At 39.4% G+C, this 40,685-nt stretch carries 37 protein-coding genes; 28 read left to right on the forward strand and 9 right to left on the reverse strand.

The annotated features are described in order from the left end of the window. Positions 1-37: 37 nt before the first annotated feature. Positions 38-361: an IS66 family insertion sequence element accessory protein TnpA gene (gene tnpA / locus H2672_RS17130; protein WP_186673386.1), complete on the reverse strand. Its 324-nt coding sequence runs from the start codon at positions 359-361 to the stop codon at positions 38-40. 313 nt (positions 362-674) lie between these two features. Here tnpA and H2672_RS17135 point away from each other — a divergent pair, with 313 nt between their 5' ends. The 4 genes from H2672_RS17135 to H2672_RS17150 all read left to right on the forward strand — a co-directional run bounded on the left by H2672_RS17135 (position 675) and on the right by H2672_RS17150 (position 5,815). Beyond that, complete coding sequence (locus H2672_RS17135) at positions 675-1,763, forward strand: GerAB/ArcD/ProY family transporter (RefSeq protein WP_186673388.1); 1,089 nt, start codon at positions 675-677, stop codon at positions 1,761-1,763. 33 nt (positions 1,764-1,796) lie between these two features. Next, the gene (locus H2672_RS17140; RefSeq protein WP_186673390.1) at positions 1,797-3,254 is read left to right on the forward strand and encodes a spore germination protein; all 1,458 of its coding nucleotides are present in this window, start codon (positions 1,797-1,799) and stop codon (positions 3,252-3,254) included. After that, entirely contained in the window at positions 3,247-4,398 is a 1,152-nt protein-coding gene (locus tag H2672_RS17145; protein ID WP_186673392.1) for a Ger(x)C family spore germination protein, read from the forward strand. Before H2672_RS17140 ends, H2672_RS17145 begins: the two co-directional genes overlap by 8 nt. Positions 4,399-4,663: 265 nt before the next feature. Then, positions 4,664-5,815 carry a Ger(x)C family spore germination protein gene (locus tag H2672_RS17150; RefSeq protein WP_186673394.1) on the forward strand — a complete coding sequence of 384 codons (1,152 nt, stop codon included), beginning with the start codon at positions 4,664-4,666 and terminating at the stop codon, positions 5,813-5,815. A 241-nt stretch (positions 5,816-6,056) separates the two neighbouring features. Here the strand turns inward: H2672_RS17150 and H2672_RS17155 are convergent, their stop codons facing one another. Then, the gene (locus H2672_RS17155; RefSeq protein ID WP_186673396.1) at positions 6,057-7,034 is read right to left on the reverse strand and encodes a tRNA dihydrouridine synthase; all 978 of its coding nucleotides are present in this window, start codon (positions 7,032-7,034) and stop codon (positions 6,057-6,059) included. Positions 7,035-7,340: 306 nt separating this feature from the next. On the opposite strand from H2672_RS17155, the gene H2672_RS17160 reads away from it, so the two are divergent. The 14 genes from H2672_RS17160 to H2672_RS17225 all read left to right on the forward strand — a co-directional run bounded on the left by H2672_RS17160 (position 7,341) and on the right by H2672_RS17225 (position 18,763). After that, positions 7,341-7,682 (forward strand): ArsR/SmtB family transcription factor, encoded by a 342-nt coding sequence (locus H2672_RS17160; RefSeq protein WP_186673397.1) that lies wholly within the window; start codon positions 7,341-7,343, stop codon positions 7,680-7,682. Between the two features lie 20 nt (positions 7,683-7,702). Continuing rightward, on the forward strand, positions 7,703-8,200 hold the full coding sequence (locus H2672_RS17165; RefSeq protein ID WP_186673398.1) for an SRPBCC family protein: 498 nt from the start codon (positions 7,703-7,705) through the stop codon (positions 8,198-8,200). A 76-nt stretch (positions 8,201-8,276) separates the two neighbouring features. Then, positions 8,277-8,675, forward strand: a complete 399-nt coding sequence (locus H2672_RS17170) for a VOC family protein (RefSeq protein ID WP_186673399.1) — start codon at positions 8,277-8,279, stop codon at positions 8,673-8,675. A gap of 124 nt (positions 8,676-8,799) precedes the next feature. Continuing rightward, positions 8,800-9,105: a TIGR04104 family putative zinc finger protein gene (locus tag H2672_RS17175; protein WP_255485875.1), complete on the forward strand. Its 306-nt coding sequence runs from the start codon at positions 8,800-8,802 to the stop codon at positions 9,103-9,105. Positions 9,106-9,296: 191 nt separating this feature from the next. After that, positions 9,297-10,004, forward strand: coding sequence for a hypothetical protein (locus H2672_RS17180; RefSeq protein WP_186673400.1), 708 nt, complete (start codon positions 9,297-9,299; stop codon positions 10,002-10,004). A 785-nt stretch (positions 10,005-10,789) separates the two neighbouring features. Beyond that, positions 10,790-11,431, forward strand: coding sequence for an HD domain-containing protein (locus H2672_RS17185; protein WP_186673401.1), 642 nt, complete (start codon positions 10,790-10,792; stop codon positions 11,429-11,431). Positions 11,432-11,626: 195 nt separating this feature from the next. Next, positions 11,627-12,136, forward strand: coding sequence for a YfiT family bacillithiol transferase (locus tag H2672_RS17190; protein ID WP_186673443.1), 510 nt, complete (start codon positions 11,627-11,629; stop codon positions 12,134-12,136). 226 nt (positions 12,137-12,362) lie between these two features. Then, positions 12,363-13,070: a hypothetical protein gene (locus H2672_RS17195; protein ID WP_186673402.1), complete on the forward strand. Its 708-nt coding sequence runs from the start codon at positions 12,363-12,365 to the stop codon at positions 13,068-13,070. Positions 13,071-13,770: 700 nt separating this feature from the next. Beyond that, complete coding sequence (locus tag H2672_RS17200) at positions 13,771-14,280, forward strand: RNA polymerase sigma factor (protein WP_186673403.1); 510 nt, start codon at positions 13,771-13,773, stop codon at positions 14,278-14,280. After that, on the forward strand, positions 14,270-14,890 hold the full coding sequence (locus tag H2672_RS17205) for a zf-HC2 domain-containing protein (protein WP_186673405.1): 621 nt from the start codon (positions 14,270-14,272) through the stop codon (positions 14,888-14,890). The genes H2672_RS17200 and H2672_RS17205 overlap by 11 nt, the downstream gene beginning before the upstream one ends. A gap of 418 nt (positions 14,891-15,308) precedes the next feature. Beyond that, a complete protein-coding gene (locus H2672_RS17210) occupies positions 15,309-16,085 on the forward strand; it encodes a conserved phage C-terminal domain-containing protein (protein WP_186673407.1) in 777 nt (258 codons plus the stop codon). A gap of 3 nt (positions 16,086-16,088) precedes the next feature. Then, on the forward strand, positions 16,089-17,345 hold the full coding sequence (locus H2672_RS17215) for a replicative DNA helicase (RefSeq protein WP_186673409.1): 1,257 nt from the start codon (positions 16,089-16,091) through the stop codon (positions 17,343-17,345). Between the two features lie 321 nt (positions 17,346-17,666). Then, positions 17,667-18,134, forward strand: coding sequence for an immunoglobulin domain-containing protein (locus tag H2672_RS17220; RefSeq protein ID WP_186673411.1), 468 nt, complete (start codon positions 17,667-17,669; stop codon positions 18,132-18,134). 125 nt (positions 18,135-18,259) lie between these two features. Next, positions 18,260-18,763: an LURP-one-related/scramblase family protein gene (locus H2672_RS17225; RefSeq protein WP_186673413.1), complete on the forward strand. Its 504-nt coding sequence runs from the start codon at positions 18,260-18,262 to the stop codon at positions 18,761-18,763. A gap of 326 nt (positions 18,764-19,089) precedes the next feature. On the opposite strand, the gene H2672_RS17230 is transcribed toward H2672_RS17225, so the two are convergent. Further along, positions 19,090-21,603: a heavy metal translocating P-type ATPase gene (locus H2672_RS17230; protein ID WP_186673445.1), complete on the reverse strand. Its 2,514-nt coding sequence runs from the start codon at positions 21,601-21,603 to the stop codon at positions 19,090-19,092. 120 nt (positions 21,604-21,723) lie between these two features. Then, positions 21,724-22,044 (reverse strand): ArsR/SmtB family transcription factor, encoded by a 321-nt coding sequence (locus H2672_RS17235; RefSeq protein WP_186673415.1) that lies wholly within the window; start codon positions 22,042-22,044, stop codon positions 21,724-21,726. A gap of 120 nt (positions 22,045-22,164) precedes the next feature. On the opposite strand from H2672_RS17235, the gene H2672_RS17240 reads away from it, so the two are divergent. From H2672_RS17240 to H2672_RS17255, 4 genes are all read left to right on the forward strand, one after another. Beyond that, a complete protein-coding gene (locus H2672_RS17240; RefSeq protein WP_186673417.1) occupies positions 22,165-22,839 on the forward strand; it encodes a DsbA family protein in 675 nt (224 codons plus the stop codon). Next, the gene (locus tag H2672_RS17245; protein WP_186673418.1) at positions 22,839-23,282 is read left to right on the forward strand and encodes a disulfide oxidoreductase; all 444 of its coding nucleotides are present in this window, start codon (positions 22,839-22,841) and stop codon (positions 23,280-23,282) included. The genes H2672_RS17240 and H2672_RS17245 overlap by 1 nt, the downstream gene beginning before the upstream one ends. A 444-nt stretch (positions 23,283-23,726) precedes the next feature. Continuing rightward, complete coding sequence (sstT, locus tag H2672_RS17250; RefSeq protein ID WP_186673419.1) at positions 23,727-24,956, forward strand: serine/threonine transporter SstT; 1,230 nt, start codon at positions 23,727-23,729, stop codon at positions 24,954-24,956. 186 nt (positions 24,957-25,142) lie between these two features. Then, positions 25,143-26,063 (forward strand): HNH endonuclease, encoded by a 921-nt coding sequence (locus H2672_RS17255; RefSeq protein WP_186673420.1) that lies wholly within the window; start codon positions 25,143-25,145, stop codon positions 26,061-26,063. 817 nt (positions 26,064-26,880) lie between these two features. On the opposite strand, the gene H2672_RS17260 is transcribed toward H2672_RS17255, so the two are convergent. The 3 genes from H2672_RS17260 to H2672_RS20010 form a co-directional block, all read right to left on the reverse strand. Next, entirely contained in the window at positions 26,881-27,579 is a 699-nt protein-coding gene (locus H2672_RS17260; protein WP_222439446.1) for a ZIP family metal transporter, read from the reverse strand. Positions 27,580-27,750: 171 nt separating this feature from the next. Beyond that, positions 27,751-29,268: a glycine betaine uptake BCCT transporter gene (locus tag H2672_RS17265; RefSeq protein ID WP_186673422.1), complete on the reverse strand. Its 1,518-nt coding sequence runs from the start codon at positions 29,266-29,268 to the stop codon at positions 27,751-27,753. A gap of 195 nt (positions 29,269-29,463) precedes the next feature. Beyond that, positions 29,464-30,387 (reverse strand): hypothetical protein, encoded by a 924-nt coding sequence (locus tag H2672_RS20010; protein WP_370569692.1) that lies wholly within the window; start codon positions 30,385-30,387, stop codon positions 29,464-29,466. Positions 30,388-30,963: 576 nt separating this feature from the next. Between H2672_RS20010 and hutU the strand changes: the two genes are divergently transcribed. The 3 genes from hutU to hutH are packed head-to-tail and all read left to right on the forward strand — an operon-like array spanning position 30,964 to position 35,400. Further along, positions 30,964-32,640: a urocanate hydratase gene (gene hutU / locus H2672_RS17275; protein WP_186673424.1), complete on the forward strand. Its 1,677-nt coding sequence runs from the start codon at positions 30,964-30,966 to the stop codon at positions 32,638-32,640. Then, positions 32,637-33,896: an imidazolonepropionase gene (gene hutI / locus H2672_RS17280; protein WP_186673426.1), complete on the forward strand. Its 1,260-nt coding sequence runs from the start codon at positions 32,637-32,639 to the stop codon at positions 33,894-33,896. Before hutU ends, hutI begins: the two co-directional genes overlap by 4 nt. Before the next feature lie 25 nt (positions 33,897-33,921). Further along, positions 33,922-35,400 (forward strand): histidine ammonia-lyase, encoded by a 1,479-nt coding sequence (gene hutH / locus H2672_RS17285; RefSeq protein ID WP_186673428.1) that lies wholly within the window; start codon positions 33,922-33,924, stop codon positions 35,398-35,400. Positions 35,401-35,574: 174 nt separating this feature from the next. Here the strand turns inward: hutH and H2672_RS17290 are convergent, their stop codons facing one another. Next, positions 35,575-36,813 (reverse strand): NAD(P)/FAD-dependent oxidoreductase, encoded by a 1,239-nt coding sequence (locus tag H2672_RS17290; RefSeq protein WP_186673430.1) that lies wholly within the window; start codon positions 36,811-36,813, stop codon positions 35,575-35,577. 118 nt (positions 36,814-36,931) lie between these two features. Between H2672_RS17290 and H2672_RS17295 the strand changes: the two genes are divergently transcribed. From H2672_RS17295 to H2672_RS17305, 3 genes are all read left to right on the forward strand, one after another. Continuing rightward, positions 36,932-37,822, forward strand: a complete 891-nt coding sequence (locus H2672_RS17295) for a 5'-3' exonuclease (protein WP_186673432.1) — start codon at positions 36,932-36,934, stop codon at positions 37,820-37,822. A gap of 471 nt (positions 37,823-38,293) precedes the next feature. Continuing rightward, complete coding sequence (locus H2672_RS17300; protein ID WP_186673434.1) at positions 38,294-38,734, forward strand: hypothetical protein; 441 nt, start codon at positions 38,294-38,296, stop codon at positions 38,732-38,734. Between the two features lie 520 nt (positions 38,735-39,254). Beyond that, the gene (locus H2672_RS17305; protein WP_186673436.1) at positions 39,255-39,452 is read left to right on the forward strand and encodes a DUF6199 family natural product biosynthesis protein; all 198 of its coding nucleotides are present in this window, start codon (positions 39,255-39,257) and stop codon (positions 39,450-39,452) included. A gap of 191 nt (positions 39,453-39,643) precedes the next feature. On the opposite strand, the gene H2672_RS17310 is transcribed toward H2672_RS17305, so the two are convergent. Further along, the gene (locus H2672_RS17310; RefSeq protein WP_186673438.1) at positions 39,644-40,495 is read right to left on the reverse strand and encodes a hypothetical protein; all 852 of its coding nucleotides are present in this window, start codon (positions 40,493-40,495) and stop codon (positions 39,644-39,646) included. Positions 40,496-40,685 lie beyond the last annotated feature (190 nt).

The following is a 40,685-nucleotide window of genomic DNA, read 5'->3' on the forward strand; positions in this document are numbered from 1 at the left end:
ACGTCCACAGGCCAAATACACACGATCAACGGGTGTTTTACTTAACATGCGTTTGAAGTACCTGAAGTACTTCCCCTAAAAGTGTAGGGTTAAATCCCTCTTCAATTTGGATGGAAACAACACCAATTACCAATGTCAATTGAGTAGGCATACTTGCTTTTGAAGCAATTGTATCAAACGAAAGCCACTGTAGGGCTGTAGGTGCAGTATCTGTTTTTTGCCAATCTTTTTTGAGCCAAGAATACATACTTTGAACACTGATATTATTTGTAGCACACCAGGCTGTGACGCTAGATTCACCACTCGCTTTAAATGCTTCAATCCGTGCGTGCCACATGGCTCGACGTTCGTCTCTTGTCATGAAAAAACCTCCTAACCATTGATGTTAATGTGATTATCACATAACACGAATGAGGTTAGAAGGTGGGGAGTATTTGACGCTTACAATTATAGTGGATTTCTTGATTAGTATCACAAACAGCGTACCTGAAATTCTAGTGGATTGACGATTGATGGAGTGGAAAAAGGTAGTGGTTTTGAACTACGCTTTTTACATCTTTCTTTGAGGCAGCTGGGATACCTACATTCAATTCTTCATGACTAGTACACCTTGCGAATAATTCCGCATATTTTTGTCAAGGCTTAGCAATATTAAATAGTTAGAGGGTTTTCATGTGAATAAAGCCGGGTCTATAAGTGTTCTACATGTTATTTTCTTGTCGATGACAGTGATTGGTTTGAAAAATCACGTAACCATTATTCCATCGCTGTTAACTGGGGCGGGCAGAGATGGTTGGATATCAATTCTTATAGCTACAGTAACTATTTTCCCTTGGGTCTTTCTGTTAATTTACATTCATAAGAAATCAAATCAAGAGCATCTTACAGATTGGTTGAAATTAAAAATTGGGAAAGTCGCTTCTACAATTGTCCGTTATGTGATAGCCATCTTTTTACTCATCCTTGCTGCCTTTACAATGGCCGAGACATTGCAATGGGTTTCGTCAACATTCTTACCGACTACCCCTATAGTGCTACTGTTAATTGTTTACACCATTCTTTGCATCTTACTTGTCTCAACAAACTTACAAACAATTGCAATGGTTAACGTACTCATTCTTTTTATGATAACATTCCTTGGTTTCTTTATTGCGTTTACAAATTTACAAGTAAAAGATTATAGATTACTGCGTCCCTTTTTTGAACATGGTCTTCAACCAGTTCTAACATCGGCAGTGTTTCCGGCATCCGGGTTTGTCGAGATACTGTTATTCCTTTTCATTCAACATAAAGTTAAAAAAAGATTTAAATGGTACCATTTTGCAATTATGCTATTCATATTAATGGGGTTAACAATAGGTCCCACTATGGGAGCAATTACGGAGTTTGGACCAATTGAAGCTGCAAAACAAAGATATCCAGCCTATGAAGAATGGGGACTTGGGTCGATCGGTGAATTTATTGAACATTTTGATTTTCTGTCGATTTATCAATGGCTCTCGGGTGCATTTTTAAGAGTTGGCCTTCTGTTATTCATAGCTGCAGATTTATTGAATATGAACGGAGATAGAATACGTATTTGGAGAATACTTGGTCCTGCCCTTTTCTTTATGACATTGCCTCTATTTCTTCTGAATGACCATCTATTTCTAAAAATTAAAGGAGATTATTTATTGGTAGGTACCTTTCTATTCATGTTCTTACTATCACTACTTTTAGGTATAGTTGCCTTCGTTTCGGGAAAAACATCTAAGAAGGTCTAAGCGTAAAATCTATACAGAAAATGGTGAAAAGATATGCAGTCCGCTGAAAAGGAAATGGATATAAACTCCTTAAAACAACTATTTCAAAAGTCCGCAGACGTTCAATTTCAACTGTATACATTTAATCAACATAAAATTGTATTCATTACGTGTGATGCAATGATTGACCAACAGCTATTAAATGAAGTCATTGTTCATCGTGTTCAACTTTTTATCGATAATTTGAAAGATGAACCTATAGACGAAGCGGTAGTAGCGCAATTACACATTCCAAGCTTGAAAAAAGTGGAGGAACTAAAGGACGTTATTACACTCGTGTACACCGGCAATTTGCTGCTCTATTTTGAGGATGAAGGGCTACTGTTTTCAAGTAATATTGCTAAAAAGCCCAATCGAAATCCCGAGGAGACAAATATAGGAGTGCCCATAAGAGGGCCAAGGGATAATTTCATTGAGGATATTTCCGTTAATATCGCTTTAATTCGAAAGCGATTACCTACTAATTCTTTATGCGTGGAAAAATTCGAGATAGGTGAACGATCAAAAACAGCGGTAGCTCTTCTTTACTTTGATGATATTGCTAGCAAAAAGACTTTGAATACTATAAAAAAGCAACTCGAAAAGGTGGATGTAGATATAGTTTCCAGCGGTGACTTACTAATGGAGAGAGTAAACAAAAGTGCAAAGCTTTTCCCAAGAACTGATTATACGGGGAGACCGGATAACGCTATTCAAGCGCTTGTAAGAGGACGGTTTCTAATTCTCGTTGATGGTGTAGCGTATGCGATTATTACACCAGTGAATTTGCTTTTACTGTTAAAAACAAGCGAAGATAATGAGACCCCCGTCATTTATAGTTCGTTTGAACGGTTATTGCGTCTTTTTGGTATGGTCATTGGTTTGCTATTGCCGGCATTCTGGCTAGCCTTAACAACGTTTCATCAAGACCAGTTGCCATTACAATTATTAGCTACAATTGTACAAGCGAATACAGGGCTTCCGTTTCCTTCTTCACTTGAAATGATACTCATGCTAATTATGTTTGAGTTATTTCGCGAAGCTGGATTACGTCTTCCATCTGCACTGGGAGGAACGATTGGTGTTGTTGGAGGGTTAATTATCGGTGATGCCGCCATTCGGGCGGGTATCACAAGTCCGGCTATGATTGTAATTATTGCAACTTCAACGATTGCGACTTTTACATTGGTCAACCAATCACTTGTGACGGCAGTTAGTATATTACGTATTTGTTTCATTATCGCCACCTCATTTATGGGCTTGTTCGGATTCTTTATGTCCATCTACTTTACAGTTCTATATTTATCAAATATCAGAGTTTTTGGCGTTCCCTACCTGAATATTGCATCGGATTTAAGGTGGGAGACAATCAAAAAAAACCTTCTGCGCCTGCCAGCTGACCAATATAAAGAGCGTCCCGATATGTTGAACCCTACGGATAAGACGCGAAGTAAAGAGGAAAAAGATGAATAATAAAATACTTATTTTGCTGATTCTGCTAACAACAACTTTAACGGGTTGTTGGGATGTGAGTGAACCTGAAAGGATGCTGTATATCAATGCAATCGGTATAGACTTTAAGGATGGTCAATACGAGGTATACGCCCAAATTATTAGTTTTGCAAATATCGCAAAATCCGATCAGCCCACTTCTAATCAACCGCAGGCTGAAGTTGGTTTTGCTAAGGGAAAAACTGAGGATGAAGCAATTTTTAATTTGTATCGTTCAATCGACCAAAAGGTGTTTTGGGGACATTTTTCTTATATGGTTATATCGGATGAAGCGATGAAAAACGTTAAATTTAGTCCAGTCATCGATGGTTTTATCCGTTACGGAGAAACACCGTATAAAGTTTGGGTGTACACTACAAAAGGCCCTGTGCAAGAGGTTCTGTTAGTAAAACCAGTCCTCAATAAAGCCATTACGTTGTCCAAGCTAGGTGATCCCGAGAACTCCTTTAAACAGGAGTCTTTTATTGAGCCACTAAACTTTCGAGAGTTAATTATCAGAATGGATGAACCAAGTCACGAAGCGATGATACCTTTAATTACCGTCGAAGAAAATTGGGAATCAATGAATGAGTCCATTAAAGCCCCGGTTATATCGGGTGTAGGGGTAGTTACTCCGAGCGGCTTTAAGGGATTCATTTCAGGGGACAAAGCACGGGGTATTCAGTGGATGACAAATAAAACGAAAAGGGGACAAGTCACATTTGAATCGGATGGGGGACATGATGTCACGATGGTTATTGAAAAGGTGGAGGTGAAAGTGGATCCGATTGTCAATAAAGAAGGAGTAAAGTTCGACATTGATGTAAGGTTGAATGCGGCCGTTAGTACCGTTGAAGGCAAGGTGACGTATGATAGCCTTGCCAAGGGTATAAAAAAAGAAGTAGAAAAAGAAATTATGGTCACCTATGAAGAAGCGTTAAAAAAGGATATTGATATCTATCATTTATCAGAACAACTATATCGGAAGAATGTGAAAGCGTGGAAGAAATATCATATAGATGGGAAAGTAGAATTGACCAACGATTCAATTCGAAAACTTACTGTGCATATTGAGAAGTTGGATTCGGATAGAAAATCAATAAAAGAGACAATTAAAAATAAGTGAATTACCGCCCAAAGAGTGTAAAGCGATAATAAGTGAAGAATGAACCTTTAGTAAACCAGTAGTTTTGGTTACCTAACGTCAATCTACTTCACGGTTCTTTATTTATCAAGTATCCGAAATGTTGGTGTTTCCTACATGAATATCGCAACGGATTTAAACTGGAAGACAATCAAAAAACTCTTCTACGCCCACGGGCGAAACAATATAAAGAGCGTCCCAATATGTTAAATCCTATGGGTAAGACGCAGAGCAAAGAGGGAGAAAAATGAATCATAAAAAACTTATTTTGCTGATGCTGCTAACGACAATACTCACGGGGTGTTGGGATGCGAATGAGCCTGAAAGGATGCTTTATATCAATGGAATCGGTGCGGACTATAAAGATGGACAATACGAGGTATATGCCCAAATTATTAGTTTTGCGAATATCGCAAAATCCGATCAGCCCCCTACTGATCAACCGCAGTCCGAAATAGGCTATGCTAAAGGGAAGACGTTGGATGAAGCAATCCATGAATTGTATCATTCAGTTGATCAAAGTATACTCTGGGGGAATTTGAATTACGTGGTTGTGTCGGAAGAATTGCTGAAAAATGTGAAACTTAGTCCAGTTGTCGATATGTTTACCCGTTTTAGGCAAACACGGTATCGAATTTGGACGTATGTTACAAAAGACCCTGTGAAAGACGTTCTATTAGTAAGACCGGTCCTCAATAAAGCTATTACGTCGTCTAAGCTAAGTGATCCCAAGAACTCCTTTCAACAGGAATCTTTTGTTGAGCCACTAAACTTTCGTGAGTTAATTATCGGGTTGGATGAACCAAGCCACGAAGTGATGATACCTTTAATTACCGTCGAAGAAAATTGGGAATCGATGACAGAGTCCATTAAAGCCCCTGTTTTATCAGGTGTAGGGGTGGTTACGCCAAAAGGATTTAAGGGATTCATTTCAGGGGACAAAGCACGGGGGATTCAGTGGATGACGAATAAAACGAAAAAGGGGGAGGTCACATTTGAATCGAATGGGGGACATTATGTCACGATGACTATTGAAAAAGTGAACGTGATAGTGGAGCCGATTGTCGAAAAAGGCGAAGTGAAGTTCGACATTGATGTAAGATTGAATGCGACCGTCAGTACCATTGATGGTAAGGTGACGTATGATAGCCTTGCCAAGGGTATAAAAAAAGAAGTAGAAAAAGAAATTATGATCACTTATGAAGAAGCGATAAAAAAGGATATTGATATTTATCATTTATCAGAACAACTGTATCGAAAAAATGTGAAAGCGTGGAAGAAATATCATATAGATGGGCAAGTAGAATTGACCAAGGATTCTATTCGAAAACTTACTGTGCATATTGAAAAATTGGATTCGGATAGAAAATCAATAAAACAGACAATTAAAAGAAGGTGAATGATGTACAATTGAAACACAACTAGTGAGGGGTACCTGTGTCGCAAAAAAGGCGAACAATTCACACATCGAGATAGACATAATAAAAGCAGACATTCGCTAATATGTCTGCTTTTCATTCTGTAATTATTCAATTGTAATGAATTACTTGATTAGTGCCACGCACGGAGTACCTGTAGTTATTGCTTAAAAGACTTGCTGTTAAAACAAGTCTATTTAAGTATGTGCAGGTGGGGATGCCTCAATCTAATTCGTTATCTAAAACCTGATTTACTAAACGACGGACTTCATCCGTTGAATTTGTATTCATTAATTGGTTTCTTAGTTCGCCTGCGCCACTAAATCCTCGAATATAGATTTTGAAAAAGCGGTGAAGTTGCTTAAATGAACGCGGTTCGATTTCACTTGAATATTTATCGTGAAGATCTAATTGTAAATGTAATAAATTAAGAAACTCTTTCACACTATGTTCTCTAGGTTCTTTTTCAAAAGCGAATGGATTCGTGAAAACGCCGCGGCCAATCATTACGCCATCAATGCCGTATTGTTCTACTAATTTTAAACCTGTTGCTCGGTCGGGAATATCTCCGTTAATTGTTAATAACGTATTTGGAGCAATTTCATCTCGAAGTTTTTTGATTTCAGGGATTAGTTCCCAGTGTGCATCAACTTTACTCATCTCTTTTTTTGTGCGAAGGTGAATGGAAAGATTCGCAATGTCTTGTTTTAATACATGTCCTAACCAATCGCGCCACTCGTCAACATTTGAGTAACCCAATCTTGTTTTAACACTAACTGGTAAGCCACCTGCTTTTGCTGCTTGAATAATTTCTGCTGCAACTTCAGGATGTCGGATTAAGCCAGATCCTTTTCCATTGGCAGCGACGTTTTGTACTGGGCATCCCATGTTTAAATCGATACCTTTAAAACCAAGTTTTTTCATATCAATACTCATCTGTTCAAAAAATGCTGGTTTATTGCCCCAAATATGAGCGACAATCGGTTGCTCATCTTCTGTAAATGTTAACCGACCACGTACACTGTTTCTTCCTTCAGGGTGACAATAACTTTCTGTATTTGTAAACTCCGTAAAAAATACGTCGGGTTTTGCTGCTTCACTAATGACGTGGCGAAACACAACGTCAGTGACATCTTCCATTGGCGCTAATATAAAAAACGGCTTCGGTAAATCAAGCCAAAAGTTATCTTCGTTATTCATTTTTATCCTCCTATTGCAACATATAAAAACGATAGTTATCTATTGCATAATGCTTTGCTCATCATACATATTATCATTTTTTGTAGATGGATGCACTGATACACTTCACAAATATGAAACCAAAAGACCAGTCATTTTTCGAACTGTATAGTATATGGAAGATATTTCGAATGGCGTTATACTGTGCCGGACATGCTAATTGAAAAAACTGGGACGTAGAGAAGTTAATTACTGTAATCAGTTTTATAGTTAAATCATTTAACTAAATGGTTTAATATAAAAGAGGGAACTGTTATATTAAACTACATGGTTAACCATAATGAAAATCAATTAAATGAAATATTTCAAGCTTTAGCTGATCCAACAAGAAGAGAAATCGTTCATATGATGGCTCAAAAAGAGAGGACAGTGTCAGAGTTAGCAGAGCCTTTTGATATGTCTTTAGCAGCTATATCAAAACATATAAAGGTTCTGGAACGAGCAAATTTAGTGAAAAGGCGTGTAACGGGAAGAACGCATTTATGCAGCTTAAATGCAGAGTCATTGTCTCAGGCTACTGAATGGCTCCGTTTTTATGAAAAGTTTTGGAGTAATCGTTTTGATCTTCTAGAAAGTGAGTTATTGAAGGCTAAGAAGAACGAGCACTAAATCATCGGAAGGGGAATTTTTTGAACAACATCACAACAAGAACATTAATAATGAAACGAGAATTTAATGTAAAACGTGAAAGAGTTTTCGACGCATGGCTGAACCCAGAAATGATGAGGAAATGGTTTTTTACATTGGAAGGCACGAATAAGGTGACGCAAAATAATCCTCAAGTAGGCGGTACATGGGAAATTGTTGACCATCGGGATGGACAAGATTACCGTGCGATTGGGGAGTACCTTGAAATTGATCCTCCGAAAAAAATCGTGTTCACTTTTAAGATGCCGCAATTCAGCGAATTAGAAGATACGATTACAGTTGAGCTAAAAGAACTCCAGCAAAGCTGTGAGATGACGTTCACACAAGTGATCCATGTTTCTCAAGAAGAGAATTGGACAGAGTCTGATATCGAAAAAGCGCTTGGCGAAATGCATGACAGCACTGAACATGGCTGGAATTATATGTTTATGGGACTTAAGGAATTAGTTGAGACAGGGAAAGTTAGCTATACAGGTTAAAAATCGTTTAATTAATTAGTAGAAACAGCGAAACAACACTAAAATTTATGTGAAGAAGGGAAAGATAAATATAAATATGAAAAACGTAACACCATTTTTAATGTTTCAAGGCGGTATTGCCGAAGAAGCTATGGAATACTACACATCAATCATCGAGGATTCAGAAATAAAAAGCATTTCTCGATACGGGGCTGAAGGACCGGGAAAAGAAGGTACAGTTATACAAGCTGTATTCTCGTTAAAGGGGCAGGAGTTCATGTGTATCGACAGCCATGTTAACCATGAGTTTACGTTTACCCCGTCTTTTTCTATTTATCTTACGTGTGATACCGAAGAGGAAATTGACAGCCTTTATGCTAAAATGATGGAAAATGGCACAGCACTCATGCCTATAAATAACTATGGATTCAGCAAGAAATTCGGATGGCTGAATGACCAGTTTGGCATATCCTGGCAGTTGAACTTGCCGGAGTAATCTAGTTGCAAGTGATATGTGAGGTATTACACAAACGGGCATGATTGATATGATTTTGTGTCAGAAACGGGCCAGAATGTGGTATACCGCTTACAAGGAAATAGCGATTAACGTGCCTATTTGCATGAATTGCAATAACAAGTGGAGTTGGAAACAAACAATTAAAAAAACAACGACATTGAGCCCTGAAATGACTTGCCCCTATTGTGGAGAAAGACAATATCAAACACAAAAATCCAAAACAAAAAATACCCTTTTAACTCCAATAGTATTACTTCCACTCCTTTTAATGAGTATCTTCAACATTCCAAGGGCGATCTTGCTAAGTTTATTTCCTGTTTTATTTGTTATTGTTTTATTGATATATCCATTTTTAGTAAAGCTGAGTAGCAAAGAAGAATACATTGATTTTTCTAAAGGTAAACAATAAAAATAGGAAGTTGCTTATTCAATAAAAGTACGCTTTAGCTAAAAAAAAGTGCCGGAATCGGACCAGATTCTTAAAAAATGATGAGAAAGTTATTTGGTATTCCATGATTAGATTAGTGCGATGAGAAAGACATCTTGGTATGTAACGAAATGCCAAGAGTTTTCGTCTAATGGATAAAGGGAGCGATATCAATGAAAAAACGGAGACTATTTATTTTCGTTTTTATTTTGCTATTATTAACCGGTTGTCGGTCAACACCTTTTGATGGTCAAAGTATAATTGAGTGGGTTGATTTTATTAAGTTGGATGGAAAAGAATACAATGGAATCCATTCTGGGGTATTGGCCGACAAGGATTATATAGGAGAAAAGATTGGCACGGTTAAATTTAAAGTGGCAGACAATGTAACCAATCATAGATATAAAATCAGAAACGGTGATGCTGCTTTCCATGAGAAGGGAACTGAGATTTTTAGTATTAACGATCATCCAGATTTGATAGCCGTTAAGGATACTGATTCCATAAATGGATATAAAGTATACTTTTTAAGAGATGATATCGAATACCAATGGCATTTTAAAGATATGCCTATTGAAAAGGTCAAGGCTATTGAGATTTACCAAGCTAATCCACCAGAAGGTAATAAACTGATGTCTGAATTGACAAAGGATGAAGAAATCAAGAGCTTCCTTGAACTATTAGTAAATAGTGAAGAAAATCCCAGTTACCAGCCTAACATAGAAAAAGCAGATCCTATATTTTACGAAATGATTTTTTATACAGGAGACCCAATTGCCTACAAATATAACATGCAGTTCGATGGGGACACCTATTTTTGGCATCCTTGGGATACATCTATCTTATCTGATGATATAAAAACGTTTATTAGTGGGAATTAAAAATTTGATTTAAACATAAATTGCAAGTAGGGATTATGCGATGAATTATCAGTTGCTTTTTTTACTAGAATATTCTTACCGGAATAAAAAACTAAATATTGATCTTGAACAATAGGGCGCACGTATTGAATAGGTCAGTGTGCCTTTTTAAAATAAATTTATGATAAAGTTTCTAAACGGTGGACTTGCAAAATTTAATGTTCTGTCTTGTAAATGCTGGTCTGGTATTTGGTTGTTTTTTCTTGAATAACTTTCAATAAAATGGGATGAAAGTTTGAAGCGAACGATAAAAACCCACGACATTGAATCCTCAACAGACTTGCCCTTCTTGTGGGGAAAAACAATAGTAAACACAAATATCAAAAAAAAGTTGGCCTTTTAGCTACTATTGTTTCAATAGTATTCCTTGTATCGTAGGGGCTGTTAATTTTCATGACGATAACGATTTATCGTCATGAAAATTAATGGTCTTGTTTTATTTATGAAAAGGAAACAATCCAGATGCCTCAGTTATTCATTTTATTGAGAAGTAGCTGTACGGACTACCGAAGTACGTCAATATGACTAAATTGACCGATTAAATTCTTGGTTGCATGATATTAATCCCTTTTCTGCATAATTTAGTAAGAACAAGGGAAAGTAAAGAAAGACAATGCTTATAGTGAACACAGCCCTGTTAAAAAAGCAGAAATAATCGTGTTAGTCTAGTCGTAAATAAGACTCGTCTGTATGACTAGGTTTTTTATATGATAGCCCCCAAAAAATATAGAAAGGTGATGAATAGGATGGGTGTACATCAATATTTTAAAAGCTTATCTGATTTAGAACAAATTATTCGTTGTCCAGGAAAGTTCAAATACCAGGAGCATTCCGTCGCGAGTCATTCATTTAAGGTGACAAAAATTGCTCAATTTCTTGGAACAGTCGAAGAGGAATCGGGACAGAAAGTGGATTGGAGAATCTTATATGAAAAGGCATTGAACCATGATTACGCGGAACTTTTTACAGGAGATATAAAGACGCCTGTAAAATATGCTTCGAAAGAGTTGAAGCAACTATTCAGTGAAGTAGAGGAAGAAATGACAAGAAAGTTTGTGGAAAAGGAACTTCCGACTGAGTTTCAAGCCATTTATTTGGAGCGACTTAAAGAAGGTAAAGATGAGACATTGGAGGGGCGCATTTTATCTGTTGCTGATAAAATTGATTTGCTTTATGAAGCATTTGGTGAAATTCAAAAGGATAATCCAGAGCCATTGTTTTTAGAGATATACGAAGAAGCATTGAGGACAATACTGTTGTTTCAAGATATGAACTGTGTAGAATACTTCCTAAAACATATTCTTACGGATATGCTTAGTGAACGATTTACTGAACATGGTGAGTTAACGGGCATTGCAATGCGGATAATTGAAGAATCTGGAGGTTAAAAGAGATACATAAAAACATCCAGTTCTAAAGCAAACTATCGTACAATGCTAAACTTCCATAATCGGCTCATCTTCTTGACTAACACTTCATAAGGCAAATTAATATTCATTTTAAATTATAAATAGAATTATTAAATAATTAATGTGATAATGAATATGTAGTAGAACTAACGAAATGGGAAGTGGGGATTGAAAATGAATGTAAGATATCCAATTGGACAATTACAAGTTCCTGAAAAAGGTACAGTAGAAAATAGTCAAGAATGGCTAAAGGAAATCGAAACTTACACGATTCTATTAAGAGAAACTGTTGACTTATTAAGTGATGAGGAATTAAGCAGAACCTATCGGGATGGTAGCTGGACAGTTCGTCAACTGGTTCATCACATTGCAGATTCTCAGTTGAACATGTATCAACGTTTGAAACTGGCTTTAACAGATGAGAATCCAACAGTACCAGCTTTTGATGAAAAAAAGTGGGCTATTCAACCCGATACAAAACTTCCGATAGAAAGTTCTATTAAAATGCTAGAAGGAATAAATGAACGCATCGTATCTTTAGGACATAGTTTAACTGAAGCGCAATTAGATCGAGTTTTTACTCACCAGCAAAACGGTAAAATAACAGTTGCAACAAAAATTGCAAAATTAGCTTGGCACGAAGAGCACCACTTAGCCCATATAAAAATCGCATTATCAAAATAATACAGTATGTAAGGAATTGGCTTATCGAACTTCGGTAAGCCGATTTTTTTTAGAAGTTAGGAATAATTTCATAAGTTTTATTCAACAAGCGAAGGGGCTTGGGTTCTCATCAGATTCTGAGTTGTTGTTATAACCTGGTACCCGAAATTAGTGCGATGAGAAAGACAAATTGGTATGGAACGAAATGCCAAGAGTATTCGTCTAATGGAAAAAGGGGGGGATGTCAATGAAGAGACGGAGTATGTTTGCTTTTGTTCTTATATTGCTATTATTAACGGGTTGCCGGTCAACGCCTTTTGATGGTCAAAGTATAATTGAGTGGGTAGATTTTATTGTGTTGGATGGAAAAGAATACAATGGAATCCATTCTGGGGTTTTGGCCGACAAGCACTATGTAGGAGAAAAGATTGGTACGGTTAAATTTAAGGTGGCGGACAACGTAACCAATCATAGATATAAAATCAGAAACGGTGATGCTGCTTTCCATAAAAAGGGAACTGAGATTTTTGAAATTAAAGATCATCCTTATTTAATAGCCGTTAAGAATACTGATTCTATAAATGGATATAGTGTGTACTTTTCAAGAGATGATATTGAATACCAATGGCATTTTAAAGATATGCCTATTGAAAAAGTTAAGTTGATTGAGATTTACCAAGCTAATCCACCAGAAGGTAATAAAATGATTTCTGAATTGACAAAGAACGAAGAAGTCAAGAGCTTCCTTCAACTATTAGTAAATAGTGAAGAAAACCCCAGTTTCCAGCCTAACACAGAAAAAGCAAATCCTATATTTTACGAAATGATTTTTTATACAGAAGACCCAATTGCCTACAAATATAATATGCAGTTCGATGGGGATACCTACTTTTGGCATCCTTGGGATACTTCTATCTTAGATGAAGATATAAAAACGTTTATTAGTGGAGATTAAATGTTGGGATTTTGCTATGAATTATCGGTGGTTTTTCTTTAACGGGCCATTTAATCGAACAAAAAATGATCAAATGAATTTAAAGTAAAGTGTCTAATTGGGGAGAAAAACTTGCAAAATATAATCCTATGTTTTGTAAATGCTGGTATGTTATTTTGTAATTGTTTCTGTATTTCTTTAAACACAAGGGGATGAATGGCAGTCCTTATACACTTTAAATATGAACGAAATGGCTCCCTTCAATGTAGAAATATCTTGGATGATAGTTTCTATTTTTGTAGTAATCTCTTTAGTAAATCCTTTTTTTCTTGTGAAGATATACTCAGAAAAAAAGAAACTTTGATAACTTCGTCCTTCATCAATTAACGGGCGCGATAACGGAAGAAGTATGGTTCTTTTCAGGTTCATCGGACCATTTGATTAAAGATCGCAGGTAGAAAACGCTAAATTTTAAAAGAATCCGTTTTGAACAAAGATTGTTCAAAACGGATTCTTTAGTTGTTCATGATGTCAGTAAACATATTTTTACGCGGTTCAGTATGCGGTGAGAGCCAGATACCTTAATTGAATTGATAGTAGAAACCCCATTCATATCGTTTTTTTAATTTAAACGAAAATAGTTAAGCGTTTCTTGTAACGAAAATGAATTTCATTCTATTTATAAGTAGACAAGCCAACATTAAATGGAAGGAGGAGTTAAGTGGAGGATTTGAGCGATATTTATAAAACTTATGCAAATGAAGTAAAGCTTTTTCTTCTTTGTTTGACATCGAATATGGATTTAGCAGAAGAATTGACCCAAGAAACATTTTATCAAGCTGTAAAATCCATCGAACGTTACAATGGTGCGTGCAAAATATCAGTTTGGTTATGTCAAATTGCCAAACATAGCTATTATGATCACTTGAAAAAGGAGAAATATAGGAATCATGCAAGCATTGAACAACTAGCACAAACTGGTGTAGACTTTCAATCCAATGAAGATTCACCAGATGTCGCATTAATAAAAGAAGATACACAACAGTCAATTCATATGGAAATTCAAAAATTAAAAGAGCCCCATCGAGAAATTTTTTTACTTCGAACAAAGCTTGATTTAAATTACAAAGAAATTGGAGTTATCTTTGGAAAAACTGAAAACTGGGCGAGAGTTACATATTATCGTGCAAAGTGCACTTTAGCAGAAAGGGTGGATATGAATGAACTGTAATATTATTCAGGACTTATTACCTTCTTATATTGATGGTATTTGTAGTGAAGAAACGGCTGCCGAGGTGGAAACACATATCGTTAATTGTGCGGAATGTAAAAAAATCATGCAAATGATGCAACAGCCTACAAAACACACAATCGAAATAAACACTGAAGATGCGAAAAAACCGTTTAAACGCATCAATAAAAAACGTCGTTTACAAGTAGTTATAGCTTCCCTGATGACCTTTATAATTACGATAATCGGTAGTCTAGTCATACAAGATGTAGGGGTTGTTAATCAATTCTTTTTTCCGAAGGTTCATGGATTAGTAGAAATAACAGATGATAATGAAGAATGGCGAGGCATTAGTTTCACTCATGATTTGATTAATACACAAGATTATGTAATATACGATAGCATTTTTTGGACCAAGAGGGTTATTAATGATGCGAATAATGAGAGTGATGTGTTGCTAAGAGTAAAAGATGAACAGGGAAATATTATCATTGATGAGTTTCAAATTTCACCTGGCAATGGTATGGAATTAAAAAAACTAAAGAGAAATAAAAAATATTTCCTTGAAATAAAAGCACCCCAAGGACGATATAGTATTAATGCAGTCTAAGAAGAGAATATAAAAATGCGGTTTTGAAATAAATTTATCTATTAAATGATTTTCTATTCCACAATCGGACGCGATTGTGGAATAGGAAATCATAAGCCTAATTCCTCGTTCGAGATACGGAGGGGTTAGGCTTTTTTATCTTTCAAAATTCTTAACGTTATAAATTTGCACTTTCTTGACGTTACCCCATTGGTAAACTTATTGGCAACGCGTGATAAGTCTTGCGGCAATCGCTGGTGAAAAACATGGCAAAAGTGGTTCGTTCTCATTCCCGTATACTTACAATCGTGAAGAAAAAATAAATTTTATCAAGTTGTCCCCTTTTTCGAATGGATTGTCTATATAGAGGGTGAAAGCATCATTCGTCTAGGCAAAAGACGTCGTGCTTACGTCAGAAAATACCAAAGGAGGATTCATGATGAATTTATTAATTAAAGAGTCGCCACTTCAAGTGATACCATCGCTTGCGATTCAAGTTGGATTGACAGAGGCCATTTTACTTCAGCAACTGCATTTTAGATCGCTCATCTCGACGAATGTGCGGGATGGGCATAAGTGGGTTTACAAAACATATGAAGAGTGGCGAAACGAAGAGTTCCCATTTTGGTCTGTCGATACGATTAAAAGAGCGATTCGTAGACTGGAAGATAGCGGCTATATCATTGCAACCTCTTCGTATAATCGGATGAAAATGGACAAGACAAAATGGTACCGCATAAATTATACAAAGCTGCAAAGTCAGACTGTGCAACATGCACCATCGACGACGGCAAAATCAGCCCAAGAGGAAGTGCAAATTGCCCCCTCTACAGAGGGCAAAATGCCCCTAGCAATAACCAAAGAGAATAAGAGTATTAAAAAAGAACTTGTCGAGAACGATCTCGACGTTGTGTCTGTCATTGATTATTTGAATGACAAAGCTTGCAAGCAATTTAAAGCATCTTCGAAGGCGACTGCACGATTGGTGAAAGGGCGTTTCAGTGAAGCGTACACAGTGACGGACTGCAAAAAGGTCATTGACACGAAAGTGAAGGAATGGCTGGATGATCCACATTGGCAAAAATATTTACGCCCTTCCACGTTATTCAATGCGACGAATTTTGAAAACTATTTGGAAGAATCGAGGGTCAGTGACTTGCCAGAGAGCAGTCCGCCAAAGCCATTCGAATTAGACTTTAGCAAAGGGGAGGCGTAACGGATGGATCGTCATGAGCAGATTGAAAAAAGTGTGTTAGGAACGATGCTCTCGGAGAATTATTTAATCGTTGATAGTGATGTTAAAAAAGATTTTTTCATCAGTCAAATTCACAAAAATATATTTGGGTGCATGCAGTCGTTACTGGCAAAAAAACGTCCCGTCGACTTTGTGACGCTACTGACGATGATGGAGCCCGTGGAACTGGGCGGCGCAAATTACTTGGCTGAACTGGCGCATTTTGCGAGCCCGACGAAGTTTGACCGCTATGTTGACATGATGCGCGAGGCGTGGAAAAACCGTGAAAAAAACAAGATCCTTATACAGGCAAAAGAGGGGGATTGGGAAATTGGGTCAATTCAACAAGCGTTTGAGGAGTTAGAAAAAGAAGGCAGCGCAGGACAGGGTGCGAGCATTAAAATGGATTTGGTACGGATGGGCGAAAGGCCTTATGAAGAAATGCAGCATATACCTGGTGTGCCGACTGGATTGCATGACGTGGACAAATTGCTGGACGGTTTTCAACCTGCCGAATTGATTGTCATCGCTGCCAGACCGTCGATGGGAAAGACTGATACGTTGAACCATTTCGCGCTCCATGCAGGATTAGCGGGGTATAAGCCGATTATTTTTTCGCTAGAGATGAGCAGAACGTCGATGATTGACCGGTTCATCGCGATAACGGGCGGCTATAACCGACTTCGTATGCGAAATCCTTACACGAATTTTACAGACAAGCAAAAATCGAATTGGCTCCCAACCCTCGCTAGATTGGACGAAGCGAATATTCATATTGATGACCGAGCCGGACTGACAGTGTCTCAAATGCGTGCGGCGGCGAGAAAAATGATACATACGGAGCTGAAGCGAAAACCGATTATTTTCGTCGATTATTTGCAAATTATCCGTGGCGACTCCCCAAGTTATAACCGAACTGAAGTCGTAGGGCAAATTAGCAATGATTTAAAGCAAATGGCAAAAGAATTTGACTGTCCCGTCGTTTGTCTATCCCAACTAAACCGCGGTGTAGAAATCCGTGATAACAAACGCCCTGTCATGAGCGATTTACGCGACTCGGGTAATATTGAACAAGATGCGGATGTGATTGGTTTTTTATACCGCGACGATTACTACAACAAAGAAACTGACAAGCCGGGCCTGTTAGAAATAAATATATTAAAACATCGCAATGGCCCCACAGGAACAACAACTGTACGTTATGTGAAAGAAACGGGCATTCTCCATAATATCGATTGGTAAAAAACAAAAGCGTAGGGCGCCGTCTAGCCCCGACAGGCATAAGTCAACCCAACGACGTGGCGGTTTTTGCCACACAGCTGGGTTGCTTATGACTCAAGGGGCTGGCGCCCGGAGCCTAGACGACAACAAAAGCGCAGGGCGCCGTCTAGCCCCGACAGGCATAAGTCGACCCAACGACGTGGCGGTTTTTGCCACATAGCTGGGTTGCTTATGACTCAAGGGGCTGGCGCCCGGAGCCTAGACGACAAATCATTTTATACAAACTTGCTCAAAGTACGAGATTTTATAATTTCCTAGGTAAAGTGAAAGGATGGCGTGAATATGGTATCTGTGCAAGAAGTATTTCTGTTGGCGATTGAAATGGACATGGTGCACTTGGCACATCGGATTTTTTGGGCAATTACCGAGGGGAAAGTAAAAGTGGAGGAAGATTCCGGGCGACTGGATGCCATCGACTATGACGACGAGGCGATTTCGAAAATGGTTGCACGAAATCAGTTACGTATTGGCAAGATTAAGCTGTATGTTGCCGAAACAACAATGCCCGATCGTTTCGCATTTTATTATAGTGAAAATGTTTTGGAAGCCCATGCACTCCACCAGGACATGTTCCGAGAGAAACCAAAACGATTGACGAATGCCTCCCATTTAATGACGAAGCTTTTTCATTTCGATGAAACGGATGCTGCGAATATATTATACTTCCACCGCAACAAAGTGGTCGCTTATCCGTATTACTTAGGACATGCCAGGGCGGGGGAGCGGGTGTTGGCGCGGATGCGGGCCTGAGTGTGGTAACAAGACTAAAAATTTCGATTATTATCTATGGTAAAAGTGAAACGTTTTGTCATTCGATACGTATTAGAGATAACGGGTTTAACTGAAAAGGGTCTTTTAGTACGAGGAGGGATTCAATGAGACAGTTGTATATCAAACAAAAGGTATTTAGTCTGAGCGGCAAGTTTTCGGTGAAGGATACAGAAGAGAATGAAGTGTATTTCGTAGAAGGGAGCGTCATGCAAATACCGAAGACGTTTTCGATTATGGATGCGGCTAGGCAGGAAGTGGCGATGATCACGAAAAAGACGTTTAGTTTCCTACCGACTTTTTTTGTCGACGTACACGGCCAAGAAACGGTAATGATAAAAAAGGAATTTTCTTTTCTGAAAGCACGGTATTCAATTGACGCGGCAGGGATTGAAGTACAGGGAAATTGGTGGGATATGGATTTCGAAGTGTACCAACACGGGGAACTGATTGGGGCTGTCGGCAAGAAGTGGTTCACATGGGGCGATAGCTACCAGTTGGAAATTCTAGATGATGAGATGGAAACACTTCTCGTTGCCCTCGTTGTGGCAATTGACTATGCAAAAGCAGCCCAGTCTGCTGCTGGTGGGGCGGCTGGAGGAGGGGCGTAACCAAAACCAGTCAAGTGTCATTCCGACAAACCCTCTGAACGTCATGAAGTTTAGTGAAGGGTGCTAGGTTTTTATTGAATGCTGAATTAATTTAGAACCTGGTACTCTAAACTCGATGTTGTAAGGTTGTCTATTTTACGGTTGTCAAATAGTCAAAAGTATCACCTTATCAGTTATTATTTGCGCTTCAACTACATAACACAAAAAGCACCCAAAACTAAAAGTTTTAGGTGCTTTTTGACTCTATACTATTCAAATTTGCATGTGTGAAGAGAACTCAAATGCCAATTTACGCGACATCCATTTCGTTAAAGATAATAAATTTACTAACTTTTGACCTTTAATAGACGAAGTGCATTTAAAATAACAATCAGTGCCGCTCCAGTGTCACTTAATACAGCAACCCATAGTGTTAGCCAACCAGGAAAAATTAATAGTAAAGCTACTATTTTTACTATTATAGAAAACCAAATGTTTTGTTTGATAATAGATATTGCTTTTCGACTTAGCTTAATTGTATGTGGCAGTTTATCTAAGTTGTCAGCCATTAATACGATATCTGCAGTCTCCATTGCAGTATCTGTGCCAGCTCCGCCCATCGCTATCCCAAGGTTTGCAGTAGCTAGTGCAGGGGCATCGTTTATTCCATCGCCAACCATGGCTACTCGATATCCTTCTTCTTGCAATTGTTTTATTGCATCTACTTTTTCTTCCGGTAATAGTTCAGAGAAATAGCGGTTCACGCCAGCTTCGAAAGCGATTGCTTTGGCTGTCCCTTCATTATCACCTGTAAGCATTATAATTTGCTTCACGCCTATTTTTTCTAAATTTGCGATTGCCATTTTAGTTGTTTTTCGAATCGTGTCTGAAACACAAATTATTCCTAAAATGTTTTCAACTGTCCCTATGATGACAATGGTTTTCCCTTCATTTTGCAGGCTTAGAATTTGTTCTAGGTGGTTAGTGATAGGGGTGCCGACCTCTTCAAATAGTTTTAAGTTTCCAGCAAAGTAGGGTACATTACCAATTGTCGCTTGAATTCCTTTTCCCGCACGGTTCTTAAACTGTGCACCGCTCTTCGCGTGAATGCTTTTAGCTTTCGCGTAATTCACTATTGTTTTAGCAATTGGGTGTGTAGAATATTCCTCTAAAGTTCGAGCGATAGATAACATGTTTTCTTCTGAATCATTAAAGACTAGCACATCAGTAACTTTTGGTTTTCCTTCGGTAAGTGTTCCAGTTTTGTCAAAGGCAATGGCATTAATAGAGCCAGCATTCTCTAAGAATGTTCCACCTTTGATAAGAACACCATTTTTAGCAGCATTTCCGAGGGCCGTAACAATTGCAACTGGAGTTGATATAACAAGTGCACAAGGACAGGCAATCACTAACAGCATTAATCCTTTATAAATATAGTCCTCCCAAGTACCAAAGCCGAATGAAGGGGGAATGAGTATCACCAAAAGGGCAAGTATGAATACAACAGGTGTATAAACTCGTGCGAACTTATCAATAAAAGCTTCCGTAGGAGCCTTTTTCTCTTGGGCTTCTTCAACTAAATGAATGATTTTTGAAATAGTTGTATCTTCTATTAGTTTTGTCACCTTAACGCTCAGCGATCCGTGTTCATTTATGGAACCGGCATACACGAAACTACCCTTTACTTTATCAACGGGGATGGATTCTCCTGTTATAGCCGCTTGATTGACACTGGATTCGCCTTCTATTACATCCCCGTCTAGAGGGATTCTATCTCCGGGCTTCACTACAATCACGTCATTAATTGATACATCTTCAACAGGCTTTTTGATTAATTCGTTTCCAATTTTAACCCAAGCTTCCGGTGGGGATAATTCCATAAGCCCACGAATCGATTTTCGTGTTTTTTCGATGGCACGATTTTGCAAATTAAGACCTAATGAAAATAGCCATACAACAGTGGCACCTTCAAGCCATTCGCCAAGAAACGCAGCTCCGATTGCAGCAGCTGACATGAGTACGTTCATATCTAACGAGCGGCTTCTAATCGCATAATAAGCACTTTTTACAGGTTTATATCCGCTTATAATCATTGCAACTGCATACATTGTTATCGTTAGATAAGGAGAAATTCCCGTGTAAGATCCGATAAATCCTAGCGCAATTAATATACCTGAAAAAATGACAGCCCCATTCTGATTACTAGAACGTGTGGAGGAAGACGTCAGCTTATTGTTAGTGATGAGTGACGCTTTAAATCCAGCTTTAGCTACTTCGTTAATAATGTCGTCTGGGCTATTTTCGTGTTCAATTTTCATTTTGCCCGTTGAAAAATTCACCTGAACGTATTTGACAGTAGGAAGATTATTTAGGTGGTTTTCAATTGTTAGGGCGCAAGATCCACAATCCATGCCATCAATAAAATAAGTCTTCAGGTTGCTATTAACTTTTATAGGCTCAATTTCAAAACCAAGTTTTTTCATTTGTTTTTGGATGAATTCAAATTCAAGTTCATCAGTCGAACTAACCTGCATTTTTCCTGTACTATAGTTGACGTTCACTTCATTGATATTTTTTTGGCTGATTAAACTTTTTTCGATCGTTACCGCACAGGCTGGACAATCCATTCCATAAACTCGAAATTCCTCTTTCGATCCTTTATTGAATTTCACGTTAACCGGATGTAGAACTTCTTTTGTATTAGTGCAACAATCGACTGAAACAATCGAAATTTTATCAAGTTCTTTACCGCCGCAGCAAGCCTCTACTATAGTGTTTTCCTCCATAATCATCGAACTTTTGTTACAACATTCATCTTCGACTACTTTATCTATAGTGTTACTGCTACAATAATTTGTCATATCACCCTGCTTTGTTTCAATTTGAGTTGCTTGGTTGCTACTGCAGCAGGTTGTTTGTTCCACTATTTTTTTGGGGGCTGCTTTGGTCGAACAGCATTTTTCATCCATATTCAGCACTTCCTAACTTATATGATTATCACAACAAGCAACATTGTCTTCAATTTGATTAAGTACATTATCAAATGTGTCTAACAACTCTTTAATTTGCTGATTACGCAACCCGTAGTAGACGTATTTTCCCTCAGGCCTTCCTACAATGATCCCACAACCTCTGAGACAGGCTAAGTGCTGCGAAATATTTGACTGATTACCTTCTATACTTTCAACAATTTGTGATACAGTCTTTTCCTCATATTTGATGCATTCTAATATTTGTACCCTTGTTTTATCTCCGAACGCACGTAAAAACTTCACTTTAAGATCTAAATCTGTCTGAATCATGATATCTCTCCTTTCATATTAGACAACACTAATATGTTTTGTTATTATCATATTAGCAACAGCTAATATGTGTGTCAAATTTATGAATTGAGTAGAAAAATAATAGAGAAGAGGTATTTGATGAAACAGAATAAGAATTCAAATATGAAATTTGTAGTTGTATTAACGCTCGTGGTAGTCGTAATATTGGCCGCAGTCGCTGTATTTAGCAATAAACAGGAATCCTTGCCAACAGAAATAAAGCAAGTCGATGTCACTGGGCAGCCCTCACGAGGGGAAAAGGATGCTCCTGTAACGGTTGTTGAATTCGGTGATTTTAAATGCCCTGCATGTAAAGCGTGGGGCGAAATGATTTATCCGAAATTAGTTAATGATTATATCGAAACAGGTAAAGTGAAATTTTCATTCGTGAACGTATTATTCCACGGTAAAGAATCGACTTTAGCGTCAATTGCTGCTGAATCTGTTTATGAGCGGAACCCTGATGCGTATTGGAACTTCCATCAAGCACTGTTTGATGCACAGCCAGTTGAAAACCATGATGGGCCATGGATAACTCCGGAAAAAGTTCTTGAAATTGCAAGCGGTTTTCCTGAGATTGATCAAAAATTGTTAAAAGAAGATATGGAACAGGAAGCGACTATGGAAAGCGTTGAAATTGATAAAGATTTAGTAAGTGAAGCCGGAGTTTCATTGACTCCGACCATTGTAATTAACGGGAGAATGATGGAGGATCCCTTTAATTATGAAGCCATTAAGTCAGCAATAGAACAAGAGATTAAGGACAAAGACTAATGGTGGGGTCTAAAAGAACGGAATCCAAACCGCAGGGACTTTTATTATATGGAGCTTGGGTTGTCTCATTAGTTGCAACGTTGGGGAGCTTGTACTTCAGTGAAATTAAAGGGTTTATTCCATGTGAGCTATGTTGGTATCAGCGGATTCTCATGTACCCACTTACTTTGATAGTAGGGATTGGAACTTTTCAGAATGACAGTTCAGTTAAAAAGTTCGTGCTTCCGTTAGCACTTATTGGAGGAAGCATATCTTTCATGCATTATTTAGAGCAGAAGATACCCGGCTTTGGAGGTATCAAGTCGTGCGTGAGTGGTGTACCTTGTAGCTCCCAATATATAAATTGGTTCGGGTTTATAACAATACCATTTTTAGCATTAATAGCTTTTTTAATTATTGCTTGCTGTATGGTTTTTATAAAAACGAAGAAGCCAATTAAGTAAAGAACATTTCTAAAGAGGCTAAAGATTCGACTATAGTCATAACTTTGGGGTGACGGCAGGTACTGCAATAATTCGAAGGGTGTAAATTGTGTCAATGCCATGCCCCGTGTGTTCTTTTTTCCAATGCATTGACAACAAATTGTGCTTTCACGGTATCGAATGTACTTAATTAAGTCCAAAAGCTACAACTACTGAAGATCATTTAGTAGTTGTATTTTTTTATTATACAAGTTTTTCGAAACATTCAATTAGTTTGTGGTGAATTTCATAAAAAACCCATATATATTCTGATATAAAAAAATCATTGCACAATTCGGAAACCCTGTGTTAAAATAAATTATCAGTCTACTTGGAGGCGAAATAAGTACATACTGCCTCACTAGGGAGAAGTGACTGTACGTTTGTATCATAGGGGTTTTAAGAAAATTATTTGGGGGTAGAATAATGAAGAATTTACTAGTTAAATGGAATCAAATAAGTCTAGTAAAAAGGATAATTATCGGTATTATTGTTGGTCTTATTTTAGCTATAACGGTTCCTAATGCAACTGGGGTCTCTATTTTCGGTTCTTTATTTGTCGGAGCATTAAAGGCAGTGGCACCAGTCTTAGTATTATTCTTAGTAATGCACGCAATTTCCGCACATAAAAGCGGTACAAAAACGAATATGAAAACGATTCTTGTTCTTTATGGGATTGGTACACTCCTAGCGGGGGTTGTCGCTGTCGCTGTAAGCTTCATGTTCCCAGTTACACTAACGTTGACAACAGGAGCAGAAGGACTTACTCCTCCAGAAGGTATTGTTGAGGTTCTTGAAACATTACTCTTTAACTTGGTTGCCAATCCGGTTAATGCATTACTAAACGCTAACTATTTAGGCATTTTAATGTGGGCAGTTATTCTTGGACTTGCATTAAAAAATGCCAATCAAAATACGAAAGACGTGTTAGGTAGTTTTTCAGATGCCATTACTAAAGTCGTACAATGGGTGATCAATTTAGCACCGATTGGTATTATGGGGCTTGTATTTGATGCTATTGTAACGACTGGCTTTTCTGCTTTACTTGTTTACGGTAAATTAGTTTTAATTTTAGTTGGCTGTATGTTCTTTATAGCACTTGTAGTGAATCCGTTAATCGTGTATGTCTATATACGCAGAAATCCTTATCCAATTGTTTTCAAGGTATTAAAAGAAAGTGGTATCACGGCATTCTTTACACGTAGTTCAGCTGCAAATATTCCAGTAAATATGAAATTATGTGAAGAACTTGGCTTAGATGAGGATACTTATGCAGTGTCCATTCCTCTAGGTGCTACGATTAATATGGCTGGTGCAGCAGTTACAATTTCTGTACTAACTCTTGCAACAGTCCATACGCTTGGAATTGAAGTTGATTTCGGGACTGCACTTCTCCTTTCTGTTGTAGCGGCTGTCTCTGCAGCAGGTGCATCAGGCGTTGCAGGCGGATCACTATTACTCATCCCACTAGCATGTAGTTTATTTGGAGTTCCAAATGATATTGCAATGCAAGTTGTTGGTGTAGGCTTTATCATCGGTGTTGTTCAAGATTCTTGTGAAACTGCATTGAATTCATCGTCTGACGTACTGTTTACAGCTACAGCAGAATATGCTAAAGATCGTAAAGAAGGTAAAGTCGTTACTGTGAAGTCTTAAGAAGCACGATGAAAAATTAAAAGCCACGATTACCGGAGATTCGGTGATCGTGGCTTTTTAGTTGATTATAAAATACTTTTCAACTCATTCAGATTAAATTGAAACTACATTAAGCCGTGTAAAGGAAAAAAACAGCTATAATGAGTATAGAGGTAGTTGAATTGCGATTTAGGGAGTGTTCTATACATGCAAAGTTTCGTTGTGATGCAAGGTCAGACGTATCAAGAAGAAAAAGAATTAGGGATCATTTGGTCGCTGCAACAAGACAGTACTGGGAAAGAACGTCATTCACGGCTGCGAATGATAGAGGTAAATGAAGGGGATCGCGTATTTCATTATGTAAAAGGAAATATTGTGGCAATTAGCGTTGCTAAAACGGGATGCCAGATAGCAAGTAAACCGTCGACTATGCAAAGTCCTGATAGCATGAATGAGGATGGGTATTTAGTGGAATTGGACTATCATGAACTTGAAGTACCTATACATGTGCTTTCGAAATTTGATGACATTTTGCCGCTTCTGCCAATTAAGTATTCACCGTTCCAATCAGACGCAAACGGTAATCAGGGATATTTGTATCCATGTAATGAGGAATTATCAATAAAATTAGTAGAATTAATTGGCGACCTTAATATTTATCAAGTAGATGAAGAGCAGCTAGAATTAGCAATTGGTACGGTACTACAGACAGAGCGTAACACGTTCATTCCAATGATTACTGAAACAGAATCGGAATTGAAAATGAAGATTCGTTTGGGGCAACAAAAGTTTAGAGAAGGTTTACTACCGCTGTGGGATCACAAATGTGTGCTTTGTGAGATTGAGTTATCTGCACTACTCCGCGCGAGCTACTCTAAGCCGTGGAAAGACAGTATGGATTTTGAAAGAGTGGATCCTTCTAACGGTGTACTTCTTTGTTGTAATCATGATGCGCTCTATGAGAACGGATTTATCGCATTCGATGGACAAGGTAGATTGCATATTTCATCTCAGATTCCAGAACAAGATTATGATAAATACAGCATACATTCATTAATGAAAATCGCTCGAACTGAAGAGAACAAGCCTTATTTCAAGTGGCATAAAAGAAATGTATTTAAAGATTAAAATGATGTAGATTCACGTCTGTTGATTAACCGAAATTAACCAACAAATAACTTGATCACACACTGGGCGCTATGTTTATAGTTGCATTTGGGTTGCTTTGGATTGAACGACTTCTATACCATTACCGAGATGTCTGGATGTGTAGGGATGCGACTTTGTCACATCCCTACACATTTTTTCGGTAATCGTATGGTGGTCTTTCATCCGGCGCGCTCCAAATGCATGAATACACGTAGTGCATTTGGAGCTTTTTGGGACGAAAGAATAGCGGGCTTCTTACTTGGAGAAAAGCCGCCAAAGATGCAATTTTGGCGGCTGATTCTTTCTCTATGGTTTCTCCTTTCTTATTTTAAGGAAGTGTCACTTTCTATAAGGTATCATATGATTGGTGCATACTCTTTGCTAAAAGTAAGCAAGGAACACTTTATACAATGTACTAGAGTGCCCGAAATTGCATCTTCGGGCACTTACATTTTCTATAGAAAGTCATCTATTCGTTTCTTTCAAACATAACTGCATTTTTCACTTGAAAATTGTAGGCACGCGACAGGCAACTATTCACAACAGGATTACTGAAAAAAGTGTGGTTAGAAGTGACGGAGTCACTTCTAACCACACTAGGACACCTCAGTAAATCTGTCATGAATAAGTAGCTGAAAGCGGGCCGGAAATAGTCCAGTGAAAATAGAAATCATCAATCCCTTCCCACCTATATTTTATGCAACTAAATGATTTATCAACAGACCTGATGTAGATAATAATCAACGAAGACGAATTCATCTAATTTGAGATGAATTCGTCTTTTTATTGCCAAAAATTATAACAACAGATGAAATAGTGTACTAAGTAGATAGCCCATGACAATAAACGTGATAAATGATTTTACAGGAACAACTTTTATATGATGCAGGATGAATTCGCTGATGCTTGTAGCTGCAATGAGGCCGATGGAGATTCCCATAAGAACACCTTGCTCTTTGATAGATAGATTTACGTAATGCCCAATCCAGATGAATAGGCTAAAGCACATCGATAAGCTGAGGAAACCCAGAAATAACTTCCATGGCTTTTTCCTTTGCGCAAGAAATGCAGTGGTAAGCGCAAATCCTTCCGGGAGATGATGCAGAATGACTGAAGCTGTAATCGTGATGCCGACTATTGAATTTTCCATCAAGCTACCAATGGTCATACTTAGTGGAATTGTATGGATGAGTATAGCGAGCATGAGTAAGTAAACGGATGGATTTTGATCGGTAGATGGATGGACTAAATTGTGGAGCACTAGAAAAAATAGATAGCCAATGAGTACCCCCAGAATGATACCGAAAGACTTGTACATTTTTAATGCGCTTGGAACGATATCAAGTGCCAGTAATCCTACTAAAAATCCACCACATAGGAGTGATAATCCTGCGGTTGAATTTTGGAGCAATTTAGATACTAGCCAAGCAATCCCGCCTCCGAAGCTTACACTGAAAAAAAGAAATCCGCCAAGTATTAGTGCGCTCACCTTCATCACCCCACCCGTTATAATTCGTAAAACCTCTTTACAAAATATATGCGGATTACTCGCATCTATGAACGTACAACTTTCAAAGCAATAATGTGGGAGAAGCGTCTAATTAAATTGAGTAACATAAAAAAAGCCAAGTCTTAGCACATGGCTTAGTCTTGGCTTCTAAAACGATTATTTCCTCTTTGTCTTATTATAAGGCCTCACCATCAGCCCCATTTCTATCCGTTCCTTATGAAGAGCCTTATAAAACGAAATCATCATGAAAATGATGACGAAGGAGAAGGGAAGTGCCGCAATTACCAATGCATTTTGCAGTGCGGTTAGCCCATTGGCGGAAAGCAGAATGATAGCAACTGCTGCTTGTGCGATACCCCATGTCAATTTTACAATATTTGGCGGATTAAGTGATCCGTAAGTCGACTGCATACCGAGCACGAATGTGGCAGAATCCGCGGATGTGATGAAAAAGATTGCAATAAGGATAATTGCTACAATCGATAGCAACATTGACATTGGCAACCCTTGGAAAACGGCGAAAAGTGTCTCTTCCGTTTTCAGTCCAGATAGATCAGTTCCTTTCATTTGCACATCCATTGCTGTGGCACCGAAAACGGAAAACCAGAAAAAGCTAAGCACTGTAGGCAACATCAAGACACCCACCAAGAATTCTCGGATGGTTCGTCCACGAGATACGCGAGCAATGAAGATACCGACAAATGGGGCCCATGAAATCCACCATGCCCAATAAAAAATGGTCCAATTATTAATCCACGTCCGATTGGCATCATCAAGCGGTGCTGCCCGGAAGCTCATACGGGCTATATTTTGTAAGTAAAGGCCGATTGTATCGGTAAATGTATTGAAGATTAACAAAGTAGGTCCAAGTACGATAACGAGAACCAGTAAGACGACCGCTAGCACTAGATTAGTATTAGATAAATATTTAATGCCTTTGCCAATGCCTGACCAAGCAGAAGCGAGAAATAAAATCGTAACGATAATGATGATGATAATCTGAACGGAAAAACTGATGGGGATATCGAATACATAAGATAATCCGCCGTTGATTTGAATGGCACCAAATCCTAAAGTCGTTGCAACTCCTACTACTGTCGCGAAGACAGCGAGTACATTGACTAATGTGCCTAAAGGGCCGTTCATCCGATCTCCAAAAAGTGGCTTCAATGTTGAGGAAATCAATCCAGGTTCCCCTTTACGGAATTGGAAATAAGCGAGTGACATGGCAACGACAGCATAAATCGCCCATGCATGAATGCCCCAATGGAAGAATGTAAAGCGCATTGATTCAAGATAAGCTGCGGCTGTTCCTGGCTGTTCAGTCGCAGGGTCTATAGCGAAATGGGCTAATGGTTCAGCCGCTCCCCAGAAGACAAGTCCAATCCCCATACCTGCTGAAAAAAGCATGGCGAACCAGCTCATACGGGAATACTCCGGTTCTTCATCAGGTTTCCCGAGCGTAATCTGCCCCATCGGACTGACGATAAAGAACAGGCAGAACAGTACAATTCCAGTGACGACAAGTAAATAATACCAGCCGAATGATGAAGTGATGAAATTCTTCATATTATTTGTTGCGCTTTCGAAGCTTTCCGGTGCAAAAGCCCCGAATGAAACCGCCAATACTACAAGACCGAGCGTAATCCAAAAAACGTTTGATACCTTTTTCATCTAATCACCTAATTTTCTTATAATATAATGGTGCATATCATTTAGACTAATCTTGTCCATTATTCTTCATTACCATGCACGTACTTCTCCTCCCATTCCCTTCCTTTACTATTGTTAAACAAAAAAGCTTAATGAAAAAAACGATTCCATTGGTGTTGGAATCGTTTTTTTCAATAAGTACTAGAATGTAGCTCATTAAAAACAGGAGAACCTCTCGATCTGGTTAAGGTCTATGCCCATATACTCCCATCTTCTTTGCCTATTTCGCCATCTATAACCAGCAACAGAAGTACGTCCGACAAAGACTGGATAAAACCAAAAACCTTGTCTTCTCGATAACCAAACATACGTGTAACGGTAGAGACAACCGCGGATTGCACCTGGATCTACTGCAAATGTCTGAGTACTTGGATAAGCGGGTATTGTGTTTGGTGGCGGAGATGACGGGGCTTGTTGTCCACCTGGCTGTCCATGGCCCGGTGGTCGTCCTGGAGGCCCAAATCCCGGCATCCCTTGGCCCGGCGGTCGCCCCGGTGGCCCAAATCCCGGCATCCCTGGCCCTGGTGGTCGTCCTGGAGGCCCAAATCCTGGCATCCCTGGCCCCGGCGGTCGTCCTGGAGGCCCAAATCCTGGCATTCCTTGGTTCGGTGGAGCAAACCCATGCATGTCGTGTCCCGAGTTGAAAGCTACCATTTCCTGTTCCGGCATCCCGTAGCCTTGCATCTCTTGCCCTGGAGAAAAAGCTTGCATGTCGTAGCCTTGCATCTCTTGCCCTGGAGAGAAAGCTTGCATGTCGTAGCCTTGCATCTCTTGCTCAGGAGAAAAAGCTTGCGTGTCGTAGCCTTGCATCTCTTGCCCTGGAGAGAAAGCTTGCATGTCGTAACCTTGCATCTCTTGCCCTGGAGAAAAAGCTTGCATGTCGTAGCCTTGCATCTCTTGCCCTGGAGAGAAAGCTTGCATGTCGTAACCTTGCATTCCTTGTCCGGAAGTCCCCATGCCCGGAGACCAGCTATCATTCGCATACCCTGACGTATCTTGCGTTCGGTTTCCTTCATATCCTTCAGGTAATTGCGGGTACCATTGCTGCTCCCCTTGACCACCTGGTTGCATGTTTACCATTCGTTCACTCCTTCCAAGCGATTCTCTTTATCCTATGCGACAATGGGTGAAAAGGAATGGACTTTTAATTCACGAAAACTTTTTCGGGTTTCGAGAGTCTGTTGTATAAGAGGGTATGGGGGTATGACTAATGCGGAATTGGCGGAGAAAGCAATTGCAGTAAATCATGATGCTCACCTGTCACTTATGTTTACATATAAAGATGCATTTTATCGAAGGGTGCTTGAAACTTTTTTTATTTGATAAAGAATTGTCGCTGTAGTAGAGTTCGGACAATCTGCCGAACAGTTCGTACTATGGGTTACTCAGTTTATCAAATCCACTCCAACTATAGATTCGGCACTACCTACTTCGAATTAACTAAGTGATATACCTCACCCGTATAACGAATAAATCTAGCGACTAAGCGATATAGGAATCACACTCCATTTTTTAATTGCCAACTATTATAGCAACTTCACCGCTTCATCCCACTACAATAGCACCCTATTAGCACGGACTAAATTTTCTGAATTTCATACAATAAACCGCTTTCATCGTGTACGATACTAGTAGATTAGTAAGGAGGGGTTCATAGTGGGGAAAGCATCTGAAAAGGTTATTCGTTACCGTGGGACTGAGTTGAACACGAAGGGATGGCAGCAAGAGGCGGCGCTTCGTATGCTTATGAATAACTTAGACGCGGAAGTGGCGGAGCATCCCGATGATCTAGTCGTTTACGGTGGCATTGGAAAGGCGGCACGAAATTGGGAGTCGTTTGACGCAATTGTCCGCTCGTTGAAAGAACTGGAAAATGATGAAACACTACTTGTGCAATCGGGGAAACCAGTTGCGATATTCAAGTCACATACAGACGCACCAAAAGTATTGATAGCGAACTCGAACCTAGTCCCGGCATATGCCAACTGGGAACATTTCCATGAGCTCGATAAAAAAGGACTTATGATGTATGGACAAATGACGGCGGGAAGCTGGATTTATATCGGTTCACAAGGAATCGTGCAAGGGACATACGAAACGTTTGCAGAACTGGCGAAACAGCATTTCGGGGAGTCGCTGAAAGGGACAATTACACTAACTGCTGGACTTGGAGGCATGGGTGCCGCACAGCCGCTAGCGGTTACGATGGCCGGGGGAGTTTGTATCGGCATAGAAGTGGATGAAACGCGAATTGATCGCCGAATTGAAACGCGCTATACCGATGTGAAAACAGATTCACTAGAGGAAGCAATTCGTCTTGCGCAAGAAGCGAAAAAAGAAGGCCGTGCACTGTCAATCGGATTGCTAGGTAATGCGGCGGAAGTTCTTCCTGCCATGCTTGCAATCGGGTTTATTCCGGATGTGCTGACGGATCAGACATCTGCGCATGATCCGTTAAATGGTTATATCCCGTCTGGCATGTCACTCGACGAAGCTGCAAAACTTCGCACCGATAACCCTGAGGAGTACGTAAAACGTTCGAAAGCATCGATGGCAAAACACGTTGAAGCAATGCTTGAGATGATGGATAAAGGTGCGATTACGTTCGACTACGGTAATAATATCCGTCAAGTGGCCAAAGACGAAGGTGTTACGCGTGCATTCGATTTCCCAGGGTTTGTTCCTGCCTATATTCGTCCGCAGTTTTGCGAAGGGAAAGGTCCTTTCCGCTGGGTCGCACTGTCAGGTGATCCTGAAGATATTTATAAAACGGATGAAGTGATTTTACGCGAATTCAGTGACAACAAACATTTATGCAATTGGATTCGGATGGCGCAAGATAAAATTCAGTTCCAAGGATTGCCTTCACGGATTTGCTGGTTGGGTTACGGTGAACGCGCTAGGTTTGGAAAAATCATTAACGACATGGTCGCGTCAGGCGAATTGAAAGCACCAATTGTCATTGGGCGAGATCATCTTGACTCCGGTTCAGTTGCATCGCCAAATCGTGAGACAGAAGCGATGAAAGACGGTTCGGATGCAGTAGCTGACTGGCCGTTGTTGAATGCAATGATTAATGCAGTTGGCGGAGCTACATGGGTTTCCATTCATCATGGGGGCGGCGTTGGCATGGGTTACTCGGTTCACGCAGGTATGGTAATTGTCGCTGATGGAACCAAAGAAGCGGAAGCTCGAATTGAACGTGTATTGACGACAGATCCAGGAATGGGCATTGTTCGTCACGTGGATGCAGGCTATGAACTTGCCGAGAAAACGGCGCGGGAAAAAGGGGTCAACATTCCAATGATGGCAAAAGAGGCGATTCAAGAATGACAAAAATTGTTTGGATTAAACATGCGGCGCAACTTGCGACGTTAGCCCAACCAAGTTCAGCACCGCGAATAAAAGAAGCGATGAATGAGTTAACGATCATAGAAGACGGCAGTATATGGATAGAAGAGGGCATCATTCAAGCGGTTGGAACGACTCAAGAATTAGAAGAGCAGTTCAAAGACCGCGCCCATGAAGCTGAAATTACAAACGCGACAGGCCATCTCGTTACACCGGGGCTTGTCGATCCACATACACATGTTGCTTATGGCGGCAGTCGCGAACGTGAATTTGAAATGCGACTTGAAGGTGCGACCTATATGGACATTATGAATGCAGGCGGCGGTATTCATGCGACAACAAAAATGACGCGCGAAGCGACTGAAGATGAACTTGTTGAGCAGGCGAAGAAGCGTCTGGATTCGTTCCTAAAACATGGCGTCACGACTGTCGAAGGGAAAAGCGGTTACGGCTTAAATTTAGAGACGGAACTCAAACAGTTGCGTGTCATGAAACGTTTGCAGCAAGAACACGCGATTGACCTCGTGCCAACATTCATGGGCGCACACGCAGTCCCGACAGAATTCAAAGGGCGAGAAGACGATTATATAGATCTAGTTGTCAATGAAATGCTTCCAGCCGTTGCCAATGAAAAGCTCGCAGTCTTCAACGATGTGTTTTGTGAAGTCGGTGTTTTCACACCTGAACAATCACAACGGATTTTAGAAGCAGGGAAAAAGGTTGGGCTGATACCGAAAATCCATGCGGATGAAATTGAATCCTATGGTGGAGCAGAGCTCGCGGCAAAAGTCGGAGCGATTTCAGCGGAGCATTTATTGAAAGCGTCTGATGAAGGAATTAAAGCGATGGCAGAAGCGGGGACGATTGCTTGTTTATTGCCAGCAACCGCCTTATATCTTAGGGAGCAAGCAGCAGAAGGGCGCAAGATCATTGACGCTGGCGTACCAGTCGCAATTTCGACAGATTGTAATCCTGGATCTTCACCGACAACGTCGATGCCACTTGTTATGAACTTAGCGTGTATATCGATGCGCTTAACACCGGCAGAAGCACTTACAGCCGCGACATTTAATGCGGCATGTGCGATTCGGATGGAAAATGCGACGGGATCACTGGAACCAGGTAAACAAGGGGATGTCGTTCTATGGGGCATTTCAAACTACCAAGAACTTCAATACTTGTTTGGTGTAAACCACGTCAAGTCCGTTTGGAAAAAAGGTGTAAAAGTCGTTGGATGATTAATTTTACTAAAGGATGGTTGTCATGATTGAATTAACAGGTTCATCTCTAAATCTGGCTCAAATGAAAGACATCATATATAACGAAATTGGGGTTTCATTGAACGAGGAAGCCGTGGAACGTGTAAATAAAAGCCGTGCCGCGGTTGAGAAAATTGTTCGTGAAGACCGCACTGTCTATGGTATTAATACGGGTTTCGGCAAATTCAGCGATGTTAAAATCGATGAAAAAGATACGAAAGCACTGCAATTGCACTTGATTCGATCCCACTCATGCGGCGTAGGCGAAGCGTTTCCTGAAACCGTTTCGCGTGCGATGGTGGTGCTTCGCCTGAATGCGCTTTTGAAAGGTTTCTCAGGAATTCGTGCCGAGGTATTGGAACGCTTTGCTTATATGGTGAACAATCGCATTCACCCGGTCATTCCGCAGCAAGGCTCACTCGGTGCATCAGGCGACCTCGCGCCATTGTCCCATCTCGCACTTGTTTTGCTGGGTGAAGGATTTGTCTGGCAAGATGGGTTGCATGTTCCAGCTGCAACTATTTGGAAAGAGCATGGCGTGTCGCCGATTGTGCTCGAAGCGAAAGAAGGACTTGCGCTCATTAATGGGACGCAAGCGATGACTGCGCAAGGCGTTGTCAATTATTTGGAGGCAGAATCACTTGCATATGCTAGCGAATGGATTGCGGCGATGACAATGGAAGCGTTATATGGAATTACAGACGCATTTCATCCGGCGATTCACGAAGCACGCGGTTATCCGGAACAAGTGGATGTTGCAGCGAGGATGCTGGACTGGTTGGAAGGAAGTCAGCTTACGACCATCCAAGGCGAAAAACGTGTCCAAGACGCTTATTCCATTCGTTGTATTCCACAAGTGCACGGCGCGAGCTGGCAAGTGCTTGGTTATGTAAAAGAGAAGCTGGAGATTGAGATGAATGCTGCGACTGACAATCCACTAATTTTCGATGATGGAGATACGGTTGTATCTGGTGGTAATTTCCACGGTCAGCCAATTGCGTTTGCAATGGACTTTTTGAAACTTGGCGTGGCAGAACTTGCAAGTATTTCCGAGCGTCGTATTGAACGGCTCGTTAATCCACATTTAAATGAAGGATTACCACCGTTCCTTAGCCCGGAACCCGGGTTACAATCGGGTGCAATGATCTTGCAATATTCAGCAGCAAGCCTTGTTTCTGAGAATAAAACACTTGCACATCCAGCGTCCGTTGATTCCATTCCATCGTCGGGCAACCAGGAAGACCATGTCTCGATGGGAACGATTGGCGCGAGGCATGCGCATGCCATCATTAAAAATGCGCGAAACGTGCTCGCAATCGAAGCGCTTTGCGCAATGACAGGCTGTTCTATTCGAGGAGTAGAACAAATGGCTCCGAAAACCCAGTTGAAGTTCGAGCAATTGCAGGAAATCGTGCGGCCAATAGAAGAAGACCGTATTTTTACACCGGATATTGAAAAGCTTGCACAGTTTCTGATTGGATAATTAGCAAAAAAAACCGAAGCGAAATGTAGCGGCTTCGGTTTTTTGTATTGTCTCTCTTTGAGAACTTTGAACCTTAATGGTCACTTGCAGCGTATAAGAAGTTGAACGAAGGAATAATCATGACATTGCAGATGTAGCTGTCTTCAATTTACTCGTTGTCATCTTGTTCGTTGTTCAGGAAATCCCACTTTTTCCGCCGTTTAAGGCGGTTGCTGCGCGCTTGAGCTGAACGATATGTGCGTCAGAATGGTCTTTGCCAGTCATAATTTCGGCGAGAATTTTTGAACCAAGCATACTGTAAACAGTTCCATTACCTCCATAGCCAAGCAGATAATAATGATTTCTTTTTGTTGGATGCTCTCCGATGAATGGTAAATTGTCCAGAGATTCTCCAAATGTTGCACAATAAGCGTAGTCAATTTCAATTGGAAGTTCCGGGAAAAGTGTCTCTAGTTGTTTTTTTATATTTGCACCGCGCTTCATAATCGATTCATTTGAATGAGGGGGTTGGGGTTTGTCCTCGTCGAGCCCGCCTACAATGATTCGGTTGTCGACCGTTGTCCGCATATAGAGATACGGACGCTTTGTTTCCCAAATTAGCGCATTTTCATGCCAAATCGGAGAAACGTCTAGTGGTTCAGTGACAATGACGTACGAACGGTTAATGTCAGCACCAATCCGTTTTCCTACCGGAAGCGTTTCATATCCAGTTGTAAAAAGAACTTTATCCGCTTGGAATTCACCTGAAGAAGTAGAAATGCGCAACAGTCCATTCTCTTCAGTCACGTCATTGACAGCAGTAAATTCAAAGAGATGGACATCCATTGATTCGACCAATTGGAGTATTCCGTTAACGAATTTGTAAGGGTTCACTTCAGCGTCACCGTGTGTCACGATTGCTCCCGGTTTCGAAAACGGCAGATGATTGCAGATATCTTCCTCGTCCCAATAATCGCAAGGAAATCCGTAGTGCGTTAATATGTGATATTCTTTCTTAATACGTTTTAAATCATTGTCGTCACTTGCATAATAAATACTTGGGCGACTGATGAAATCAGGGTCAAGCGGTAGTCGTTCAGCTGTCTTTTTCAGTTTTCCCATTGCTTCTAAACATAATTGATAAAAACGTACAGCATCTTTTTCGCCAATTTGTTCGATCAATTCATGGAGCATGATGTCATTTGAATATTGAAGCAATCCCGTATTCGCCATTGTGCTGCCGGTAGTCATCTGCCGTTTATCCAGCACTGCGACAGACAGGCCTTTATCAGCCAATGCAAGTGCTGAAAGAGCTCCGGACATCCCGCCACCTACAATTATCACTTCATAATGTGAGGCGATTTCTACTATTTTTCGTTCGAGGGGAATCGGCATTGTTACAGGCCAGTACAAAGAACCTTCATGAATATTCATAATGAATACCTCCTATATGTAATCTAATATTCATTACCCTCAAACGACTGATTGAAAGCATGTTATCATAGATAAAAGTTCAACTAATAAAGTTTGACAGATGGAGGAAGAAGATTAAATGAGTACAGAAGAAAAACCGCATATTTTATTAATAGATGGAATGGCACTTCTATTCCGTTCGTTTTTTGCTACATCTGCAATGGGGCATTATTTCCCTAATGCAGAAGGTACTCCGACGAATGGTGTGCAAGGGTTTGCGCGTCATACGATGACTGCAACGTCGATATTCAAACCGACACATATGGCAGTTTGTTGGGATATGAGTGCACATACGTTTCGCAATGATTTATTCGATGGGTATAAAGCGAATCGACCTGCTCCGGCACCAGAGCTTGTTCCGCAGTTCGATATGACAAGAAGTGTTTCTGAACTAATCGGTTGGAAAAACTACGGAATACTTGGGATGGAAGCAGATGATTTAATTGGGTCGATGGTCGAGACGTGGGATGGTAAAGCGGAGATCACAATCGTAAAAGGTGATAAAGACCTGCTCCAACTACTCAGACCAGGCGTTCAAATTGCGTTCATGAAAAAGGGATACAACGTTTATGATATCTATACATATGAACGTTTTGTAGAAGAATACGGCATTTCACCAAAGCAGTTTATAGACACGAAGGCCTTCACAGGCGATACCAGCGATGGTTATCCTGGTGTTAAAGGGATTGGACCGAAAACTGCGCTTAAATTAATTAAGGAATATGGTTCGGTTGAGGGTGTAATTGAGGCCTTACATGAATTAACCCCTGGCATGCGTAAAAAGATCGAAGAAGATATAGATATGCTTCATTTATCAAGAAAGCTGGCAGAGATCCATTGTGCGATTGACATGAATGATTCCATAGAAAATTTGGCAATCCCTATTTATGACACTGAAAAAAGGGAACTAATCGAGCGTGAAGGCTATTCTATGATTGTCAGACAGGCGGATTCACTGTTTAAAAAATAACCAAAAATCTCCCTACGAAATAGTCGTAGGGAGATTTTTGGCATCACGTCTGTTGATTAACGATTTACGTGCATAAAACACTAGTGAAAATGGCTTGAAAACCTTCATTTAAACTGGACTATTTCCACCTTTTTCGGAAATCCTCTTGCGACTAGTTGCCTGTCTCGTTTCAACAATGTTCAAGTGAAAAATGTATTTGCTTCGAAAGAAAAGAATAGATGACTTTATATAAAGACTGTAAGTGCCCTTAATTTCAGTCGGTTCCAGTTCCTAGATATTGAAAAGTGTAGAAGTGATAATGGTCTTTAAGCAAAATGATAGTATTAAGTTATTTATTTACAGTTAATGAAACTTATAACTCATTAAGAACGTAACACTATTAGGACTGTTGTTGTTCAACTAACCGGGCAGGTTAGTTCAATACGTTCATTGCGAAATTGTATTGTAATTTAGAAGAAGGAGGTGAGGGATTTGAGATATCGCAAAAGAATATCTTTTGCCATAATAGTTCCACTCTTGCTCATTATTACCTTGGAGACAGTGAATTTGATATTCTATAACAATGTCATGAGTATGTCTTTACCAGTCGCTGTTATAATTAGCACTGTCATTGGAATAAGGAATGCAAAAAAAATGAGTTTATATATTTACATTGCATCAATAGTTCTGATTAGTATCGCCGTGTATCTTGTTTTACCTGGGTTTACGGTTGCTGAGTCAGAAAAAAACATTCAAAAGGAATTATCTGAAGTTGTTACGCTGGAGTTGTTAAAAAATACCCCAATTTATACGGAAGAATTTGATGTCATCACACCAAAATGGTTTTATACATATCGAGTAACAGAATCAAACGATATTGAATATATACTTATATTTAACCCGAAAACTGGAGAGTTTTTAAAAAGAAGTTAGCATAATTACTCGACTTGTTCTTTAAGCTAACGGGTAGCTTTACTTCAAGAAGGAGTAGTGCCTTTTTTACTAACGGGGCAGGTTAGTTGAACAAGAAACGTCATATAAAGTTATCTGGTATATAATTGGAATATTGGAGAGTGATTATAATAAATAAACGAAGGGTAACTACGCCTAAATTTTTAGTAGTGATATCCATTATTTTTGGCTTATTTGTAATTATTCAAAGCGTTCAAGTTATTTACACGCCCCATACATTTGTAAGAGTTGTTAACTTAATATCTACAATCTTTGTATCTGGAGCAATTGGTGCCTTTATTAGAGAAATATTTATTTTAAAAAAGAAAAAGTAAATATTAATAAAATTCTTCAACTAACGGGTAGCTTTACTTCAAGAAGGAGTAAAGCCTTTTTTCTTATTGAACTAAAGGGGCAGTTTAGTTAAATAATATATTGACACTTTTAAACGGCGAAATCGTATTACTTAATAGGGAAACAGATAAATAGGAGGGACTCTAAAATGGTTTTACAAGGTGTTTTTCTATTAATTGCTGGTGTTACAATGATTGTGAAACCGTCAATTCTATGGTTAATTGCTGAGAGTTGGAAATCAAACGATGGTACGGAACCATCAGATTTTTACAATGGGTCCACACGTTTTGGAGGTATTCTGATGACTATCGCAGGCATTGGAGGGATTATTGCTTCTCTTCTTTAAAAGATGTTTATTGAACTAACGGGGTGCTTTACTTCAAGAAGGAGTAAAGCATTATTCTTATTGAACTAAAGGGGCAGGTTAGTTCAATAACGAAATACCATTTTGGTTTATTATTTAAAGTAAAAAGCCTGAAGTCTTCTCAGGCTTTTTATCATAGGTAATAATGTCTCAATATACGATTCTTAATGTGCTTAGCACCTTTCAGAAACACGTTCTACTTCATCTTTTAGCTTCAATGATGTCAGTAATTCTGGGATCAATTCCCAAACCGCTTCATGGTAACCTGACGTCACGATGTACCAATAATTCGCGTCACGAACAAATGCAAGTTTTTCCAATTCATTGGATTGTTCCAAAAAAGATTTCATCTTTACCACTTCCGATTCATCGCAATTGCGATTTTGAGGGAAATTGAAGTGCTGTTTTGATTGTATAGATGGTTTTGCACAAACGACCCCAAGTCCATCCAATGTAGTCATATGGATGGAATCAGCCCTGTCTTTCTTCGCTTCATGGAAATAGCTCACTACCTCCAATTTCTTCGTTCCAAAAACTTGCTGGTAACGCGTTAGTATATACTTGCGATTTTCCTCCGAATTACTTGAGGTGTATTTCTCGAATTCCTTCACCAGTTCAACTACTTGTTTTTCATCATCGTAGTTCCACATGGTTTCGAGCATTTCAGCATAAGGAACAGAATATACTAAGTTTAAAAACTCTCGAATGTTTCGTGCCATATATCGCAGAGGAGGATCATTGGTGGGCGAAACACATACGATTGGTGCTTCGCTTAAATTCGAAACTGTACGAAAATCTGTTAAAAAACCGAAATGAATACCATTGCCACCAGTACTAGCAAAAGGAATCAAATCAGGAGGGGTAATCGAATATGGGTCGAATAGGTTAATTGGTTGAAAAGCAATTTGACTAAGTGATAGTCCTTCGTTGCTTAAATCATTTTCTAATTGATGCAAAAGTTGGATTTCGTTTGGAATGTCATACTGACCATAGGCTTCTTTCCATTCTTCATTTATCATTAGCACTCACACTATCCTTTCATGGGAATAGACCCACTTTCTTTTACACTATTCTATAATTTAGGTTGACAATCCTTTGTTTTATAGAAAATAAAAACACTTATAAAGATCCGTTTTTTTTAAGAGTGAATAAAAAAATTAGTGAAGGAATGTACTTAAACTAACGGGTGCTTTACTTCAATAAGGAGTAGAGCCT

The sequence above is a fragment of the Sporosarcina sp. BP05 genome (assembly GCF_014282005.1).
Classification (GTDB): Bacteria; Bacillota; Bacilli; order Bacillales_A; family Planococcaceae; genus Sporosarcina.

What these genes read in the sequence shown, in the direction of transcription:
- tnpA (WP_186673386.1), bottom strand. Translation starts at nt 361, where the DNA reads ATGACAAGAGACGAACGTCGAGCCATGTGGCACGCACGGATTGAAGCA.
- H2672_RS17140 (WP_186673390.1), top strand. Translation starts at nt 1,797, where the DNA reads ATGCAGTCCGCTGAAAAGGAAATGGATATAAACTCCTTAAAACAACTA.
- H2672_RS17145 (WP_186673392.1), top strand. Translation starts at nt 3,247, where the DNA reads ATGAATAATAAAATACTTATTTTGCTGATTCTGCTAACAACAACTTTA.
- H2672_RS17150 (WP_186673394.1), top strand. Translation starts at nt 4,664, where the DNA reads ATGAATCATAAAAAACTTATTTTGCTGATGCTGCTAACGACAATACTC.
- H2672_RS17155 (WP_186673396.1), bottom strand. Translation starts at nt 7,034, where the DNA reads ATGAATAACGAAGATAACTTTTGGCTTGATTTACCGAAGCCGTTTTTT.
- H2672_RS17160 (WP_186673397.1), top strand. Translation starts at nt 7,341, where the DNA reads ATGGTTAACCATAATGAAAATCAATTAAATGAAATATTTCAAGCTTTA.
- H2672_RS17170 (WP_186673399.1), top strand. Translation starts at nt 8,277, where the DNA reads ATGAAAAACGTAACACCATTTTTAATGTTTCAAGGCGGTATTGCCGAA.
- H2672_RS17175 (WP_255485875.1), top strand. Translation starts at nt 8,800, where the DNA reads ATGAATTGCAATAACAAGTGGAGTTGGAAACAAACAATTAAAAAAACA.
- H2672_RS17180 (WP_186673400.1), top strand. Translation starts at nt 9,297, where the DNA reads ATGAAAAAACGGAGACTATTTATTTTCGTTTTTATTTTGCTATTATTA.
- H2672_RS17185 (WP_186673401.1), top strand. Translation starts at nt 10,790, where the DNA reads ATGGGTGTACATCAATATTTTAAAAGCTTATCTGATTTAGAACAAATT.
- H2672_RS17190 (WP_186673443.1), top strand. Translation starts at nt 11,627, where the DNA reads ATGAATGTAAGATATCCAATTGGACAATTACAAGTTCCTGAAAAAGGT.
- H2672_RS17195 (WP_186673402.1), top strand. Translation starts at nt 12,363, where the DNA reads ATGAAGAGACGGAGTATGTTTGCTTTTGTTCTTATATTGCTATTATTA.
- H2672_RS17205 (WP_186673405.1), top strand. Translation starts at nt 14,270, where the DNA reads ATGAACTGTAATATTATTCAGGACTTATTACCTTCTTATATTGATGGT.
- H2672_RS17210 (WP_186673407.1), top strand. Translation starts at nt 15,309, where the DNA reads ATGAATTTATTAATTAAAGAGTCGCCACTTCAAGTGATACCATCGCTT.
- H2672_RS17215 (WP_186673409.1), top strand. Translation starts at nt 16,089, where the DNA reads ATGGATCGTCATGAGCAGATTGAAAAAAGTGTGTTAGGAACGATGCTC.
- H2672_RS17220 (WP_186673411.1), top strand. Translation starts at nt 17,667, where the DNA reads ATGGTATCTGTGCAAGAAGTATTTCTGTTGGCGATTGAAATGGACATG.
- H2672_RS17225 (WP_186673413.1), top strand. Translation starts at nt 18,260, where the DNA reads ATGAGACAGTTGTATATCAAACAAAAGGTATTTAGTCTGAGCGGCAAG.
- H2672_RS17230 (WP_186673445.1), bottom strand. Translation starts at nt 21,603, where the DNA reads ATGACAAATTATTGTAGCAGTAACACTATAGATAAAGTAGTCGAAGAT.
- H2672_RS17235 (WP_186673415.1), bottom strand. Translation starts at nt 22,044, where the DNA reads ATGATTCAGACAGATTTAGATCTTAAAGTGAAGTTTTTACGTGCGTTC.
- H2672_RS17240 (WP_186673417.1), top strand. Translation starts at nt 22,165, where the DNA reads ATGAAACAGAATAAGAATTCAAATATGAAATTTGTAGTTGTATTAACG.
- H2672_RS17245 (WP_186673418.1), top strand. Translation starts at nt 22,839, where the DNA reads ATGGTGGGGTCTAAAAGAACGGAATCCAAACCGCAGGGACTTTTATTA.
- sstT (WP_186673419.1), top strand. Translation starts at nt 23,727, where the DNA reads ATGAAGAATTTACTAGTTAAATGGAATCAAATAAGTCTAGTAAAAAGG.
- H2672_RS17255 (WP_186673420.1), top strand. Translation starts at nt 25,143, where the DNA reads ATGCAAAGTTTCGTTGTGATGCAAGGTCAGACGTATCAAGAAGAAAAA.
- H2672_RS17260 (WP_222439446.1), bottom strand. Translation starts at nt 27,579, where the DNA reads ATGAAGGTGAGCGCACTAATACTTGGCGGATTTCTTTTTTTCAGTGTA.
- H2672_RS17265 (WP_186673422.1), bottom strand. Translation starts at nt 29,268, where the DNA reads ATGAAAAAGGTATCAAACGTTTTTTGGATTACGCTCGGTCTTGTAGTA.
- H2672_RS20010 (WP_370569692.1), bottom strand. Translation starts at nt 30,387, where the DNA reads ATGGTAAACATGCAACCAGGTGGTCAAGGGGAGCAGCAATGGTACCCG.
- hutI (WP_186673426.1), top strand. Translation starts at nt 32,637, where the DNA reads ATGACAAAAATTGTTTGGATTAAACATGCGGCGCAACTTGCGACGTTA.
- hutH (WP_186673428.1), top strand. Translation starts at nt 33,922, where the DNA reads ATGATTGAATTAACAGGTTCATCTCTAAATCTGGCTCAAATGAAAGAC.
- H2672_RS17290 (WP_186673430.1), bottom strand. Translation starts at nt 36,813, where the DNA reads ATGAATATTCATGAAGGTTCTTTGTACTGGCCTGTAACAATGCCGATT.
- H2672_RS17295 (WP_186673432.1), top strand. Translation starts at nt 36,932, where the DNA reads ATGAGTACAGAAGAAAAACCGCATATTTTATTAATAGATGGAATGGCA.
- H2672_RS17305 (WP_186673436.1), top strand. Translation starts at nt 39,255, where the DNA reads ATGGTTTTACAAGGTGTTTTTCTATTAATTGCTGGTGTTACAATGATT.